The organism is Nostoc sp. DedSLP03, assembly GCF_034530815.1.
GTDB lineage: Bacteria > Cyanobacteriota > Cyanobacteriia > Cyanobacteriales > Nostocaceae > Nostoc.
Map to the genome: position 1 here is coordinate 1 of NZ_JAVRCK010000062.1, position 51574 is coordinate 51574.

Annotated in this window: 42 protein-coding genes and 3 pseudogenes; 22 read left to right on the forward strand and 23 right to left on the reverse strand. The window is 41.5% G+C overall.

The genetic code is table 11. From position 1 onward, the window contains the following. Positions 1-109: 109 nt before the first annotated feature. A pseudogene (locus RM368_RS25325) lies at positions 110-373 on the forward strand (DUF4351 domain-containing protein); the annotation flags it as partial. Positions 374-831: 458 nt separating this feature from the next. Here RM368_RS25325 and RM368_RS25330 read toward each other — a convergent pair. Further along, on the reverse strand, positions 832-1236 hold the full coding sequence (locus RM368_RS25330; RefSeq protein WP_322696627.1) for a ParA family protein: 405 nt from the start codon (positions 1234-1236) through the stop codon (positions 832-834). An 80-nt stretch (positions 1237-1316) separates the two neighbouring features. Here RM368_RS25330 and RM368_RS25335 point away from each other — a divergent pair. The 5 genes and pseudogenes from RM368_RS25335 (at position 1317) to RM368_RS25355 (ending at position 4833) form a co-directional block, all read left to right on the forward strand. After that, positions 1317-2396: pseudogene (locus RM368_RS25335) on the forward strand (IS630 family transposase). A 65-nt stretch (positions 2397-2461) separates the two neighbouring features. Next, positions 2462-3241: a class I SAM-dependent methyltransferase gene (locus RM368_RS25340; protein WP_322696592.1), complete on the forward strand. Its 780-nt coding sequence runs from the start codon at positions 2462-2464 to the stop codon at positions 3239-3241. 74 nt (positions 3242-3315) lie between these two features. After that, positions 3316-4155: an urease accessory protein UreD gene (locus RM368_RS25345; RefSeq protein WP_322696593.1), complete on the forward strand. Its 840-nt coding sequence runs from the start codon at positions 3316-3318 to the stop codon at positions 4153-4155. Between the two features lie 42 nt (positions 4156-4197). Then, positions 4198-4500 carry an urease subunit gamma gene (gene ureA / locus RM368_RS25350; protein ID WP_322696594.1) on the forward strand — a complete coding sequence of 101 codons (303 nt, stop codon included), beginning with the start codon at positions 4198-4200 and terminating at the stop codon, positions 4498-4500. A 21-nt stretch (positions 4501-4521) separates the two neighbouring features. Then, on the forward strand, positions 4522-4833 hold the full coding sequence (locus RM368_RS25355; RefSeq protein ID WP_322696595.1) for an urease subunit beta: 312 nt from the start codon (positions 4522-4524) through the stop codon (positions 4831-4833). 236 nt (positions 4834-5069) lie between these two features. Here the strand turns inward: RM368_RS25355 and RM368_RS25360 are convergent, their stop codons facing one another. The 3 genes from RM368_RS25360 to RM368_RS25370 are packed head-to-tail and all read right to left on the reverse strand — an operon-like array spanning position 5070 to position 6394. Then, on the reverse strand, positions 5070-5276 hold the full coding sequence (locus tag RM368_RS25360) for a hypothetical protein (RefSeq protein ID WP_322696596.1): 207 nt from the start codon (positions 5274-5276) through the stop codon (positions 5070-5072). A gap of 6 nt (positions 5277-5282) precedes the next feature. Then, positions 5283-5627 carry a hypothetical protein gene (locus RM368_RS25365; protein ID WP_322696597.1) on the reverse strand — a complete coding sequence of 115 codons (345 nt, stop codon included), beginning with the start codon at positions 5625-5627 and terminating at the stop codon, positions 5283-5285. Further along, positions 5624-6394 (reverse strand): AAA family ATPase, encoded by a 771-nt coding sequence (locus RM368_RS25370; RefSeq protein ID WP_322696598.1) that lies wholly within the window; start codon positions 6392-6394, stop codon positions 5624-5626. Before RM368_RS25370 ends, RM368_RS25365 begins: the two co-directional genes overlap by 4 nt. 183 nt (positions 6395-6577) lie before the next feature. Between RM368_RS25370 and ureC the strand changes: the two genes are divergently transcribed. From ureC to RM368_RS25390, 4 genes and pseudogenes are all read left to right on the forward strand, one after another. Continuing rightward, positions 6578-8293, forward strand: coding sequence for an urease subunit alpha (gene ureC / locus RM368_RS25375; protein WP_322696599.1), 1716 nt, complete (start codon positions 6578-6580; stop codon positions 8291-8293). Between the two features lie 3 nt (positions 8294-8296). Then, positions 8297-9250 (forward strand): annotated as a pseudogene (locus tag RM368_RS25380) (transposase). Positions 9251-9900: 650 nt separating this feature from the next. Next, positions 9901-11046 carry a hybrid sensor histidine kinase/response regulator gene (locus tag RM368_RS25385; RefSeq protein WP_322696600.1) on the forward strand — a complete coding sequence of 382 codons (1146 nt, stop codon included), beginning with the start codon at positions 9901-9903 and terminating at the stop codon, positions 11044-11046. Positions 11047-11236: 190 nt separating this feature from the next. Then, positions 11237-12619: an aldehyde dehydrogenase gene (locus tag RM368_RS25390; RefSeq protein ID WP_322696601.1), complete on the forward strand. Its 1383-nt coding sequence runs from the start codon at positions 11237-11239 to the stop codon at positions 12617-12619. A 104-nt stretch (positions 12620-12723) separates the two neighbouring features. Here RM368_RS25390 and RM368_RS25395 read toward each other — a convergent pair whose 3' ends face one another. From RM368_RS25395 to RM368_RS25405, 3 genes are all read right to left on the reverse strand, one after another. Next, positions 12724-13329 carry a sulfite oxidase-like oxidoreductase gene (locus RM368_RS25395; protein ID WP_322696602.1) on the reverse strand — a complete coding sequence of 202 codons (606 nt, stop codon included), beginning with the start codon at positions 13327-13329 and terminating at the stop codon, positions 12724-12726. 239 nt (positions 13330-13568) lie between these two features. Then, entirely contained in the window at positions 13569-13742 is a 174-nt protein-coding gene (gene rpmF / locus RM368_RS25400; RefSeq protein WP_094328804.1) for a 50S ribosomal protein L32, read from the reverse strand. A 196-nt stretch (positions 13743-13938) separates the two neighbouring features. Next, the gene (locus RM368_RS25405) at positions 13939-14430 is read right to left on the reverse strand and encodes a hypothetical protein (RefSeq protein ID WP_322677428.1); all 492 of its coding nucleotides are present in this window, start codon (positions 14428-14430) and stop codon (positions 13939-13941) included. A 203-nt stretch (positions 14431-14633) separates the two neighbouring features. Between RM368_RS25405 and RM368_RS25410 the strand changes: the two genes are divergently transcribed. Beyond that, on the forward strand, positions 14634-16511 hold the full coding sequence (locus RM368_RS25410) for a caspase family protein (protein WP_322696603.1): 1878 nt from the start codon (positions 14634-14636) through the stop codon (positions 16509-16511). A 110-nt stretch (positions 16512-16621) separates the two neighbouring features. Here the strand turns inward: RM368_RS25410 and RM368_RS25415 are convergent, their stop codons facing one another. From RM368_RS25415 to RM368_RS25430, 4 genes are all read right to left on the reverse strand, one after another. Further along, positions 16622-16999, reverse strand: coding sequence for a Mo-dependent nitrogenase C-terminal domain-containing protein (locus tag RM368_RS25415; protein WP_322696604.1), 378 nt, complete (start codon positions 16997-16999; stop codon positions 16622-16624). A gap of 730 nt (positions 17000-17729) precedes the next feature. After that, a complete protein-coding gene (locus RM368_RS25420) occupies positions 17730-19502 on the reverse strand; it encodes a ribonuclease J (RefSeq protein ID WP_322696605.1) in 1773 nt (590 codons plus the stop codon). A gap of 276 nt (positions 19503-19778) precedes the next feature. Next, entirely contained in the window at positions 19779-20663 is an 885-nt protein-coding gene (gene dapA, locus RM368_RS25425) for a 4-hydroxy-tetrahydrodipicolinate synthase (protein WP_322696606.1), read from the reverse strand. Between the two features lie 155 nt (positions 20664-20818). Next, the gene (locus RM368_RS25430) at positions 20819-21856 is read right to left on the reverse strand and encodes an aspartate-semialdehyde dehydrogenase (RefSeq protein WP_322696607.1); all 1038 of its coding nucleotides are present in this window, start codon (positions 21854-21856) and stop codon (positions 20819-20821) included. 870 nt (positions 21857-22726) lie between these two features. On the opposite strand from RM368_RS25430, the gene tig reads away from it, so the two are divergent. The 4 genes from tig (at position 22727) to RM368_RS25450 (ending at position 27561) form a co-directional block, all read left to right on the forward strand. Further along, positions 22727-24163: a trigger factor gene (gene tig, locus RM368_RS25435; RefSeq protein ID WP_322696608.1), complete on the forward strand. Its 1437-nt coding sequence runs from the start codon at positions 22727-22729 to the stop codon at positions 24161-24163. A gap of 331 nt (positions 24164-24494) precedes the next feature. After that, positions 24495-25193, forward strand: coding sequence for an ATP-dependent Clp endopeptidase proteolytic subunit ClpP (clpP, locus tag RM368_RS25440; protein WP_322677436.1), 699 nt, complete (start codon positions 24495-24497; stop codon positions 25191-25193). A 9-nt stretch (positions 25194-25202) separates the two neighbouring features. After that, positions 25203-26543 carry an ATP-dependent protease ATP-binding subunit ClpX gene (clpX, locus tag RM368_RS25445; protein WP_292775233.1) on the forward strand — a complete coding sequence of 447 codons (1341 nt, stop codon included), beginning with the start codon at positions 25203-25205 and terminating at the stop codon, positions 26541-26543. A 97-nt stretch (positions 26544-26640) separates the two neighbouring features. Further along, on the forward strand, positions 26641-27561 hold the full coding sequence (locus tag RM368_RS25450) for an alpha/beta hydrolase (RefSeq protein WP_322696609.1): 921 nt from the start codon (positions 26641-26643) through the stop codon (positions 27559-27561). Positions 27562-27575: 14 nt separating this feature from the next. On the opposite strand, the gene RM368_RS25455 is transcribed toward RM368_RS25450, so the two are convergent. Next, positions 27576-28775 (reverse strand): FAD-dependent monooxygenase, encoded by a 1200-nt coding sequence (locus tag RM368_RS25455; RefSeq protein ID WP_322696628.1) that lies wholly within the window; start codon positions 28773-28775, stop codon positions 27576-27578. Positions 28776-29048: 273 nt separating this feature from the next. Beyond that, positions 29049-30032 carry a GntR family transcriptional regulator gene (locus tag RM368_RS25460; RefSeq protein ID WP_322677438.1) on the reverse strand — a complete coding sequence of 328 codons (984 nt, stop codon included), beginning with the start codon at positions 30030-30032 and terminating at the stop codon, positions 29049-29051. A 276-nt stretch (positions 30033-30308) separates the two neighbouring features. On the opposite strand from RM368_RS25460, the gene RM368_RS25465 reads away from it, so the two are divergent. Next, positions 30309-31049, forward strand: coding sequence for a dienelactone hydrolase family protein (locus tag RM368_RS25465; protein ID WP_322696610.1), 741 nt, complete (start codon positions 30309-30311; stop codon positions 31047-31049). 128 nt (positions 31050-31177) lie between these two features. Further along, complete coding sequence (locus RM368_RS25470) at positions 31178-32080, forward strand: S1 RNA-binding domain-containing protein (protein ID WP_322696611.1); 903 nt, start codon at positions 31178-31180, stop codon at positions 32078-32080. 325 nt (positions 32081-32405) lie between these two features. Here the strand turns inward: RM368_RS25470 and RM368_RS25475 are convergent, their stop codons facing one another. Continuing rightward, the gene (locus RM368_RS25475) at positions 32406-33419 is read right to left on the reverse strand and encodes a GUN4 domain-containing protein (RefSeq protein WP_322696612.1); all 1014 of its coding nucleotides are present in this window, start codon (positions 33417-33419) and stop codon (positions 32406-32408) included. A gap of 486 nt (positions 33420-33905) precedes the next feature. After that, positions 33906-34097, reverse strand: coding sequence for a hypothetical protein (locus RM368_RS25480; protein WP_322696613.1), 192 nt, complete (start codon positions 34095-34097; stop codon positions 33906-33908). A 129-nt stretch (positions 34098-34226) separates the two neighbouring features. Here RM368_RS25480 and RM368_RS25485 point away from each other — a divergent pair, with 129 nt between their 5' ends. The 3 genes from RM368_RS25485 to RM368_RS25495 all read left to right on the forward strand — a co-directional run bounded on the left by RM368_RS25485 (position 34227) and on the right by RM368_RS25495 (position 37278). Further along, positions 34227-34604 carry a hypothetical protein gene (locus RM368_RS25485; protein ID WP_322696614.1) on the forward strand — a complete coding sequence of 126 codons (378 nt, stop codon included), beginning with the start codon at positions 34227-34229 and terminating at the stop codon, positions 34602-34604. A 226-nt stretch (positions 34605-34830) separates the two neighbouring features. Beyond that, the gene (locus RM368_RS25490) at positions 34831-35706 is read left to right on the forward strand and encodes an SDR family oxidoreductase (RefSeq protein WP_322696615.1); all 876 of its coding nucleotides are present in this window, start codon (positions 34831-34833) and stop codon (positions 35704-35706) included. A gap of 63 nt (positions 35707-35769) precedes the next feature. Then, entirely contained in the window at positions 35770-37278 is a 1509-nt protein-coding gene (locus RM368_RS25495) for an HlyD family efflux transporter periplasmic adaptor subunit (RefSeq protein ID WP_322696616.1), read from the forward strand. A gap of 385 nt (positions 37279-37663) precedes the next feature. Here the strand turns inward: RM368_RS25495 and RM368_RS25500 are convergent, their stop codons facing one another. The 4 genes from RM368_RS25500 to RM368_RS25515 all read right to left on the reverse strand — a co-directional run bounded on the left by RM368_RS25500 (position 37664) and on the right by RM368_RS25515 (position 44384). Next, entirely contained in the window at positions 37664-39286 is a 1623-nt protein-coding gene (locus RM368_RS25500) for a S8 family peptidase (RefSeq protein WP_322696617.1), read from the reverse strand. Positions 39287-39738: 452 nt separating this feature from the next. Further along, positions 39739-42441 (reverse strand): type I secretion system permease/ATPase, encoded by a 2703-nt coding sequence (locus tag RM368_RS25505; RefSeq protein WP_322696618.1) that lies wholly within the window; start codon positions 42439-42441, stop codon positions 39739-39741. Further along, the gene (locus tag RM368_RS25510; protein WP_322696619.1) at positions 42390-43172 is read right to left on the reverse strand and encodes a peptidylprolyl isomerase; all 783 of its coding nucleotides are present in this window, start codon (positions 43170-43172) and stop codon (positions 42390-42392) included. The genes RM368_RS25505 and RM368_RS25510 overlap by 52 nt, the downstream gene beginning before the upstream one ends. A gap of 390 nt (positions 43173-43562) precedes the next feature. After that, positions 43563-44384, reverse strand: coding sequence for a TIGR00297 family protein (locus tag RM368_RS25515; protein ID WP_322696620.1), 822 nt, complete (start codon positions 44382-44384; stop codon positions 43563-43565). 402 nt (positions 44385-44786) lie between these two features. On the opposite strand from RM368_RS25515, the gene RM368_RS25520 reads away from it, so the two are divergent. Continuing rightward, positions 44787-45218 carry a VOC family protein gene (locus RM368_RS25520; protein WP_322696621.1) on the forward strand — a complete coding sequence of 144 codons (432 nt, stop codon included), beginning with the start codon at positions 44787-44789 and terminating at the stop codon, positions 45216-45218. A 76-nt stretch (positions 45219-45294) separates the two neighbouring features. Here the strand turns inward: RM368_RS25520 and RM368_RS25525 are convergent, their stop codons facing one another. After that, positions 45295-45930, reverse strand: a complete 636-nt coding sequence (locus RM368_RS25525; RefSeq protein WP_322696622.1) for a triacylglycerol lipase — start codon at positions 45928-45930, stop codon at positions 45295-45297. A 703-nt stretch (positions 45931-46633) separates the two neighbouring features. Between RM368_RS25525 and RM368_RS25530 the strand changes: the two genes are divergently transcribed. Continuing rightward, positions 46634-47197 (forward strand): hypothetical protein, encoded by a 564-nt coding sequence (locus RM368_RS25530; protein WP_322696623.1) that lies wholly within the window; start codon positions 46634-46636, stop codon positions 47195-47197. Positions 47198-47231: 34 nt separating this feature from the next. Here RM368_RS25530 and RM368_RS25535 read toward each other — a convergent pair whose 3' ends face one another. From RM368_RS25535 to RM368_RS25545, 3 genes are all read right to left on the reverse strand, one after another. After that, positions 47232-49538 carry a VIT domain-containing protein gene (locus RM368_RS25535; protein ID WP_322696624.1) on the reverse strand — a complete coding sequence of 769 codons (2307 nt, stop codon included), beginning with the start codon at positions 49536-49538 and terminating at the stop codon, positions 47232-47234. A gap of 86 nt (positions 49539-49624) precedes the next feature. Next, positions 49625-50689 carry a tetratricopeptide repeat protein gene (locus tag RM368_RS25540; RefSeq protein WP_322696625.1) on the reverse strand — a complete coding sequence of 355 codons (1065 nt, stop codon included), beginning with the start codon at positions 50687-50689 and terminating at the stop codon, positions 49625-49627. A gap of 68 nt (positions 50690-50757) precedes the next feature. Then, positions 50758-51507, reverse strand: a complete 750-nt coding sequence (locus tag RM368_RS25545) for a 16S rRNA (uracil(1498)-N(3))-methyltransferase (protein ID WP_322696626.1) — start codon at positions 51505-51507, stop codon at positions 50758-50760. Between the last annotated feature and the right edge of the window lie 67 nt (positions 51508-51574).

The following is a 51574-nucleotide window of genomic DNA, read 5'->3' on the forward strand; positions in this document are numbered from 1 at the left end:
AAAGCTATGTCACTTATACAGCAAGCTCTTTAGCTCCACTGTCGCCCCCTGAAGGCTTTTACTGAAGAATATCGGGACAACATGACGATTCATCAATATCAGGTTGTTCCTGGCGGGTTTGCGGTTTGACAAGGATTTGGTTCGGCAATTTTTACGGGAGGATATTATGAAAGAGTCTGTAATTTATCAAGATATTGTTCAAAAAGAAGCGTTTAAATTGATTAGTTGTCAGCTTAGACGGCGTTTTGGTGACATTGATGAATTATTAGTTGAGCAGGTTCGGAATTTATCTGCTGAACAGTTAGAGAAGTTGGGAGAAGATTTGCTTGATTTTTCTGAAGTTGCTGATTTGGTAGCTTGGTTAAAGCAGTAATAGAGGAATTAATAAAAATGATTAACTTTTCAGGCTACGTTATGTTTTAGAGATTGAGGCTGCCAGTAGTTTTCCACTTTTATCTTGAGCTTGCAATTTTTGAATAATATGCTCAATAATACTATTCAAATCCTTTCGGCGACGCATAGAGCGTTTTGGGTCAAGTTGCCCATGTTTCAATAATTCTCTAACTTGTTCTCCTAGCTCAGTTAAGTAATACCTCAGTTGTTCTTCACCCTGTTCGCGTAAAATTTGCCGACATTCAGTTAGGATAATATCGCCATTTTCGAGAGTTTTACTAGCGTCTGATTGCTTTAGTGTTACGTTGGATGAATCTTTACTTTTTTGAGCGTTTAAACTGTTAGTTAGACATTTTTCTACAGCCTTAGCAAATTTTGAATCAGATTCTATAACTTCTGCGATCGCTCTTAATAAATCTGCAATTTATGTTCCTTCCATTATCTACCTACTCGTTGAATAAATTCTTTAGCTAACTTCATCATAGAATCATGAGAATCATCGTATTTTTGTCTATATGTCAAATAATTATTCAATTCTAACCCTTCTGCAATTCTTGCTCTTTCTAGAATTTTTGTTTCAAAAACTGGTGGATAGAGAGGGTTAACAATAATAGAGTTTAAATTTTCAGTTTGAGCTATTGTTCGGTTATAACGTGAAATTAAAGTTCCTACTAGTTTTAAGTTATGTACATAATCTATATTAAACTTTTCAATGTGTTCAAGTAATAAATTTAATCCATGAATTGACATTCGGTTTGGGACACAAGGGATTATACAAGCATTACTAGCTAAAAATGCAATTTTAACTACTGTATTAATATTTGGGGCACAATCTATTAAAATATAGTCATATAAGAATCATATTTGATTTCGGAAAAAACTACGAGATAATACAGACAGAGATATCTGTCTAATAGCTAACAATGATAAACCAGCATCTACAAGCCGCGATGCCTTCGGCGAGCTTCGCTAACGCAGAATTACAAGAATTTATAGATGATCGCCCAGATGCACGTGAGGTGAGGAAAGCGTTGGCAGTCAAATTGGTTTATCAAGGCTACAAGTATGAGGAAATTCAAACAATTTTAGATGTGTCACTGGGTTCGATAACAAGTTGGATCTTGCCTATGAGGAAGATGGAATTTCGGGACTGCGTTTGAACCACAAGGGAAAGAAAAGTTACTTAACTGCTCAACAACGAGAAGAAGTCTTAAGTTGGTTGCTTTCCAAAGAATGTTGGGAACTTGGCGAACTCGAATATAAATTGGCTTTTGAATATGATGTAACTTATGAGTCAAAGCGGAGCTATTATGACTTATTTGATGCGGCAGGAATTAGTTGGAAGAAAACTACTTCTTTGAATCCAAAAGCTGACGAGGACACTGTTGCTGCAAAAAAAAAGAGATTGAAACACTATTGGCAAGGCATCGGCAGGAAATCGAAGAAGGAAAGTTGAGAGTCTTGCTGCTTGATGAGTGTCATTTAATGTGGGGAGATTTAAGTGGATATGTCTGGGGAAAAACTGACCAAGAAATAGCAGTGAGAGTTGTTAATATCCGAGACAAACAGACATACTACGGGGCGGTTGACTATCTGGAGGGAAGCTTATTACTAAAAGCGTATAACGCAGGTAACTCAGAAAATACAATTGATTATCTACGTTATTTATTAGATCAGTCCCCCAATCAAAGATTACTTCTTTTTTGGGATGGTGCTTCTTACCATCGTTCACATCTGGTTCAAAACTTTTTAGGCGAGGTAAACCAAGATTTGTCTCAAGAGCAGTGGATAAGGTACCTGCGTCCGCTTTGCTCCTAATTGCCCATCACAAAATCCAATTGAGGATATTTGGTTACAAGCTAAAACCTGGGTGCGGCGTTTCTGTGCTTTGATTCCTTCGTTCTCACATCTCAAATGGATGTTTGAGTGGTTTATCCGACACACAAACGGATGATTTTGCCACTCTTCAAATGTACGGAGCTTTTTCAGAAATAAAATATTAGTCCTATATATTTCCCTGAAAATCTTGCCAACTAACAGATTAATTTCTACTTTTACATAAAAACCCATGAGCCAAATTAATCCTGAAACAACCCCCTTACATACCTTAAACCCACTCAACCGATTTTCTGACAGAGCAGAAGATTATGTAAAATATCGACCAAGCTATCCCACAGATGCAATTGATATTATATTGGAAAAATTAGGTGAAAACTCACAACTTGTAGCAGCAGATATTGGTGCAGGTACAGGAATTGCTTCAAGACTGTTAGCTGAACGGGGAGTTAATGTCATAGCCATAGAACCAAATGCGGCGATGCGAGAAGCTGCCCAAGCACATCCTTTGATAGAGTTTCGTGATGGAACAGCAGAATTTACCCAACTACCTGATAATTCAGTTGATTTAGTTACTTGTTTTCAAGCTTTCCACTGGTTCAATTCCGAACCAACTTTGTTGGAATTTCACCGTATTTTAAAACCATCAGCACGCTTGGCTGTGGTGTGGAATAACCGCGATAAAGAAGATGCTTTAACTACAGAATATAGCCGAATAGTCCGCGAAGCATCTAATAATCATCCAGCAGAATCTCGAATGCAGTCGGTAGAGCCACTGTTAGTAACTCCCCATTTGATTAACATCTGTGAATATACTTTTACTTATAGACAACAGTTAGATTTAACTGGACTTATTGGCCGAGCAATGAGTGTTTCTTATTTGCCGCGTGAAGGGTCGGTATACGAACATCTTATTGATAAGTTTCAAGAATTATATCAGCGCTTTCGTGACGAAAGTGGTTTTATCTATATGGTCTATCGCACTAGCGTACACCTTGGCGAAAAACAATGATAAATTGCAAATAAAGTAGCAGAGAATGCATTAAATAAATATAAGATATCTGAACTTGAATCTTGAATTTATAAATGACCTGCAATTCACAAATAGCAGAAGGTTGGCATGGCAAACTTAATTTAGTCTATGCCGATCGCCACAATACAACTAAATTAATTTACAGTCACCAACAAGCGCCCTTGAAGGTACAACGCCCATTCTATCCAGAAGGGGATAAAGTTTGTCATAGCGTCATTTTACACACGGCTGGGGGAATGGTGGGAGGCGATCGCTTATCCTCTAGCATCCACCTCCAAACCCAAGCTCAAGCCCTAATCACTACAGCTGCTGCAAGCAAGATATATCGCAGCAATGGCTTACAAGCTAGACAAATCATCCAAATGCAAGTTGATGCTGGTGCTTGTTTGGAGTGGTTGCCGCAAGAGACAATTTTATTTAATGATGCGATTTATCGGCAAGATTTACGGGTAGAATTAGCAACCGGGGCTAGCTTTTTCGGCTGGGAAATTACCCGATTTGGTCGCAGTGCTAGAGGAGAAAAATTCTTGCAAGGAGAATGGCGATCGCACACGGAAATTTGGCAAGAAGGTATTCCTTTGTGGATTGATCGCCAATGGTTACGGGGTAGCGAAGAAACTTTTCACAGTCCCCACGGTTTGGCTGGAAAACCAATAGTAGGTAATCTAGTTTGGGTTGGTGGTGTCGTTTCAGCAGAAATTGTCGAAAAAACGCGAAATTTATGGGATGCAAGAGGAGAAGCGGGTGTTAGCCGATTACAACATGGATTATTGTGTCGATATCGCGGTTCTTCTACATCTGAAGTGAGAAACTGGTTTATTAATGTTTGGCAATTGCTACGAGTTTCTTTTTTGAATCGTGGTAATTGTATACCAAGAGTGTGGCAGCTTTGAACGAACCACGAAGGCGCGAAGGACGCGAAGGAAGAGGTAAGAATGCAACTTACGCCGCAGGAAAAAGATAAGCTATTAATTTTTACAGCTGCTTTATTAGCAGAAAGACGGAAAGGAAGGGGTTTAAAACTGAATTATCCTGAAGCAGTTGCTTATATTTCTGCTGCCATTTTAGAAGGTGCAAGAGATGGGCAAACTGTAGCTGAATTAATGAGTTATGGTACAACTCTATTGACGCGGGATGATGTCATGGAAGGTATACCAGAAATGGTGCATGATGTGCAGGTAGAAGCGACTTTTCCTGATGGCACAAAGTTAGTTACAGTACATAATCCAATTCGTTAATTTTTTAGTTTTTAATTTATTATGATTCCTGGAGAAATCATTACACCAGAAGGTGAAATTGAACTAAATGTTGGTCGTCCAACTATAAAATTGCTAGTGTCAAATACAGGCGATCGCCCCATACAAATCGGTTCCCATTATCATTTTTATGAAGTTAACACCGCCTTAAATTTTGACAGAGAACAAGCGCGAGGAATGCGCCTCGATATCCCCGCCGGAACCGCAGTTCGTTTTGAACCAGGCGATAAAAAAGAAGTTACATTAGTTCCCCTAGTCGGTAATCGCCAAGTCTACGGCTTCAACAGCAAAATTAACGGACATTTAGATACTTAAAATCATTAGATGCTATTCTAATTAAACTAGGTAAGGAATAAATGCTACGTACCTTCGATTGAGTTAGCAACTACCGTTATAGCCGCAATTAAATGTTGTGCAAAAGTAGCATATCCATTTGGACAACGATTTTTGATAATTGCTAAATCAATCTCAAAAGCAAGTTTCCATCGAATTTGTAGAGGACGTTGATTGCTACTATTTTCAGAGAGATATGTTGATTGTGCGATCGCATTTTATAAAATACCTTTTCCACCATCTAATTCTTCTAAATTTTCTAGAGGTTCAAGCTCTAAATCTAAAATCCTTGACACAGCTTGAGTGTCTGCCAACAACCACATTTCAAAATTTTTAATCGCTAAACCTCCTGCACTGCGATCGCTAATTTTTTGCTCATTAACATCCAGGTGATTATCACGGATTTTATTTAAAGCCCGTTCCAAGTCAATTTACCTTTGCTGAAGCTTATCATCTGCATCAACCACGATTAGGATCATATCAACTTCTTCAGGTTTCCACGCGATAATCACCTGTGCTAAATATTTTGGATCTAAAATTGAGTGTCCTACACGCCTTTTAAAGACTCGACTCTCGCTGATGGATGGATGTCTTTGCACAAAATCACAATCAGGTAATCCCAAATTATTAATTTCTCGTCTGATTATGGTATAAAGTGCCCCTTCTCTATCTCTTTCAATAACTTTTCCACCATCTTCTGGTTTAATATAGGGAATACTTGCTCCGAGTTCTGCTTCTCCCTCAGCAATTAGCCCAATACGAATCGCCCGATTCATACCGGATTACCTCCAAACACATTCGTAAACCAAAGTTCACCTAATGCTCCATCATAAGCTTCTAGGGCTTTTTGAAAGCGTTCCGAATCAATGGGTAAGGCATGAATTTGAGTTTTACCTTCGGTGTCTAACTCAACAGCACGCACTTGGTGAGGTTCGACATAATTTAGCAAAACGGGAGAATGAGTTGTGATTAATACTTGAACAGGTTTACCTGTAATCCCCTCTGTAGAAATTATTTGCAATAATTCCATCATTTTGTGTAACAACCAAGGATGAACTCCGTTTTCTATCTCTTCAAAACAAATAATACTGGGGGTATTTTCTTGATACAGTGAGGTTAGAAATGCCAAAATTCTAAGTGTACCATCTGATATATCCGAAGCAGGGATATGATGTTCAGAATATCTGTCGATTAATTCCAGTAAAAAAGTTCTATCTTCTCTACGCAGTAAAGAAATTCTCTGTATATTAGGAACAAGCCGTGTCAAACGTTCCTCTAATTCATCAAACCTTTTACGATTACTGAGCAAAATATCAGCTAGAGCATCAACAATTCCCTGTCCTGTTTTATCTATTCCACCAGTTGATGGAATATTATTAGAGAGACTAATTGGCGCAAAATCATAAATACTAACTTTTCTGACTGCCTTGGCTACAGGAGAATCCAAATACTTATTAGAAACTAAAATTTTTCTTAGTTCCGATGTATACTGCTTACTTGCCCTAATTAGATTTCCGAAATAGTCTAGTCTACTAATAGACACTTGCCTATGTTCCAAATATCATTCTATATTTTCGCGTTTATAAATTCGCTTTAACTACCATTAAAATTTATTTACCTACATCTACGGTCACAAGAAAATTATAAATTTATACAAAATTTTCTCTGAATATTTATAAACTTGCTCAAAAATAATCAAAGTAACACCATCCCCCGGAGTCCCATTATGCCTTACAGAATGGATCGCCGCGCTTACGCCGAAACTTATGGCCCAACAGTAGGCGATCGCATCCGACTTGCAGATACAGAATTATTTATTGAAGTTGAACAAGATTTCACCACCTACGGCGACGAAGTGAAATTTGGCGGCGGTAAAGTCATCCGAGACGGGATGGGACAATCCCCCATTTCTAACGCCGATGGTGCTGTAGATTTAGTAATTACTAATGCCTTAATTCTCGATTGGTGGGGTATTGTCAAAGCAGATATTGGCATTAAAGATGGCAAGATTTTTAAAATTGGTAAAGCTGGAAATCCTTATATTCAAGACAATGTAGATATTATTATCGGCCCCGGAACTGAAGCTTTGGCAGGGGAAGGAATGATTCTCACTGCTGGCGGTATTGATGCCCATATTCATTTTATTTGTCCCCAACAGATTGAAGTTGCGATCGCTTCCGGGATTACCACCATGATCGGCGGCGGTACTGGCCCAGCTACGGGTACAAATGCCACTACCTGCACCCCCGGCCCTTGGAATATTTACCGAATGTTGCAAGCTGCTGATGCTTTTCCCGTCAACTTAGGATTTTTGGGTAAAGGTAACGCCAGTAAACCCCAAGGACTTGTAGAACAAGTCGCCGCTGGTGCAATGGGGTTAAAACTCCATGAAGATTGGGGAACCACGCCCGCAGCAATTGATACTTGCCTTAGCGTTGCTGATGAATATGATGTGCAAGTAGCGATTCATACTGATACTCTGAACGAAGCCGGATTTGTCGAAGATACGATCGCAGCTTTCAAAAATCGTGTCATCCACACCTACCACACCGAAGGCGCAGGCGGCGGACACGCACCAGATATCATCAAAGTTTGCGGCCAAGCTAATGTTCTGCCATCTTCAACCAATCCCACACGTCCTTACACCGTCAACACCTTAGACGAACACCTAGATATGTTGATGGTATGCCATCACCTTGACCCTGCGATCGCTGAAGATGTCGCTTTTGCCGAATCTCGCATCCGTCGGGAAACCATTGCTGCTGAAGACATTTTGCACGACTTAGGCGCATTTAGCATGATTTCTTCTGATTCTCAGGCAATGGGTAGAGTGGGCGAAGTGATAATTCGCACCTGGCAGACATCCCACAAAATGAAGGTGCAACGGGGAACTCTTAACCCACAAGGAAGTGAGCAACAAGCAGACAACTTTAGAGCAAAAAGATATGTTGCTAAGTATACGATTAACCCAGCGATCGCTCATGGAATTGCTCAATATGTGGGTTCAGTGGAAAAGGGAAAATTAGCAGATTTATGTTTATGGCGGCCTGCATTTTTTGGCGTGAAACCAGAGATAGTCATTAAAGGCGGGATGATTGCATGGTCGCAAATGGGCGATGCTAACGCCAGTATTCCTACACCGCAACCAGTTTATATGCGATCAATGTTTGGTAGTTTTGCAGGGGCGCGTCATGCCACATCGTTAACTTTTGTTTCCCAAGCAGCTTTAGAGAAAGAAATTCCCAGCCAGTTAGGTTTACAAAAGGCAGCAGTTGCAATTTCTGGGACACGCCAATTGAGTAAGCGAGATATGAAACTGAATGATGCACTACCCCACATTGAAGTCGATCCAGAAACATATCAAGTCAGGGCAGATGGTGAGTTGCTGATTTGTGAACCTGCGACAGTTTTACCAATGGCACAGAGGTACTTTTTGTTTTGATTCATGACCGAGCAACTTACTGATTACGATAGTCCTTGGAAAGAAGTCATTGAGCTATATTTTCCCCGCTTTCTGGAATTCTTTTTCACCCAAGCTTATGCCGAAATAGACTGGACGCGACCTTATGAATTTCTGGACACAGAACTGCAACAGCTAGAACCGGATGCAGAAATTGGGCGGCGTTTGGTCGATAAAGTCGCAAAAGTTTGGCTACTGGATGGAGAAGAAGCTTGGGTATTGGTTCATGTGGAAGTCCAAGGGCAATATGACAGCCAATTTGCCGAACGGATGTACACATATAATTACCGTTTGTTTGACCGCCATAAAAAGCGAGTCATTAGTTTAGCAGTTTTAGCAGATGAACAAGCAAATTGGCGACCTTCCAGCTACAGCTATCAACTAGGTGGATGTCGCGTCAGCTTAGAGTTTCCTGTGGCGAAACTGTTGGACTATGAGCAAGGGTGGGAAACCCTAGAGCAAACAACCAACCCCTTTGGTGTAATTGTGATGGCGCATCTCAAGACCAAAGCAACGTAACGAAACCCAGAAAATCGGCTACAGTGGAAACTAAGCCTAGTCAGACGGCTCTATGAACGGGGATATAGCCGGGAAGATATTCGAGAATTATTTCGGTTTATCGACTGGATAATGGTTTTGCCAAAAGAGTTGGCACTTAGTTTTAAAACAGAAATAAGAAGTTACGAGGAGGCAGATAGAATGCGGTACGTAACTAGTATTGAAAGGCTAGCAAAAGAAGAAGGAATTGTCGAAAATGCTAGAGAAAGCATCATTACAGTTCTAGAAACGCGGTTTGGAGAAGTGCCAAGTTCTATTGTGGAAGTTATCAACGGAATAGAAGAACCATCTGTGCTAAAAATGCTTTTCAAAAGTGCGATCGCAATTCCTACCACAGCAGAATTCCAGCAAGTTTTAGATAGTCTCACGTCTGGAGAATGAGCGATCGCCTATTTTTTGATGAGAGTTCGATCGCAATTTTTTCTACAACGGAATTTCAGCAACTCTTAGATAATCTCACTTCTGGGCAATGAGCGATCGCTCTGATGCATTAACGTAACACGTCGATGCATTGGCATAACACGCCGATGCATTAACGTAACACGCCGATGTATTGGCATAACACGTCGATGCATTGGCATAACACACCGATGTATTGGCATAACACGTCGATGCATTGGCATAACACGTCGACCGCCTGTTTTGTGGTGAGAGTGCGATCGCCTAAATAAACCAACTCAACCCCTTGCCCATTGATTCGCACTTCTTCCCAACCCCCTGCTGATTCAAGTACATGAGCGCAGGTGAGTAAATGTCCATTGGGTGAGATAAAAAAGCCCGTGCCTTAGATGCAACCTTTTGAAGTAGCGATCGCCATGGTACAAGCTTCAACTAATTCCCAATTCATGAAAATTTATTACTTGTTTTCTTCAAGTGCCAGTTTCCAAGTTATTTTCACTTTCAGTGATGCCTGCCCAGTGGATTCGACCACATAAACCGAGGAAAATATATCCAAGGGTAATATTTAGTAAAACTATACCAATAAAGCAGTTTACCTAAAAATTTACTTTTATCTCGTACCTTGCATCTATATGACTTCACAATCTTCTCGCTCTGACAAAATTCTGGTTGTTGATGACTCTCCTGATAACGTGTTTTTGATCAAAACTATTTTGGAGGAAGAAGGTTACACCATTAGCACCGCCGAAAATGGAATTTCAGCTTTGGCAGAATTAAAAGCATCGCCTTGTGACTTGGTTCTGCTGGATCTGATGATGCCAGGTATGGACGGGTACGAAGTCACCAAGCACATTCGCGGAGATATGAAATTGCCGCAATACATCCCCATATTGCTGATCACTGCCCACGATGCGCCTAATGTTGCCCACGGATTAGACTTGGGTGCTGATGATTTTATCCGCAAACCTGTAACAGTAGATGAATTGCTGGCACGAGTGCGATCGCTCCTGCGTTTGAAGCATAGTATGGATGAACGTGATGAAATTGCTCGTCAGCGAGAAGATTTTGTCTCCCGCCTCACCCACGACTTACGCACTCCCTTAGTAGCTGCCGATCGCATGTTGATGCTATTTCAGCAAGGCGCGTTGGGAACATTATCAACGCAAATGCAGGAAGTAATCGCCATCATGGCCCGTAGCAATATCAACCTGCTTTCTATGGTGAATACCTTATTGGAAGTTTATCGTTTTGAAGCGGGTCGCAAAAGTTTGGCGTTTCAACCAGTTAATCTAAAACAACTGCTAGATGAAGTGACTGGAGAATTAGCACCCTTAGCTCAAGATAAAAAACTTTCTCTAAATTTTGACGTTACTGAAGAATCAATCACAAATACAGTGATGGGCGATCGCTTGGAACTGCATCGTCTATTTACCAATCTTATCGGCAATGCGATCAAATTTACCGACTCCGGGTCTATTACTATTCGTTTTACTTCTCAACGCCAGTTCAACAAAAGTAATCAATCTCAGTTCTCTGAAACATCCAATTCCGTTGACTACATTAGAATTGAAATAGCGGATACTGGGCCAGGTATTCCCCCAGAAGAACAAGCTACTATATTTGAACGATTTCGCCAAGGCAGTCATAAGAGTTCTGGTAGTGGCTTAGGACTGTATCTTGCTCGTCGAATTGTCGAGGCACATCAAGGAATTATTCTGCTTAATTCCGAGTTGGGCAAAGGTAGTATATTTAGTGTACTTCTACCCACCAAAGCATGAAAAAACTAGTAATTATAAATTATGAATTATAGAGTTTTTTACCCTGGTACTTCATGATTTATAACCTTACTACTATCTAACGATAATTTAAAATAAAAAACTCACTTAAAAATCAAATGCTAAAAATTGAATAATTAAAGATGCTGAAATAATAGTATTAAGATGAAATAGTTTTTGAGAGGAAAAAACAATGATTACCACTGAATTATCTAATATTGGCAATATTCTCCAGACTCAGCGAGATTTTTTTCAAACGGGCAAAACTAAAGATGTAAATTTTCGCATTGAACAACTGAAAAATCTGAAGCAAGCAATCATTGAGCATGAACAGTCAATAGTAAAGGCATTACAAGCGGATTTACATAAACCAGAAGTAGAAACTTACCTTACAGAAATCAGTGTAATTAAGGATATTGATTACGCCATCAAACATCTTCAAAACTGGACTAAACCCCAAAAAGCAGCGGTTTCTTGGGATTTTTTTTCCTACTCAGCTAGAATTTATTCAGAACCATTAGGGGTTGTCTTAATTATTGGGCCTTGGAACTATCCATTTCAGTTAATTATCTCACCGTTAATAGGTGCGATCGCAGCCGGGAATTGTGCAATTATTAAACCTTCAGAAATTGCTTCTCATACGTCTGATGTCATTGCTAAGATTATTGCCAAACATTTTGACCCTGCTTATCTTGCAGTAATTGAAGGAGGCGTAGAAGCAAGTCAAAAACTACTTGCAGAAAAGTTTGACCATATCTTTTTTACTGGTGGTACAGCTGTCGGCAAAATCATCATGGCAGCAGCAGCAAAATATCTCACACCAGTGACTTTAGAATTGGGTGGCAAAAGTCCTTGTATTGTAGATACTGACATTAATCTGGAACACACTGTCAGACGAATTACTTGGGGCAAATTCATCAATGCTGGACAAACTTGTATCGCCCCCGACTATCTTTTAGTTAACAAAACAATCAAGAAAGATTTAATAGATAGTCTGGAAAAATCTTTAAAAGAATTTTATGGTGATAATCCAGCAAACAGCCCTGATTATGCCAGAATTATCAGTCAAAAACACTTTGATAGGTTAGTTAATTTTCTCAAAGACGGTGAAGTTGTCATCGGTGGAGAAAATCAACCTTCAGAGCGTTATATCGCCCCAACACTGATTGATAATGTCTCCCTAGAAGATTCTGTAATGCAGGAAGAAATCTTTGGGCCCATTTTACCCATCATTGAATATACTGACATTGCAGAAGCGATCGCCTTGATTAACTCTAGACCCAAACCCTTGGCGTTATACTTATTTTCTCAAGACAAAAACCTGCAAAAGCGAGTTTTGCAGGAAACTTCCTCTGGTGGAGTCTGTATTAACGACACAGTTATGCAGGTTGGTGTCTCGTCTTTACCATTTGGTGGAGTGGGAGATAGCGGTATTGGCAACTATCACGGTAAAGCTAGTTTTGACACCTTTTCCCATAAGAAAAGTGTATTGCAAAACTCCTTCTGGCTAGATTTAAAATGGCGATATGCTCCATATCAGGGCAAATTGCCGCTAATCAAGAAACTTCTGGGTTAAAAAAAGTTATGAGTTAGGAGTTATGAGTTATGAATTTTTAACTCTAAATTCCTAACTCTTGTAGAGACGCGATTAATCGCGTCTCTACTTTTAACTATTAATTATTAAAAGCTAAAAGCGTTGCTGTAACGCTCCTCAGCCCAAGGTTCGCCACGGCGATGATAGCCATTGCGCTCCCAAAAACCAAGTTCTTCAGCAGCTAAAAATTCCAAACCATTAATCCACTTAGCACTTTTCCAAGCGTAGAGGTGGGGTACAACTAGCCGCATCGGCCCACCGTGTTCAGATGGAAGGTCTTCACCAAAGACTTTAAAAGCAAAGAAGTTTTCTTCGCGCAGAAAATCTTCTACAGAAATATTGGTGGTGTAGCCGCCATAGCAGTGTTCCATAACGTGGGCTACTTTCGGGTCTAATTCAATCAGATTCATGAAATCTGTAACTTTAATGCCAGTCCATTTGACATCAAGTTTAGACCAGCGCGTTACACAGTGAAAGTCAGCTGTGAATTCGTGTTGAGGTAGCGCCATAAAATCTGACCAACTAAAGGTAGCAGATTTTGCTAAACCCCAAACTCGAAACTCCCATTCCTCAGTGTTGACTTGGGGAGTTTCACCGTACGTTAATACGGGAAAACCTTTAGCTAAGTGTTGACCAGGAGGGACGCGATCGCTTTCTTCTTTGCCTGGTTTTTGAAAAAATTTTCCTAGCATAGTTAGAGAAAAATAAGTTTTCTCAAGATGTTTACAAGCTTTTTTGCTGAGTTGCCAACAGCAGCAAATTTTTTACTCTTTATATGAACTATTGAATGATAGGTAATGGGTAATGGATATTTCCAATTACTCACTACCAATTTTTTTCGATCTAATGAGCTTATGAGTTTCAGTCGGGGTTTAAACCCCCGTCTGAAAATGTCTTTCATTTTGAATTTTGAATTTTGAATTTTGAATTGTTATGATTCTTCTTCCTCTTCTTCAGCAGCTGGATAAACAAATGTAGAACGTCCAGTCAAAATTGATTTGCCTAGAGATAGGGCTTTTTGAGCTTCAACGACGGCTTTATGCCTCCAGGTAGCTCGACGTTTATCTCGTTTTGATTTGGAAGTTTTCTTCTTAGGAACAGCCATGTCAGCAGATATCGCGATTCTTGACAACCTTCTTATTCTAGGCCATCCACTGACGCCAAAGACAACAGTTGAGTCAGGAATAAATAAGTTGGGTTAAGACTGACGCCAGAACACAGGAACAGCAAGAATGACTTTCTTTAAATCCCTCAAGGTTCCGAGCCAAGAAAGCTTTGGCTCGGACTTCTAGCTCAACTCGTCATTTTGGCGTTGACACAGCGCTAGCTGCTGGAACTTGATTAGAGTTATTTTCAAAGAAAAGTAAAGATCGCGCAGTTTTGAAGTAAGTGGCCCAATTTTGAGCATCAGGACGCGATCGCCATTGAGGACGACTGACATCTAATGTCAGGACTGGTGCGATCGCTCCATAATTTTGTACGGACACAATGATGGAAACATCTGTCACCAAGATATCTTGGTCGAAGCTCCTTTGAGCAGCTGCCCTAGCGACCGCTTCCGCTCTCCTGAGAACGGTTTCATAGTTTTCTTCTGGCAAGCGGTCAATAGCTAGATCGACTCTAGCGGTGTAAGCTCGCACAAGCTGCGGTGCGATCGCTTCCATCAAAAACCACGCAGGAACAGTAGATATGAGCAAAATTACTAAAGGAATTATCCGGATTCTTCTGGCAATTTGGCTAATAACTGAAAAGGGAGCGAGCGATGATGGTAGGTGAGCAGAAATTTTGCTCATGACCTTCTATCTCCTTAGTAATAATCTGTTATTGAAATTAGGTAAAGGTATTTTTCCGGCTAATTAACGTAATAAAAATTACATTCTAACTTAAGATTCGATCGGAATCACCTAGACTATAAGACATAGGTTAGCTTTGTTTTTTTGGCAAAGCCAACCGCAATTTTAAGACCAGCAAACAACAATAACTGACAAAGAGCGGGATGGCAAATTACTGGGCGATCGCGATTGGTATCAATCAATATCAGTTATTTCAACCTTTAAGTTGTGCCCAAGCAGATGCTGAGGCACTAGAAGATTTTTTGGTGACAGAGGCAGGTTTTCTCCCCAAGCACTGTCTAGTGATGACAGATACTTCGCCGCCGATTGGGGATAGATCGACTTACCCGACGAAGGAAAATATTTTGCTGCTGCTTGAAGATTTGGCAGCAACAAGTTGGCAACCGGAAGACTATCTGTGGTTATTTTTTAGCGGTTATGGAGTCAATTACAAGGGCAAAGATTACTTAATGCCAGTAGAGGGCAACCCGGAACTGGTGCAAGAGACTGGCATAGAATTGCGATCGCTAATGCAAACTCTGCAACTTGCCGAACTTAATGTATTGCTACTACTCGATATCAACCGCGCCTTTGGCACTCAAGCGGATGCTCCTGTTGGTGAAGAAACAATAGAACTAGCCCAAGAATTACAACTGGCGACAATTCTTTCTTGCCAACCAGAGCAATTTTCCCATGAGAGTAGCGAACTAGGTCACGGATTTTTTACAGCAGCTTTATTAGAAGCTTTACGTTCTGGTAATGGCAGCAACTTGGCAGATTTAGAAAGCTACCTCAGCTTGATCGTGCCAAAATTATGTCACCACCACTGGCGTCCTATCCAAAACCCTGCCACTATCATCCCATCAAGGCAGCAAGTAATCTTGCCAAAATTGGCAATGGAAAGTGATTTTCAACCAGAACCGAGAATTTATCCGGAAGAATCTTTTGCTGTTGCTCTTGCAGCCCCTCCCCTTGACGATTCCTCTAAAACTTCAGCAACTCAAGGCAGACGGGGAGAAGTTAGTGTGAACTCCTCCCAACAGGCGAAGGGTCAAAAAGTCCAAGAGTCAGGTGGCGGATTGGTTGCCCAGCCAATGCCCGAAACTTCCTTGGGAGTGAATACCAAAGGAAGATTTATCCCCAATTCCTCTAAAGGTTACGTCTCTCGATTGCCAGCGAATCAGCCAAGCATCCCTTTTTGGAAACAGTTTATCTTGTGGGGCGGAGGTAGCTTGCTGGTAGCAGGTTTAATCGCCGTAGTTTTTCTGCGCAATCAAGAAACTTTTAGAATTAAGCAAATATCAAGTGCATTACCCAATGCTACTGTTAGCGATCGCCAGGTTGTCGAAAATTTACCAAGCGATGTCTCCGACGGGCTACGCCTACGCACTCCACCAGTTAGACCTAATAACCAATCTAGCGCTCAAATAACCTCTAGTTCCCAGTCAAAAAAGCGAAATCAAGCAGTATTAGACCTAGCGAAAATGTCGCTCAGACAAACTCAGGCGAGCGATTTGAGCATGGCGATCGCTACAGCCCGAAAAATTCAACCTGGCGAACCACTGTACGAACAAGCTCAGGAGAATATTAAGATTTGGAGCCAGATGATTTTAGATTTAGCAGAGGGTCGTGCTAAACAAAGACAGTATGCCAGTGCTATTGCTGCGGCTCGATTAATTACCAAAGATGAAGCCCCCTACGCGAAGGCACAAGCAGCAATTAACCTGTGGCGCTTAGAGGGTAAGCAGTATGTGAGTAACAAAACTCTTTTAGATGCAGCTAATGCCTTAATTAAGCCCGAACAGGCATCTACCTACAATCGGGCGATCGAAGTTGCCAAGAAAGTACCACCCGGACAACCAGGCTTCGATGCTGCCCAAAAATCGATCGATAATTGGAGTGAGAAAATTTTAGACCTGGCCAAGCGTCGCGCCGCCGAAGGAGAACGTAACGCCGCAATTGCCACCGCAGCTTTAGTGCCAGAGGAGACAGGCGCTTACGAAGATGCTCAGGATGCCATCCAAAAATGGCAAAAGAAATAGTAAAAAAATAATAAAAAATGGTTAGGAGTTAGGAATTAGAAGTTATATTATTGATCCCCGACCTTTTACTTCTGACTCCTAACTTTTTCCTCCGCGTTCATATCTCAGTATTAGCAGTACTGCGATACATCTTCGCCACACTCGTCGGCTAGATAGCATAACGCTCGGAAACGTAAACCAACTACTTCTTCATATAAGGGGTTGAGCTTGCACATCGGTGGGATGTGAAACAAGGTCTTGCCTAATAATTTGACATCGCGCTCAAAGGGGCATTGAGATGGAATCAGTTTGCACAAACGGTGAGCTAGTTGGCGATCGCGGACTTGAATGTTTTCTACTCGCTGCCGTAAGGGTTGGAGAATATCCCAGTAAGGCTTGGAAACAGAATGGTTTAGCTGGGTTGCTTTATGCTCAGTAGTCTCTGCTTGATTGATTGATACCCAGCTAGCCAGAAAAATCTTTTTTGTGGTATTGTCGAATACCTTCATGGTTAACCCTCTGTGTTATTGAGGCTATTCATCTTTTTGATGAATATATACAACGTGGCAACGAACTTTCCCGGAAAAATCGCGTTCTGACTGCGATATAATGTAATACCTGATTAGCCACTTAAGTCAGAACCTAATTTATTACTACGTCAAGTTAATCGCAAATTTCTGGGGATCGGTAGTGTAATATTACGATCTTGTTCATAACTTGACACAGTTTAAATTTTAATAAAGACATCCATCATTGGATAGGTTTTAGTGTAACATTTACAGAACTTAATATAAGGTCTTTTTGAAAGAATTTTTGCTAAGTATAAACATCGATAATACCCTAGAAGGCATTTTTCCTCTGCGTGTTCCCACTTTCTCACGTAAGTGTGCCTTGTTCATCGCTGGCTGAATACCGTAAAAGTAGTGATTTTTGATCTCACAAAACTTAGGTTGGCAGTGGCAATTTTAGAATGAGATAGTCTCAAGCGTTTAAATCAGATGAACTTGCTTATGGGTGTTTCCGTACTCTACAGTGCAAATACATCCTGGCAGTACGATGGATGTTGTACGCACGCCTTCGTTGACAGCAACCTAACAAGTTAGAGGTAAGCTCTATACCCTTACAAAAGAAAGCGCAAAGACGTTCAGAAAAATTCTGTGTCTTTGCGCCAATCGAAATTTCAGCGGTGAAAGCCACTGCTCAAATTTCTCTTTGTATGAGATTTTTACCTTAAATTCTCTATGATGCTACCTGAGCAGCAGTCCGAGTCCGCCGTCTTCTCCCATCGGCAACTTTTACAGGTGGCTCATCAGGGATTTGCATCAACAAAGTCACAGATGGCTGACATTGCAATTCCCGACGGATGGAACGTTGCAATTCTCGTTCTAAAGTACCTTGCAATCCACCCCAGTCTATATCTGCTGCTTCACCTTGCTCAGGAGCAAATTCTGTCCAGCGCACAGAGAGAATTTCCTCAATGCGTTGTTTTACCCAGGTTTGCAGGAGCGATCGCTCTACACTTGTAACTACACCCCGGAGGTGAGTTTCTGGTTTTGCTAACAGTTTACCATTCCAATCAATGGCAGCTGCGATCGTGATGATGCCTTCTGAAGCCATGCGTTGCCGTTCTTGCAGCACTTTGGCGCTTACCATACCCGAACTAGTAGTATCCACCAGTTCTATACCAGATGGCACTTTTCCAGCGACGCAAATGGCATCTTCTGTCAACTCGACAATATCACCATTCTGAATGATAATCGTGTTTTCTGCGGGAATGCCCATACTCTGAGCCGTTTCTGCGTGCTTCACTAGCATTCGATGTTCGCCGTGAAATGGCACAAAGAATTTCGGTCGAGTTAAGGCAATCATCAGTTTTTGTTCTTCCTGACAGCCGTGACCGGAGACGTGAATTCCTTTATCTCGACCATAGACCACTTTTGCACCTTGAATCATCAATTTATCAATGGTGTTGACTACAGCGATCGTATTTCCGGGAATTGGGTTAGCAGAGAATACTACCGTATCTCCTTGGCGAATTTTAATGTGAGGATGTTCTTTGTTGGCAATGCGGGTCATTGCTGCCATCGATTCACCCTGAGAACCTGTAGTTAAAATCAGTACTCTTTCATCGGGTAGGTTGCGGACAGCGTGCAATGGTTGCAGCAGATTATCTTCACACTTGATGTAACCTAAATTGCGGGCATGAGCAATCAAGTTCAGCATGGAACGCCCGACAACTGTCACTACACGGTTCTGCTTCTTGGCAATATCCAAAATCATGTTGATGCGATGGACGCTAGAAGCAAAGGTAGTGACAAATAATCGTCCAGGTGCTTGACTAAATACTCTCTCCAGATTGGGATAAACTGAACGTTCTGAAGGTGTAAATCCTGGCACTTCAGCGTTAGTGGAATCACTCAGTAAACAAAGAACGCCTTTTTCACCATGTTCTGCTAGGCGTTGCAAGTCAAACTTTTCACCATCCACTGGGGTATGGTCAATTTTAAAATCCCCTGTGTGAATGACTACACCCAGGGGAGTATGAATGGCAACTGTGAAACTATCAGCAATGGAGTGGGTGTTACGGATATATTCAACTAAAAAGTTTTTGCCAATCCGCACCACATCACGTGGTAGAACTGTTCTGATTTCTGTGCGATCGCGGACTCCTGCTTCTTCTAATTTACCCTCTAGCATTGCCATTGCTAGTCTGGGCCCATAAATCACCGGGATATCAAATTGCTTGAGATGAAAAGCAATCCCGCCAATATGGTCTTCATGACCATGAGTCACGATCATCCCTTTAATTTTGTGCCGATTTTCCCGCAGATAGGTCATATCTGGTAAAACAATATTGACTCCATGCATCATTTCTGTGGGAAAAGCTAATCCTGCATCTAACAAAATAATTTCATCGTCATACTCAAAAAGACAGGTATTTTTACCAATTTCATGCAAACCGCCCAAAGGAATAATTTTCAAGGCGGAATTATTAGCTTCGTTTTTAGCCATTTTCTCCTTAGATTGTTACTTTTGGTTAATTAAGTTGATAGTTAACTTTCCTTGTATTTAAGACATCATCTGTCTCTTTAGTCAGTCCAAAGCAATCAAGTTTTAATTGAAAATTTCAATTTTTTATTCAATAAAATCAACTGTAAAACTCAAGGATTCATAGTATATCCATCAGTCCTAGCACAGATTTTTAAATTGCAATTTATGAACAATTACATCGTTGTTTATATGTATCTTTGGCAAGGAGGAGACTATCAACATTTAAATAGTTGGTGGTTAAATTAAACTAAGTTCTTTCAGAATTGCTTCTAACTTTTGACTTACTTCTAAATCAGCTTCACATAGCGGCGGACGAGTTGAACCCACTTCCCAACCTTGAAGTTGCAGTGCTTTTTTCACTGGAATGGGATTTGAAGTGAGAAATAAAGCTTTAAACAACGGAAATAGTTGAAGATGAATGTCGCTTGCTACCTCAATTTTTCCCGCACTAAAAGCTTGAATCATCTGCTGTAGTTGGTTTCCTACCAGATGAGAAGCTACACTTACCACACCCTTTGCCCCGATCGCTAACAAGGGCAAAGTCATGTAATCATCACCAGAATAGATGTGGAATTCTTTTGGTGTCAAGCGACGGATTTCGCTTGCCTGATCTATATTACCAGTGGATTCTTTAATCCCGACAATATTGCTAACCTCAGCTAATCGGGCAACTGTTTCTGGCTGAAGGTTTTGTCCGGTACGACCGGGGACATTATATAACAACAACGGTAAGTCGGGACAGGCTTGTGCTATTGCCTGAAAGTGCGCTTCCAATCCCGCTTGCGGCGGTTTGTTGTAATAAGGAACAACTTGTAAGGAACCATGTACTCCTATTTTAGACGCTTTTTGGGTGGCTGCGATCGCTTCTTTGGTGGAATTCGATCCACAACCCGCGATTACCTTGGCTTTTCCGGCCACGGACTGCAATACCTCGACAAACAACTGGTATTCCTCATCCCAACTTAGTGTCGGAGATTCTCCGGTTGTGCCGCATATCACCAATGTATCTGTACCATTGTTAGCTAGATGCGCCGCCAGTTCTGCCGCTACATCATAGTTGACACTACCATCTGCTTTAAATGGCGTAATCATAGCGGTTAAAACATTGCCAAAATCTCCCACCCTTTTTTCACTCCTGATTACCCATGTTTTTATATCTTGGTGGTTCTCTATTGTAATAACCTATCTGCAAATTGCTTTCAAGTGTCATTAGTCATTTGTTATTTGTCCTTTGTCATTTGTCACTTTACCAATGACCAATCACCAATGACCAATGACTAATGACTAATAGCTAATGGTTTGAGTAGATTTTTCTCTACCAACAATTCCGCGATTTGTACTGCATTTAATGCTGCGCCTTTGCGGATTTGGTCGCCACACAACCATAATTCCAAGCCACAAGGATGGGAAATATCCTGACGAATTCTTCCCACTAGAACTTCATCTCGACCTGTTGCTTCAATGGGCATCGGAAAATGATTTGTTCCCCAATCTTCTACCAATTTTACTCCGGGGGAGGAATTTAAAATTTCTTTGGCTTCCTTCACACTAAAGGGAGTCTCAAATTCTAAATTAATCGCTTCTGAGTGGGCGCGAAGTACGGGAACCCGTATACAGGTTGCAGTGATTCTGATTTGTTGCGTGCCAAATATTTTTCGGGTTTCGTTGACCATTTTCATTTCTTCCTCACAGTAACCCAAATCGTTTAATGGGGAGTTATGCGGGAATAAATTAAATGCCAATGGGTAAGGCAATATTTCGGCAACTGGTGGCTGTCCTTGTAGTATAGCGCTTGTTTGGGTTTTGACTTCTGCCATTGCCCTAGCTCCAGCACCACTAGCAGATTGGTAGGTTGCAGCGACGATGCGTTGCACTGGTTTAATTTTATGCAAGGGCCAGACTGCCACAGCCATTAAAATCGTTGTACAGTTGGGGTTAGCAATAATGCCTTGGTGATTCGCTGCGGCTTGGGGATTCACTTCTGGCACTACTAACGGAACTTCTGGGTTCATCCGAAAGGCACTGGAGTTGTCAATTACCACTGCGCCTTTTTCCACAGCAACTGCTGCCCACGTTTTGGATGTGGAACCGCCTGCACTAGCTAGTACTATATCGACATTTTCAAAAGCGCGATCGCTCACTGCTTCTATTGGTATATTTTCACCTTTAAACCGCAGCGATCGTCCCACACTCCGCTCTGATGCTAATAACTTCAAGTCAGCAACCGGAAAATCACGGCTTTCTAATAATTCCAGCAACTCTGTGCCTACTGCACCAGTAGCTCCTAAAATAGCTAAACTATAGGATTTCGACAAACTTGCTTCCTCCTTATAAAAGACTTAATTTGTAATTTCTTGGAACAATGGACAATTTAGTTATATTTAAATAGCGATCGCAGTCTGAAAATACATTTTTAATAGGTTTAGATTTTTCTTTAATTTAATATATCTTTAATACATTTTTTTAATAAGTTAAGTGATGTTGCCTTTTAAAATAACGGCGATTTTTTCATCGATTTTAACTATAACTATATATTATACAATAAACCGCTATTTCTCAGAAAAAGGGAGATATCTGCATTTAGGGGTTTAACAACCATCCTTCTTGTAAAGAAACAAATGTATTAGCTACAAACTTGCTTACCAAGATGATGAATATATTAAAATCTAAATGTAAAAAGCTAGCACAACTCAAAACTGAGCTATGCGATTAGGTAATAGATGCACTCTCGTACCACACATAACTTAATAATAGCTAGATAATAGCTAGACTCAATACTATAACTTTAATTTGGAGTACTAACCACTCTTTGAGACCAGGATATCACGGCGTTAGCCCACTGAATAATTAATTCCCAAGTTTTAGAGTGAGAGGGAAGTGAAGAAGGGAATAGGCTACAGGTTACAGGGTACAGATTTATTCTCTAGCACCTACCACCTGTCACCTTCCCCCTAATCCCAATGCCCTATTAACCAGATTGTTATGAAGGTAAAATGTCAAGTCCTTGGTCATTGGCAGTAAACTGGATCTTTGCCCCAGGACAAACATCCTTCCTTGGATGTCACAAGACCTTTTGGCAAACTCCCATTACCCCTAAGAGACATCAAGCCATAAACGCAAACAATTATTTTATTGCGTCTTGTATGTACTCGGAGTATAAAATACCAGAAAACTAGAGACGAAGCATGAAAGTCACCCAGGAAAAACTTCCCGCCAGCCAAATTGGCCTGGAAATAGAGATTACGCCGGAAATTACCAAGCAAACTTACGAACAGGTCATTAAGAACTTAGCGAGTACTGCCAATATTCCTGGGTTTCGTAAAGGCAAGGTGCCTCGGCCGATATTACTACAACGGCTGGGTACAACTCGAATCAAGGCAGCGGCCCTAGAAGAACTAATTCAAGATGGTATTGAGCAAGCAGTCAAACAAGAAGCCATCCCAGCAATCGGTCAGCCGCAATTGCGCTCCTCTTTTGAGGATTTGATTAATAATTATGAACCTGGAAAACCCCTGACAATTTCGGCTGCTGTCGATGTAGAACCAGAAGTAAATTTAGTTCAGTACACCGATTTGCAAGTCAAGGCCGAAGAAGTGAAGTTCGATCCAGAGCGAGTGGACGCTACCCTTGACAAGGAACGTCAAGAATTGGCGACATTGATTCCTGTGGAAGGGCGTGCAGCTCAAATCGGCGATATTGCCGTAGTCGATTTTAAAGGTTCATTCGCCAGAGCTGAAGGCGAGGACGAAACAACTGAACTAGAACCGATTCCCGGAGCCGAAGCAACTGATTTTCAAGTTGAGTTGCAGGAAGATAAGTTTATTCCAGGCTTTATTTCGGGAATAGTGGGGATGAATCCGGAAGAAACGAAAGAAATTGCGGCGCAGTTCCCAGATCCTTATGCTAATGAAGAATTAGCTGGAAAAGCAGCAACTTTCACCGTGACGCTCAAAGAATTAAAGGAAAAGGAGCTACCAGAAGTAAATGACGATTTAGCTCAAGAAGTCAGTGATTTTGAAACCTTAGAGGAGTTACGCGCTTCTTTGGTAGAGCAATATCAAAAAGAGGCAGACGACAAAACAAAAACCAATAAGCAGGAAGCCTTGTTAACGGAACTGCTCAAGCACGTAGAAGTTGACTTACCAGCAACCTTAATTGAGCAAGAAGTGGATGCAATGCTAACGCAAACAGCAATCCGACTGTCTCAGCAGGGATTGGATGTGAGAAAGCTGTTTACTCAAGATATTATTCCTCAATTGCGGGAGCGATCGCGTACTGAAGCAATTGAACGTATCAAACGCTCCTTATCCTTACGAGAAATCGGCAAACGCGAATCTATCGAGGTAACACCAGAAGAAATCGCAGCCAGAGTCACAGAACTTTTGGAGCAATACCAAGAGGAACAAGACGTTGATGAAGATAAACTGCGGTCAATCGTGGAAAACGAACTATTAACCGAAAAAATCATCGATTGGCTCTTAGAACACTCCTCAGTTGAACTTGTACCAGAAGGTTCATTGAGTCCCGCAGAAGAAACGGAAGACGCAGAATTATTAGACGCTGATGCACCTCAGGCAGAGGAAGAAAACAGCGAAGCTTCTACAGAAGTTACAGGAGGATAATCAAAAATCCCACAACCATGAATTCACCAGTTCTGAGTTAAAGTTCTGGTGAAATGGGTAAGCTAAGGGAGATGAGAAAGTACACAGAGAAATAACCAATGCCCCATCCCCCATGCCCATAACTTACGGATGAAGTCAAAATAATTAAAGAATTAATGAATTTTCGGCAAATAGTGACATTTGTTATCACTTGAGCTTGATACTGTGTTACACGAGAGGAAATTATATGAGGCATAATGGTTAACACGTAGCTTATAAAAATTCCATTCGTTGAAAAGGCAGCATCCGCTGCTGAAGCATTTGTCCTAAATAATCGTCAAAGAAAGCTTGTATGCTTAAATCGCAGTCGGGAAACTACCCAATCAGCAACTTAAGTCGAATAAACATTAACTCCCAGTTAAGCAGCCCTAGCAACATCGTGCCGATGGTGGTAGAACAATCTGGCATGGGAGAAAGGGCTTTCGACATCTACTCCCGCCTGCTGCGAGAGCGGATTATCTTTTTAGGAACGCCGATAGACGATGCCGTAGCCAACTCAATTGTGGCTCAGTTGTTATTCCTAGATTCCGAAGACTCAGAAAAAGACATCCAATTGTATGTTAATTCTCCTGGCGGCTCCGTCTACGCAGGGATGGCAATCTATGATACAATACAGCAAATTCGCCCTGATGTTGTTACCATCTGTTTTGGATTAGCCGCGAGCATGGGGGCATTTTTGTTGACAGCAGGAGCTGCCGGTAAGCGAATGTCTCTGCCCGACTCCCGGATTATGATTCACCAACCACTTGGTGGCGCTCAAGGTCAAGCTATTGACATTGAAATTCAAGCCAGAGAAATTCTTTACGTTAAGGCCAAGTTGAATCAGTTAATGGCTCACCATACTGGTCAACCCTTAGAAAGAATTGAAGCAGATACTGAGCGCGACTTTTTTATGTCGGCAGAAGAGGCAAAAAACTACGGTTTGATTGATCAGGTCATTTCCAGGCAAAATCTTCCCGTAGCAGGGGAAAACGTCACCATTCTGAAATAAGAGGCTGGTATGTCTAAGTACGACTCCCATTTGAAATGTTCATTTTGTGGCAAGTCTCAAGAGCAGGTGCGTAAATTAATCGCAGGGCCGGGAGTCTACATCTGCGATGAATGCGTTGACTTGTGTAATGAAATACTAGACGAGGAGTTACTCGATACTAATGGTGCGGCAGCACAACCAGCACCAAGAGCAGAGCCACCGGAAAAACGGCGCACTCACTCTGCTAGTATTTCGTTTAATCAAATACCCAAGCCAAGAGAGATTAAAAAGTATCTAGACGAACACGTTATTGGTCAAGACGAAGCCAAGAAAGTGCTGTCAGTAGCTGTTTACAATCACTACAAGCGGTTGGCAGTCATTCAATCTAAAGCTAGTGGCAAACCTGGCGCGGATGATGCTATAGAACTGCAAAAGTCCAACATCTTGTTAATCGGCCCGACTGGTTGCGGCAAAACTCTCTTAGCCCAAACTCTAGCGAAAATCCTGGATGTACCCTTTGCCGTAGCCGATGCAACGACGCTGACGGAAGCAGGATATGTGGGAGAAGATGTGGAAAATATCTTGCTGCGACTGTTGCAGGTGGCAGATTTGGATATAGAAGAAGCGCAACGGGGAATTATTTACATTGACGAAATTGACAAAATTGCTCGTAAGAGCGAGAACACGTCAATTACCCGCGATGTTTCTGGCGAAGGCGTGCAGCAAGCCTTGCTGAAAATGTTAGAGGGAACGATCGCCAATGTACCACCCCAAGGAGGGCGCAAGCATCCTTATCAAGACTGCATCCAGATTGATACAAGTAATATTTTGTTCGTCTGTGGTGGTGCTTTCGTAGGCTTAGAAAAGATTGTCGATCAGAGAGTTGGCAAAAAAGCAATCGGCTTTGTGCAGCCAGGAGAAGGCCAATCTAAAGAAAAACGGGCAGCAGACACGCTTCGCCATCTAGAACCGGATGATTTAGTAAAATTTGGCCTGATTCCAGAGTTTATTGGGCGGATGCCAATGGTAGCAGTAGTAGATCCGCTAGATGAAGAAGCGCTGATGGCGATTCTCACCCAACCACGCAGCGCCTTAGTGAAGCAGTACCAAAAACTGCTGAAGATGGATAATGTTCAGTTAGATTTTAAAGCAGATGCTTTACGAGCGATCGCTCAAGAAGCTTACCGTCGTAAAACTGGTGCGAGAGCATTACGTGGTATTGTCGAAGAATTAATGCTGGATGTCATGTATGAGTTACCATCCCGTAAGGATGTGACACGCTGTACAGTTACAAGGGAAATGGTCGAGAAGCGATCGACTGCTGAACTGATAATCCATCCATCTTCACTACCGAAGCCAGAATCAGCTTAATAGTCATTAGTCATTAGTCATTAGTCATTGGTCAAAAAATAAGGAATAATAACCATATACCAGGGACTAATGACAACTGACAAAGGACAAATGACTAATGCCTTATATTAATGTTCGTGGCGTTGAGCATTACTACGAATGGGTGAAAAAACCATCCGGTTCTTTGGTAAAACCAGTGATGGTTTTCATTCACGGTTGGGCTGGTTCGGCTAGATATTGGCAAAATACTGCTGATGCTTTATTAGAGCAATTTGATTGTTTACTCTACGATATGCGGGGATTTGGCCGTTCTGGTGGGAAGCCAACCATAGCCGAAGCAAGTGAAGCTGTTGCCGAATCGGAATCCCCCCAGGAAAAATCAGAGGCAATTGAAGAGCTAACCTATGAATTAGAGGAATACGCTGATGATTTGGCAGCTTTGTTACATGGATTGCATCTTCAGCGTATTTATATCAATGCTCATTCGATGGGCGCTTCTGTTGCCACTTTATTTTTTAACCGCTATCCCGAACGAGTAGAACGAGGAATTTTAACTTGTAGCGGCATTTTCGAGTACGACGAAAAATCTTTTAATGCTTTTCATAAATTCGGTGGCTATGTAGTAAAATTCCGTCCCAAATGGTTAAGCAAAATCCCATTTGTTGACCGGATGTTTATGGCTAGATTTTTATATAGTTCCATACCACATTCTGAGCGGCAAGCTTTTTTGGAAGATTTTCTCGAAGCAGATTACGATGCGGCTTTAGGAACAATTTTTACTTCAGTCAGTAAGGCTCAATCTGAAGTGATGCCGCAAGAGTTTGCCAAGTTAACAGTGCCGACTCTGCTTGTGGCGGGAGAGTATGACAAGATTATTCCAGCCGAGATGGGGCGTCAAGCGGCTGCATTGAATGACAAAGTGGAATTTGTGATGATTCCTAACACGGCCCATTTCCCAATGTTGGAAGATGCCCCAACTTATCTGCAACGAATACAAGAATTTTTGCAAATTAACACGCCAAAACCACAAGTGGGATAATTACTGGCGCTTTTTTAGACACTTAAGTGTACCTGTGTGATACCTTGACGCATTTTATATTGTCGCCTTAACCAAGACTTTTTAATTATTTTACGGAGTAAGGGGGCAAGTTGAATCAACAGCGATCGCACCAGTGCAATTTTTCGCAGTAGTTCGCCTTGTTTCGCTTCTTCTAACTGAAGTTGCTGGGCGCGGATAATTTCTGGCTGACGTTCTGCTTGGATGTACGATAGTGCCATGTCAATATCCTGGTGTCCAGCTTCTTTTTGCAAAAGTGGCACAAGATGATTAGCAGCGACAATCACATCACGGAATGCAAGATTAATTCCTTGGGCACGGACGGGAGACATTGGGTGTGCAGCGTCACCTAGAAGTAATACCCCTGGTGCGTGCCATTGGGGACAATAACCAACCACAACAGAGAGCCGAATCGGAGATTCGATGGTGTCTGCATGATTGCGGAAATGGTCTGCTAGCCATGAGGGCGATAGTGAGGCAAAAATCTCTGCCCAGTTGGCTTGTTTGGAGTCAGTATTTTCGGTTGCCGACATCACCCAAGCCAGGTGTAGTTTTCCTGATTCCGCTCCGTGAAAGATGGTAAATACGCGATCGCTATTTACAATAGTACGAAACACATTATCGGCTGCAAACTCAGGGCTGGCAGCAAGTTTAAACCAAAGAATATCAATATTTTTGGGCTGGCGTACCAATTCCAAGCCTATACGTTGTCGCACAAGGGAATTTCGACCATCTGCCCCAATCACTAAGTCAGCAGTACATTCTCTCCCATCGCTCAGTACTACACCTGCGACACGTTGATTACTCCACAGCAAATCTTTGACCGGAACACCTTGGATGAATTCAAAGCCATTATTGGTTTGAGCTGACGAAATCAGTGCTTTGAGCAGTGGTGGTTGTGAAACCAGTGTACAGGGTCGGGTTGCTCCCATTGGTTCATCAACTCGAAACAACTGCTTGTCCCCGATAATGAATTCCCACGCGTCGAGTCGCCGATGGGGAATATCCTCTAACAACGCCAATAGACCCATTTGCTCTAGTGCTTCTAAGCCACTGGGCATTAATCCTTCGCCGCGAAATACACGATGAAAGTCTTTTGCTGCTTCAATTAACGTTACAGCAATACCACGTTTTACAAGAAGCAGGGCAAGGGTTACACCTGTTGGGCCTGCGCCCACAATCACAATCTGCACTATCCTATCCCTCCTGTATCAGTTGCTCTCAAAGATGTTGGTAAAATTATCAAACAGAATTCAGGAGTAAGGAGCCAGAATTCAGAATTAAATTCTGTGCGACTGGCGGATGAATAAACTGCGTTTTTGCACCCCCACAAAACAAGAAAATTTGGTGGTGCAACAATTCAGTGACGGGTCTGAATCCCCCACTGATTGCATTCTGACCGGAGCTAACGGAAACGTCTCCGGCTTTGCTCCTGAATTCTGACTTCTGAATTCTTTTTCAACTTGAGATTAACTTAAACCCAGTTCTCGTTTTAGCAAGTTAATCGAGTTAGCACCGATATAATTTTCCACCTTAATCAGCTTTGGTGGACGAATAATATCTTCATCAGATGCTTGCACGGCTGCTTGCACTGCTGCAAAACTGGCTTGGTCGCTGATGATGACCTCAGCCCGTTTAACCATTGCCTGAAGTTTGTAAGCATCTTTTGGTTGCGAAGTCATTACCAGTAGTTCATCGCCCCGCAGACCGTGGAGGATGACTTCTGCGGCTCGTGCAATCCCGGAACTGAGGCTAACTATCCCAACACAGTTTTCTTTTGGTAGGGTTTTCAAGAGGCTGAGTTCTTTACTGTAGTCGTAGATATCGAGAGGAATGACCCGTGCAGCTTTTGGAGCTGCGATCGCTTCCACATTACTGATAAAATATCGACTGGTGACGACTGTCGCAGAGGTGGTTTTATCTAGCACAGCGGTTAATTCTTCCATTGCTACCAACTGCACTGGAATTTTTAGCGATCGCTCTAATTCATACACCATCAACTCACCAGCACCCATATCATAAGATGGAACTGCAACCAATACCCGCGCACTACAACGCAAGCGCCAGTCAATTTCCGCTAAAAATAGCTCTCTAGCTTGATTGAGCGTACATCCTTGGGAGAGCAACTCATCAAGTGCTTGCTGGACAACTTGATATGCATCAGGATTTTGTTTGAGAATTGGTGATTGCAGCCTACTACCGCCCTCATGACCTTGGGCGCGAACATAAATACCCGAACCAGCCATACTTTCAACAAATCCGTCTTCCTCTAGTTGACGGTAAACCTTGCTTATGGTATTACGGTGTAACCCCGTTTGCATTGCCAACGCCCTTGTGCTTGGTAATTTGTAAGCCGGGGGATATTGCCGAGAAGCGATCGCAAATCGGATTTGATTAAACAGCTGGGTTGATGCGGGAATTTCGCTGTCTGGCTGAATACGGAATTGAATCATCACCAAACCTCCTGAATACTAAGTGCTAATGAGTACTGAGTTTTGAGTATTAAGTGTTGCTTTTATACTCAACACTTTTAACTCAGCCTCCTTTTGTGACCAGCTACATTTGCTACATCTCAAATATATTTATTTACATATAAAGTTTTTCTGATACAAATTTCTAATGCACTCACTATTGGTTATTGATAATTTAATTAGAAAAAAGCTAGGCATACTGGCATAGTTATATCAAATAAACACACGGCTAATCACATAGCACTGGTAAAAATTATTATGACAGAGCAAGCAACAAGTACCACAACGATTAATCTTTTGCAAGATAATATTCAAGTGTCTGCTTATCTTGCAGAGCCAAAAGAACCTGGCTCTTACCCAGGAGTTGTGGTATTACAGGAAATTTTTGGTATCAACGCTCACATTCGGGAAGTTACAGAACGAATTGCCAAACTTGGGTATGTAGCGATCGCACCTGCACTTTTTCAACGGATTGCTCCTGGTTTTGAAACTGGATACACACCCGAAGATATTGAAACGGGCAGAAGCTACGCCATGCAAACTCAAGCATCAGAGTTATTGAGCGATATTCAACTAGCAATTGACTACCTCAAAAATCTGCCTCAAGTGAAAAAAGATGGTTTTGGCTGTATTGGCTTCTGCTTTGGCGGTCATGTCGCATATCTTGCAGCCACTTTGCCAGATATTAAAGCTACGGCTTCCTTCTACGGTGCTGGAATTACTACCCGCACACCAGGAGGTGGCGCTCTTACTGTCACTCGCACTAGAGAAATATCAGGTACTCTCTATACCTTCTTTGGCACTGAAGATGCTAGCATCCCACCTGAACAAGTAGATGAGATTGCAACAGAGTTAGAAAAATATAAAATTCCTCATCGTGTGTTTCGCTACGATGGAGCTGATCACGGATTTTTCTGCGACCATCGTGCCAGTTATAATCCTAAAGCTGCGGCCGATGCTTGGGAGCAAGTAAAACAACTCTTTGGTCAACTAAACTGAAGCATACGCAGCGAAGTTTGTCATTGGTCATTGGTCATTGGTGAATAACAAAGGACAAATGACAAATGACAAATGACAATCTAAACTTCAGTTGCAGCATATCAAATAACAACTAATCTTCAAAAGTCATGAATTCCGAATCGAAACTTTCTCAAACAGCCAATTCGCCCTTTACAATGGACGATTTTGCCAAAGCACTAGAAAAACACGACTACCAATTTCAAAAGGGACAGCTTGTAAATGGCAAGGTTTTCCAACTTGACCATGATGGAGCATACGTTGATATTGGTGGTAAGTCGTCAGCTTTTCTGCCACGCGATGAGGCTTCTTTGAGAGCAGTTACCGATTTATCGGAAGTGCTGCCATTGCAAGAGGAAATGCAATTTTTGATTATCCGAGATCAGGATGCAGAAGGGCAAGTTACCCTTTCTCGAAAGCAGTTGGAAATTCAGCATATCTGGGAACGACTGGCCGAAATGCAGGAAAATGCTCAGACTGTGCAAGTACGGGTTATGGGTGTAAATAAAGGTGGTGTCACCGTCGATATTCTTTCTTTGCGGGGATTTATCCCGCGATCGCACTTGGCAGAGCGTGATAATTTAGAAGCACTCAAAGGTCAAAATTTGACTGTAGGCTTTTTAGAAATTAATAAAAGCACCAACAAACTCATCCTTTCCCAGCGTTTAGCAACTCGTTCTAGCAACTTCAGCTTATTAGAACTAGGTCAACTGGTGGAAGGTAAAGTTACTGGCATCAAACCTTTTGGTGTATTTGTCGATTTAAATGGGATGAGCGCCTTACTTCATATCAAGCAGGTAAGCCAGAAATTTATTGATTCTTTAGAAAAAGTATTTCAAGTTGGTCAGCCAATTAAAGCTGTAATTATTGACTTGGATGAGGGCAAAGGGCGGGTTGCTCTTTCTACCAGAGTTTTGGAAAACTTCCCTGGCGAAGTGCTAGAAAATTTCGATGAGGTGATGGCTTCAGCTGAGGCGCGTGCGAATAGAGCTAATAACAAAGCTGCTGAATAGTTTTGAAGTGGGCTGCTTGCACAAAGCGTTTAAATCCTCATCTGAAACAATTTTGAATTTTGAATTTTGAATTTTGAATTGTTAATACTCCCCCTGCATCTACAAAGATGTGGGGGAATTTTAAATTAGCAAAACTTTTTCCAGACTCCTTTCTGGTAGTCAAGACAGTTGTGGATCTGAATTCCCCACTGATTGATTCTGACTCCTAAATTCTGACTTCTGAATTCTTCCATCAACCACCCAGTGCCAGGTATCGGATCTCTGAAATGTTGATCAACTCGTAGAAAACAACCTTATTACAAATATTTATAAAAGTCTAAAGTGCTTATAATATATTAAAATAAAATTCACAAGTCACGACGCGAGAAAAGAGGGACTCCTCAGCTCTATTATGTCCAAACGCCCTTCTCCTCCCTATAAATTCTTCCCTGAAAATTTTAATGGTGCTACCGGGAGGTGTCCATAATGTAAATTCTGGTGCTACCGGGAGGTGTCCGAATGGTATCTCTTCTGTGACCCAAGCTACCTCATCCCTCATAATCCAGTTTCCTTTCACCCTCCATCCTACGCGCTCACCAAATTTTTTCCAGGCTTCTTGATAATATTCACCGTCAGCCTTCCCACCACATTCGAGATAAATTTTTTTTTGAACGCTAAAGCCAAAGCGCCCCTTGCTATATTTTACCCAAAGTTGGTCAATGGTGCGTAAGTCAGTACAGGGAAAATTATTGATGGATTCGGCATTTAACCAGCCTTCTTCTTCTCTGCTAGATGCCTTGAGCATGACAGCTAAAGTTTCCTCATCCGCTTCTTTCCACTTGCCTGCTGCTAGCAAATCTCGCAATGGCGTGTAGTTTACTCCCTTTTTAGAACTGAGGTTGAGGTCATCGGCTGGAATTACTGGCTGTAGCTTTGGTTTTCGCTCTGGGCGTTTTCCAGTAATACCCCAAATTAACCGCTCCATAGCCTCTGTATCTGTCCGAAAGTCAACCCACGTATGACCCCTAAGAAAAATTAGGAGTTTAGGCTGCTGTGGTGTATTCCCAAGCAAAACGGGAATCACGAGACAACCTCTCTCTACAAATTCGTTTAAAAAAGCTCTCATCTCTGTACTTTGCCAGGGGCCAAGTCCACTGCTACCGACAAAAACTGCTGCTGATTTAATATTTTCTATTTGTTCCTCTAGTAAAGACTGCCATGCTAAACCAGGACGAAGTTCCCACTTATCTAGCCAAGGTTTAATTCCTTGTCTTATTAATTCATGAGCAATTTGTTCTACTTCAGGCTTGTCTTTGCTGTTGTGGCAAAGGAAGACATCAAACTGATTTTCGTCACTCATCTATAAGTCTCCTAACATCCACTTCTCTATATTGGCAATAATTGCCAACGCCCTATACTTACTACTTTAATTAATTTTATATTACGTAATATAGTTTGATTTATTCCTGCTTACTTACTTAAGTTATTAGTTAATACATCAGAAAAATGAATAAGGGATTTCCAATAAATAAATTATTCAATCTTGTGGAGTGGTCATCTTAACAGCTTTTGGCTATGGACGCTCATGTTGCCCACCCCACAAGAAGTAATTAAGTATTTTTTTATTTAGGAGTCCCTAAAATCGAATTTAAAAAGCAAAATGGCATTTGACTTAGAGGATATTTGAAAAGTCGTATTGTTCGGTATAAAAAGTTCTAGTTCCCCCTAAATCACCCTTATAAAGGGGGACTTTGATTCCGGTTCCCACCTTTTTAAGGGGGGTTAGGGGGGATCTAAAAGTGCCTCTGATTTAAATGATTTTAAATTTTCTGGATGACCTTTAGGGTTAGGCATTCTCTTTATCTTTATCTAATGCTTCCTGGATTGCACGACGACAAAATTCTGGAGGATCATCTTTTGTAGATAGTTCTTCCTTCATAGTTTTTGTGACACGTAAATTAAGACGCTCACTTAAAGGTTCTTCCCTCTCTGATTTAAATGGTTTTAAATTTTCTGGATGACCTTTAGGGTTAGGCATTTATGTATAAATATAAATATAAGTTGAATCACTAGTAGGCAGCAGATTAAATTGTTTTTTGGTGGTTGCTACAACTTGCCGGAAGTACAACCACCAATATCCAATATCAAAAATGGACACTACTATTTTATGTTCACGCGTTCCGAACTTGAAATCAAGACGATTAAAGAATTACGCGACTTGTGTCGTAGATACGGCATCAAACCAACTGGAAATGCAGGATACAAAACTTCGTATATCGTAACTCTGATGGCATTTCCACTTTTAGCGCTGCAACAAATGAAGCAAGGTAAAGGGTTAAAATCCCCTAACTTTAACGCTATCCAGGTCATCAGTTCTGCTATAGATGAGATGAATTCACCCACAGATGAGCAAGCAGCGCTAATTCGGATAACTTTAGAGGGCAGGAAAATGAGCTATCCTGACCGATACGACCAGGAAAACCTGCTAAATTTGCACAAGGCTAAGATGTCGCTTGAACAAGCTATTGACTTGTTGAGCCAGTAAAACTAATCCCATTATTCTATCCCCTGCATCTACAAGGATGTGGGGGATCATTTTTAAAGTATTAAAATAAATAAGGTATGACTTATTGGCATGACGATATCTTGAGCATGGGAATAAAGTATAAAAATACACTCACATCTATTTAAATATTGCTCAATGAATTATGAGCATATATCGAGCATTTTGACAACTATAAACGCTGTAACTATTCAATTTAGGTATTTATATGTTTCTGGTAACTGGTGCAACCGGAGGAATTGGCCGCAGAGTTGTGCGACTCCTACGACAACGAGAACAGTCTGTGCGGGCATTTGTCCGCCTTAATTCGCGCTACAGCGAGTTAGAACACAGGGGTGCAGAAATTTTCATTGGTGACTTGCTAGAGGAAAAAGATATCCAGAAAGCTAGTCAGGATGTGCGGTATATTATCAGCGCCCACGGTTCCGATAGCGATGCCTTATCTTTAGATTACCGCGCTAATATTGAACTCATCGACCAGGCGAAAGCCAATGGTGTAGAGCATTTTGTCTTTATTTCTGTACTGGGAGCCGATCGCGGTTATGAAGATGCTCCCGTTTTCAAAGCCAAACGAGCAGTAGAGCGATATTTAGCAGCTAGTGGCTTAAATTACACTATTTTGCGCCCAGCTGGATTAGCATCTAACTTGCTGCCACTAGTAGAACGATTTCGGGAAACGGGATTGTATCTGCTGGTTGGCGATCGCAAAAACCGTACCTCAATTGTCAGTACTGACGATTTGGCAAGGATAGTGGTGGATTCTGTGACAGTTGCAGGCGCTCGTAATCAGATTTTACCCGTTGGCGGCCCAGAGATTTTATTACGAGAAGATATTCCCCGAATTTTTGGTCGGATTTTCGCCAAAGAACCAGTAATAATTAACTCACCCCTATTTCTCGTTGATGGGTTACAGAGTGCATTGGGTTTATTTAATCCTAAAACCCAAAAAGCTTTGGGAACTTTTCGTACATTACTAGCAAATGAATTTTTCTGCACAAAAGATGAAATTGCCAATTTAGAAGCAATTTATAACTTCCAGTTGGAAACATTAGACAGTTTTTTGCGGCGCTATTTAGCAGTTTGAATAGTCATTTGTCATTAGTCATTGGTCATTAGTGAATAACCAAGCACAAATGACAAATGACAAATGACAAAGGACAAAGGACAAAAATATATGGTAAATGCTGCTCAAGCACGTCAGACAAAAGAGCGATTCGCCCAACCGGAGGAACAACTTACTTATGAGTTGGGGAAGGCAGTACAGGAATTACCACCCCTGTACACTAGATTACTAGCGGGAACGATGAGCGCCATTGTATTTGGGGCGATCGCTTGGGCGTACTTCTCACAAATCGATGAAGTCGCAACAGCACCGGGGGAATTAATTGCTTCTACACAGGTAAGACCGGTGACATCTTTGGGTGGAGGGTCAATTGTCGCTGTTAAAGTACAAGAAGGCGATCGCGTTACTAAAGGTCAAGTTCTGATTCAAAAAGATCCAGACTTGCAAGTAACCGATGTTTCCCGCCTAGCTAAATCTAGCAGGTTGATTCAAGACGATTTACAACGTTTGGATGCAGAACGCACTGGAAGCAAAACTGCTGGGACGAAACTGCAAGATGAACTTTTAAGTTCTCGTTTGCAAGACTTCCAAGCGCGTCAAGCAGCAGCAGAAGCAGAAGCAAATCGCCAAATAGCACTCATAGATCAAGCTAAAGTCCGCTTGAGCAGGTTACAAGATAACTTAGTTAATGCTAAAAGCAGCTTTGCGAATGCTAAAACCAACCTTGTGAATGCAGATAGCATCCGAATTAAAATTGAAAGTAATTTAGCCCTTGCTCAAGAAAGGGAAAAAAGCCTACGTACTCTAATTACTCCTGGCGCTGTGCCTCGTGTCGATTACCTGGATGCCCAAGAAAGATTAACTCGTGCAAAGACAGAAATCACTAGATCGCAAGATGAAGTCATCAACGCCCAGAATAGAATCACAGAGGCTCAAGATAAAGTCACATCATTAGAAAAAGATATTGCTGCTCAAGTCCAAGAAATTCGCCAAGCAGAACAAGCTTACAACGCTGCACGCAGTCAAGCCCAGCGTGTAGCATCAGAACGCCAAAGCGAAATTTTGACGCAGTATAATAAGCGTAAAGAAGAACTGACAACTGTACAAGGTCAATTAGAGCAGGCGAGGAAGCAACAAGCTTTAGAAACGATTGAAGCTCCCGTAGCCGGTACAATTTATAAAGTCAAAGCCACCAAGGGGCCAGTACAATCGGGTGAAGAATTGCTGTCAATTTTGCCGGAAGGCGAAGAAATGCTTCTAGAAGTAAAAGTTCTCAACCGTGATATTGGGTTTATTCGTCAAGGAATGAAGGCAAAAGTGAAAATGGCGACTTTTCCCTTCCAGGAATTTGGCATTGTGGATGGCGAAGTTATGCAAGTCAGTCCAAATGCAATTGCTGATAAAGAATTGGGTTTAGTTTTTCCGACGAGAATTAAGCTAAATAAACACTCAGTAAACGTCCGGGGTCAAGAAGTAGAATTTACACCAGGGATGGCTGCTACAGGTGAAATTGTTACTCGTAAAAAGTCAATTTTGACCTTTATTACTGAACCTGTGACGCGGCGATTCAGCGAGGCATTTTCTGTTAGGTAGGAAGTCTGTTAGATTAACCACAAGTAAGGGTTTAGCATTGTTCATTGGTGTCAACTTAAGCTCAAACTCCTTTTCAAACCTCGTTTCCAGCCTCTGGCTGGAAATGCAACTCAAAAGCGGCTCTGCCGCAAGTCTTGAGGCGGAGCCTCAACGACGAACATCCCCAGTCAGAGACTGGGAACGAGACAATTTACTAATGACGAGCAGGTTAATTCTCTTAACCGAGAAGTATTGAACTCAACTGCAAATCGCTATAATTTTCAAGCTATCCCAAAAATTTTTTATACCGATCTATTTGTTTTTGCATTCCCTCTAGTAGTTTGACAAAATCTGGATTATTATCATTCTGATTGTTATTCACATTGATGCTACCCAAAATCTTCTGCTAGCTTTGAAATTGCGACCATAATTCTGGATTTGTTGATATGTTATTACCTTCGGCTGATATCAGATATTTTGTGGTTTCTGTAATTGCTTGACCAATTACAGGGTTAAAATCAGAATTATTCCAACTAGGGATCGTTTCTGATGTTAGATATCTTGTGGATTCTGTAATTCCCTGACCGATTACAGGGTTAAAATCAAAATTATTCCAACTAGCGATCGTTTCTGGTGTTAGATATCTCGTGGATTCTGTAATTCCCTGACCGATTAGAGAACCAAAATTGGAATTATTATAACTAGAGCTTGTAGTTTGTGTGTTATTTCCTGCGGTTTCTGCAATTACCTGACTCGCTAGAGAACTGACATGAGAAATTTTAAAACTAGAGCTTGTAGTTTGTGTGTTATTTCCTGCGGTTTCTGCAATTACCTGACTCGCTAGAGAACTGACATGAGAAATGTTAAAACTAGAGCTTGTAGTTTGCGTACTATTTTCTGCGGTTTCTGTGACAATCTGACGTACTTGGGCATCAGTCAGGTTAGGGTTAGCACTAAGCATCAGGGCAACGATACCAGCAACGTGGGGAGCTGCCATAGATGTGCCGCTATAAGTTGCATATTGATTATTCGGAACTGATGAATAAATATTGACTCCGGGAGCTGTGACGTAAGCGATTTGATTTGTTCCAGAGCGGTTAGAGAAGTCGGCCAAATTATTATTCTTATCTACTGCCCCAACGGCAATTCCTGACTTGGAGGCATAGCGGGCGGGATATTCTGGTGATGAGCCACCATCATTACCTGCTGCCATGACGACAATCACTCCTTTACTGCTGGCATAGTTAATGGCTGACTCTAGAGTGCGATTAGAAGATCCGCCTCCTAAACTAAGGTTAATTACATTAGCTCCATTATCTACAGCGTAGCGAATACCTTTAGATATGGAACTATAGGAACCAGAGCCAGAGCTATCTAAAGCTTTGACAGGCATAATCTTGGCATCGTAGGCAATACCAGTGACACCATAGTTATTATTTTCTCCTGCGATCGTGCCGGAAACATGAGTACCATGACCGTTGTCATCTAGGGTGTTGTTGTTTTGATCGGCAAAGTTCCAGCCGTAAGTATCATCAACATAGCCATTGCCATCATCATCTATACCATTACCCGCAATTTCCTTGCTATTTGTCCAGATATTATTTTTTAAATCTTCGTGGTTGTAGTCAACTCCAGTATCTACAACAGCGACAACAATGCCTTTGCCTGTATATGCACGTGCCCAAACTTCCGGTGCTTTAACTAGGTCTGCTCCCCAATTATTGCCACCGAGATCGGGAACATCAGCAAAGGTATTTTGACCAATAGCTCTAGCCACTGCTGCTGCTCCATTAATCAAGCCATAGCCATTAGTGGAGTTATAATTTTGAGTGCTAAAAGCATTATTACTATTTTTAGATTCATCGTTATTTAGCAACTGCATATCAGCATCGGCTGAGTTATAGCTACTACGTCTGCTGAAGTTGAGGCTGTAATTATCTTTTGTATGAAAGCTATCTAATGAAGAAATTGAAGTGGTATTTAGCTGTTTTTTTGACAATATATTGTTATTAGCATCATCAATGTGCATAAGTTTTTCTCAAAGATAGCAACCGTTTTTTGACAGCTTGAAGCATTGAAACCTTGACAATCAAAAGATTTCAATGGGTGAATCAAACTTCATTCTCAATAATTACTATGAAATTTAATAACAAAATGCTAATTTTATTACCAAAAAACCTTCTGATAATTACGGTTTTTATTAAGAGTAACTTTATCGAGTAAATCTTAAATATTTGAGATGTATGAATGGAGACTAATGCAAAAATGACAACATAGCGTTATGACTTCTTTTGTTACTCTTAAAATTGCTGCGATCGCTAGCGATAAAAGTTATTTACACACACACTGAAGTATCAACAAAATTAAAATAGCGAATGGAGTTATGCTCCATTCGCCAAAGGCTATGCTTAAGCCGCTTTGCAAAGGTTTGTTTTTTATGTAGCCACAAGCTTTGAGTTAGTTAAATCTATTAAATGTTTGCTAAATGTTTGCTTGCTGCCGTTGATATAGTGACCAATACAAACCCCTTTGTTGCAACAATTGTGAGTGAGTACCACGTTCGGCAATTACGCCTTGCTCCAATACCAAAATCAAGTCGGCACGTTTAAGGGGTGCAAAGCGGTGAGCAATCAGAAACACGGTACGGTTGGCGGAAATTTTTTGCAGGTTTTGCAGCACTTGTTGTTCTGTTTCACTATCCAAGGCGCTAGTAGCTTCATCCAAAACTAAAATTGGCGCTTGAGAAAGAAATAGCCTTGCAAGAGCAATGCGTTGTCTCTGTCCACCAGATAAAGCTGTACCGCGTTCGCCAACATTGGTTTCATAACCGTAGGGTAATTGACTAATGAAGTCGTGGGCTACGGCTAATCTTGCCGCTTCTACTACTTGCTCTGCGGTAATGTCAGGACTACCGAGAGTGATATTTTCCAAAATAGAACCGTTAAATAAAAAGTCTTCTTGGAGAACTACACTAACTTGTTGCCTTAGTGAGGCTAAATCGGCACTTTTTATATCAAAACCATCAATCAGGATGCGTCCTGATTCAATTTGATAGAGGCGTTGCAATAATTTAGACAGGGTACTTTTCCCAGAACCGCTACGTCCGACAATGCCAACAAACTGCCCTGGTTCGGCACTGAAAGAGATTCCCCGCAGAATTGCGTCAAAGTTCGGGCGGTAGCGGAAAAATACTTGCTCGAAGGTGATTTGTCCTTTCAGGGGTGGCAAAACTAAGCCAGTTCCCAGTTCAGCTTCGGGGGAAACGTTGAGAATATCACCAATGCGATCTACAGAAAGTAACACTTGTTGAAGGTTTTGCCACAACTGTACTAAGCGCAAAAGCGGGCCTGTAACTCTACCAGACAGCATTTGAAATGCAACAAGCTGTCCAATTGTAAGTTTTTGTTCGATGACTAACTTGGCTCCATACCAGAGAATCAGCATCGTGGAAAAATTCGTGAGAAAATCACCAATGTTGCTGCTGATATTGGAGGTAGTAGAAGCTTTAAAGCCAGTGCGAATGAAGCGGGCAAATAAGCCTTCCCAGCGATCGCGGGCTACTGGTTCGGCTGCATGGGCTTTAACGGAGTGAATCCCCGTCACTGTCTCTACTAGAAACGATTGACTATCGGCACTCCGGTTAAAAGTTTCGTTGAGCCAGTTACGCAGAATTGGTGTTGCAACTATCGTCAATGTGGCAAATAGCGGCAGTACTGCTAAGGCCACAAAGGTAAGTGGAATATTATAGTAAAACATCAATGCCAGGTAGACCACAGCAAAGATGCTATCTAGAATTACAGTTAATGCTGTACCTGTGAGAAACTGACGAATTTGTTCGAGTTCCTGGACTCTTGCTACTGTGTCTCCGACGCGGCGCGACTCAAAATAAGCTAATGGCAGACGCATCAGATGGCGAAATAGCTGCGCTGATAAACTCAAATCCAAACGGCGAGCTGTATGGGTAAAGATGAATAGGCGCAGAATGCCAAGTACGGATTCAAATATGGCTACGCATAAAAGTGCGATCGCCATGACATCGAGAGTTGGCAAACTCCCCTGCACCATCACTTTATCAATGACGACTTGGGTAATTAGCGGTGTTGTTAATCCCAAAAGCTGCAAGGTAAAAGATGCTAACAATACTTCTGTGAGCAATCCTTTATACTTCCAAACTGCTGGAGTAAACCAACTGAGGTTAAATTTTTCTTGCTGGGATATGAGTTCTACTTGCCACAATCGTCCATCCCAAGACGCCTCAACTATAGATTGCGGCAAGCTTTCACAAGTTCGTTCGGGATTTAGAGGGTTAGCGATGATTAAGCGATCGCCTTTAACTCCATAAGCCACCACCCAGGATGGACTCTGGGGTGAGTCAGAATTCCACAGCAATAAAGCTGGAAATGACAACTGTCGCAACTCACTCCAACTCACTTGTAAGCGCCGCAACACTAACCCTAACTTTTCTGCTGCTTCCACAACCTGTTTTGGGCCTTGTCCTCTGAGTTGACGCTGTACCCATTCCAGTTGCACAGAATTTTCTAACTGTTGCGCCACCATTGTTAAACAGGCAGCAGCGGTATTCCAACTGGCAACAAACGGATAAATTGCAGCTATTAAATTGGCGGCTGGGAGTCCTTTTTGGGGTTGGAGGCTGTGGGGGCTGGAAGTCCCGTCTGAGGCTGAAGTTACCGAAGGAGTGCTAGAGAAGGAAAATGTCTCCCTTTGTCCTTCCATCTCTACTGGTAACGCTTGCCAAAATTCTTGAATTTGTGGGTGAGAAAATTCTGCCCACAACGCAGTTTCCCAACAAACTACTACCACTTCTTTACTAGCAGCTACAGCTTTAAAATCCGCAGATAGCTTTTGGAAGTCGCCAAACCAATCCCCTGCATCTAGGGCGGCTATTGGTTTGCCAATCCCTTCTTCTCGCAAGCGGACTTTCCCAGCCACAATTAAAAATTGATAGCCACCGACATCGTTTGACCAGATTTTTTCTCCAAGACGATACTGGCGGGTTTGGCACTCATTTTCCAATCGGGATTGTTGTTCGGGAGTCAGCCAGGATAGCGGTGGCTGATTCCAAGGCAAAGAAGCTAGCACTTTTAATCGTAAAGATTCATTATCCAGAGTTTTTAACTCACTTGTAACTTGACTGTCAGTTTTTGAATTTTCTCTGCTAGCCATTTTTCAAACAACTCATTTTGTAGTGCTTGCTGTAGTTGAGTATCTTCTAAAGACGCTGGTAGAAATTGTTCTACTCGAAACAAACCATAAGGCCCTTCTCCTTGGGGAGAGTCTTTGCCAACGATTTCTATTGGTCCGATCAATTGTCCAGGACTGGCCACATCAATAGCTGCCCGTAATATATCCGGCATACTACCTCGGCTGACGATTCCCATCATGCCATTCACAATTCGGTCATCTGAAAGGGAATACTCTTTAGCTAGTTGCTCAAAACTACCTCCTTCTTCAATTTGGGTTTGGAGTTCGTCTGCTAATTCTCGATTATCAACAACAATCCGGGAAAGTACCACCCGATCCAAGAAAATTTTGCGCTCAATAAAATATTCTGGAAGTTTTGTTTGTGTCACTACAGCTTTCAGCTTTTCTAACTTGTAACCAAAAGCAACCGATGTGTGAAAAGTAGCGTAATCCGTGTTATTTGTCTTTAACCATTCTTGAAAACTTTGGGGGTCAGTGAGTTGATTTTTTAGTCTAAAGTCAATAATTGACTGTTCAGTGATTGCGGTACTAATTTCAATATCATCTCGTGTTCGAATTTCTTCCTCAATTACGTACTGCCGGAGAATATCCCCAATGAACTGTCCCAATTTTCCAGAAGCTTGCAGGTACTTTACTGCTTGCTCTATAGAAATTGTTTGGTCATTAATTGTCAAAAATGATAAAGATTCCATGAACTAATTATGTGAAAATTGTTAAACAATTATAGGACTTTTATTTAAATTAAATCATATAGAAATCATCTAGTCATTAATAGATAAAAATGATAAAGATTCCATGAAATAATTACATCTAAATGGTCAAAAAATTATATAACTAGTAAATAAAATAATTTGCCACGATCACTTTTACAGTCTAGTGGGGACAAAATCAGGATTGAAAATATTAGTGGTGGCGCAGTAGTAAGGCAAATTAGTTATTTATTTTCTACTAATGCTCTTCAAGAGTGCTGAGTGGGGAATCTGGAACTGATAACGGGCTAAATGCCCCGCTATCAATTAACGGAATTGTTTTGCTCAATGCCCCACTTAAACGAGTAATGGTAATTGTTTATTCTCGCTAGTCTAGTTAATGAAAGTTATCCATGTCCAAGCAAGTAGTACAGATGCGATCGCACCGATTAATGTATTAAAAATATTTACTACTTCATTGGTCAGCCAGGTATACTTAGATTGCAGTGTTGCGCCAATTACACTTTCTAGGTTGGTGGCAATAAATGCTGCTAGCACACACCAAGCGACTCCCAATAAATCGATTAAGCCAACTCCCCAACCCACAAGTGCGATCGCTACAGAAGCCACAATCCCAGCTAAAGTTCCCTCCAAGCTTACCGCTCCTTCTGTGCCGCGAGGTACTGGTTGGAGTGTGGTAATCAAAAAGGTGCTTTTACCATAAGCTTTACCAACTTCACTAGCAGTGGTATCGGCCAGCTTTGTACTGAAACTCGCTACATAGGCTAGTAATAATAGGGACTGGAGACTTGTACTGAGCGAAGCCGAAGTATTGGGGATTAGGGATTGGGAACTAGGTATAAGTAATCCCGAATTTATTATTCCTACTCCCAAAGCACACAGCGCCCCAGTCAAAGCCGAACCCCAGACATTTTCTGGGCCTCTTGCCCCAGAACGCTTTTCAGCAATTCCTTCTGCTTCCTTCTGCGCCATCCCGATGCGGGTAACGCCAGAACCAACCAAAAAATAGAACATTACTACTGCATATCCTTGCCAGCCTAATGTTACCCAAATTAAGATGGCCAAAAACCAGGCGTGGAATAATCCAGCAGGGGTAAGTAGCTTTTTAGGAGCAATCCAAGCTAAACCCAATAAAATTGTGTTTAATACTACTGCTACTAACCAGGGATTTACAGAATCTATTGAGGATGACATCAGCAATTAATCATGAGTAATTTTGTCTGAATATCAACAGAATAACGAATTTGTGATGCTTAGTACTTTATTTTTGCAGCCTCTCTAGGTAAAGTAATATGTTTGTATTATTAACTAACTTGCGTAGACATAGCTCTGAAAGCTGAGTGTCAAACCATCAATGGTGTCATTAGATATACACTGCAATGATTAAAAAAATGCAAAACTTCTTTTGAGTTAGGTAGACTCTTCTCCGTAGCCGCAGAGTATAGTAGCTGAAGTATTACTCAGTCCCCAATATTAGTAATAAGGATAAAGAATATAAGTTAATATCAATAAAAACTGTGTTCAAATTAACCACAATCAAAACTTAATAGCATAAATTATAGATGGCAGAAATTACTAGTCTTTCTCACATAAGTTATGAGCCAAACTTTATTCCATCTAGCTTTCCCTGTAACTGACATTGCCCAAACAAAAGCATATTATGTAGATGGTTTGGGCTGCATTCCTGGTCGTGAAAACCACCATGCCCTGATACTCAATCTCTACGGTCATCAATTAGTGGCTCATGTCACAAAAGAACCTTTGGCACCGCAACAAACTATCTATCCCAGACATTTTGGGCTAATTTTTACCCAAGAACGTGACTGGCAAGACTTACTACAAAGGGCACAACAACAACAGCTACTTTTTCGTGAAGAAACCAAAAATCGTTTTGTCGGTTCTCCTCTTGAGCATCGCACTTTCTTTTTAGAAGATCCCTTTTATAATCTCATGGAGTTCAAGTATTATCGTCATCCAGAGGCGATTTTTGGGAGTTACGAACATACGCAAATTGGGGATAGGATTTAAGAAATTTGTAATTCGTAATTCGTAATTCGTAATTCGTAATTAAAGATGAATAAATCAAACGTAGCAAGCATTCTAGCTACTGACTGGATTTTTTATTCAGCAAGGGTAACTGAATAGGCTTTGCTAAAGCTGCTGTGACTACTCTTAAACTCCTGGGATCTGTCAGCATCCAAGGGTGTAGAGTAACTGGTACTATTACTTGGCTCCCTACGGGCATTTGTGAACTATTTGCTGGGACAATCATTAAATCATAAGGTGTCCAGATAGATGTAAAATCTAGCTGCCCCAACATTACAGCATCAGAATTTAAATCTTTGAGAAAAATGCTGTCGGGGCGCATTTGTAGGCAACCAGGACGGCGAGAACCATAAGCAACCACAGTTCCATGATGGGGCGAAGAGATGGTAAGAAACCGCTGCACGCGGTTAATTCCTCCTAATCGCTGAACATAGTAACGGCTGACAATTCCTCCCATACTGAAGCCTACTAAATCTAGGCGTTGTTCTGGTGCAAAGGTCGCTGTAACATAATCTGCTACCTGTTTTGCCAATTGATCAAGACCCACATCACCATTATTAGGAACTAGATTCAGAGAATGTACAGACCAACCCTGTAGTCTTAATTGAGCCGCCATTTTATAGAAAACTGCTTCTGTGTCGTCAATGCCGTGTATTAACAAAACGGGATTGCGTTGTTGATTTTCAATGTTCATTTACAAAATCTAACTAAGATTCAGGGGTGTATTTCACTTTTGTAGACACATACTGCTCTACAAACTGAAGCTATTGTTTTTCGGATTCTTTAAAAGCTGGACTTACGCAAAAATAGCCAAAAAGCTTAATATATCAAACCGCCAAGACGCCTTCTCTACGAGAGGCTTCCGCCAACGCGTTGGCTTTAGTGTCTCTGAAAGAGAAGCGTTTCGTTGGCGCAGCCTCTTATAGAGAAGAGAAGAACGCCAAGAGTTCGTAGAGTTTGCCTAAGTTCTAAAAAGTTATTGTTGCAAACAAAACTAAAATGCTTTCAAAGAAAACTTGTATAAAGTTTTACAAATTAATTCATTCGTTTGCCAATAGGCTATGACACTCCTTCGACTGGGTAGAGCAAACTGCTTATTTAACTTCAATTGGGTATTTATCAAACAAAGAAATGTTAATTATTGTAAAGCTTGCTTTCAGAATCTTGCTCTTAGCTACAGTAAAATTTAATAATTAGTTCTCGGTGTGTGCAGGTTGCAAATGCTTGCAATAGAACATTTGCCCTGTGGTTTTACTACAATGTTAATTAAGCACAAACCTATAAGGGTTGTCACCAGAGCGGTGTGACGACAAGTAGATAATGTAACATTTTGTCGTAATTTTTAACAATTACGGTCTAGTTGCAAATATAAAAGGTAAAAGGCAGGAGTAATTGTAATGGATTTTATCAAAAAGTTAATTTCGGGTATTCAGGGTTTCCTTGGGGGTATTCTGGGTTTCTTTACCGGATTATTACCGGGGAAGAAGAAAAGCAACGGCTACTTCTTAGAATTGGACGAAGCCAAAGATGCTGCCAAAGATGCTGCTAAAGAGGTAGCATCAAGCGCAAAGAAAGTAGCAGAGACAGTTACATCGACAGTTGCATCAAATGCGAAGAAAGTAGCAGAGACGATTACATCAGACACACCAACTCCATCCAAGCCAGATTCATTGAACGGAACAAAAACCGCTGCTACTAAGGCTAAGACTAAGGAAAAATCAGCTAAAAATCCCAAACCAGCCGATGTTCAACTAGTCCAGACTGCTGAGGGTCTTAAAGTTGAACCGGGCAACAAGGAAAAAGCCGCAGCAGCCAAAGTACTTAAAGAGCAGCCAACTGAAACAACCTTTGCACCAAAATATCTGGCTCCTTCGGCTACTAGCTCTAATGGTCGTCGTCGTCCAGGAGCGAATATGACTGCTTATCTAGACATGGCACGTCAGATTAAAACACCTAAATAATTCGTAGAGACCGTAAATTTACGGTCTCTATAGATTAAGTGTGAAGATGCAAGGTTAAGATAACTTTGCCAGTTGTAGATGAGGAAACTCTCCAAAGTAAGAGCGATCGCTTAATTTTCTCCACTACAAGTGGATCTTTTAGGGTAGAGGTTTGCTCATCCAAAACTACCCGTTCTACCCGACCTTTGTTGACGGTGAACTCAAAGACGATTTCACCACTGAAGCCTGAAGGAAAGTTTAGTTGCTGAAGGTGTCGGGTTAGATTAGCAATTTCTGTATTATCCAAGCCAGTGATGCTGATGACCTCTAACTGATGGTTGATGGCTGCGTCTAATATTTCATCTTGTTCCATCTCCTCGAAATCAAAGCTCAAAGACTTCTCAACTTCTTTGGCTGCTGGAGATTGTGGCGATCGCTTTTGCCGAAGAAAATCTGGAGCTGGTGCTGATAAGGTTAAGAATTCCATTTGACCCGCAAAACCACCAGCCGGGGCATTGCCAAACACTCCTTCGTAACTAACTGCTTCCGGCATTTCCACTGGCACTTGCATAGACAAGTATTCGCTTCCTGGTTCAACCCGCACGTCATCGCTGACAGCTACAAAAGCGGTGTATTGAGAAAGCAGTTGATAAGTTAAGGCTGTTTCTGTAACTGCTTCTACACTAGCTTTAGTTTCAAAACTCACCATTTGATTCATCAAATCTTTGATGCGAGCGCGTCCCCACAACTGCGCCACAGCAAGATTTCCTGTTTCCTCAAATATGAGGTTAAACGTTTTTTCATAGTGCTTACCGCCCGCAGCAATGCCGGAGATTTGTAGATTACCTCCAACTCTATCTTGTTTGCGACCAAACAAAACTAATGGTTGTTCGCAAAATAAATCAGGCGCTACCTTTGGGTAAATCACAGGCGATTCTGTGTCACCTTGCCAAAAGATTTGAATATTCGTAAGTACAGGATTGTTAATTTGCCTGTAGAACTTTTCGGCTACTTCTTCTGTGGGTTCATCATGACGAATGATTTGGGATATTCCCCGGCCAATTTCGGCAATGCGATTTAGTAAAAAACGGTTAACTGAACTACCAACACCAAAACTATAAAGGCGATTTGCTGGTTGGAGATGCTGTTGTACTTCTGCTAAAATCTCATTTTCGTTACCGATATAGCCATCTGTTAGAAGTACGACGCTGCGTAATCTTCCGGCTGGTGTGGGGAAATTGATAGCTGTACGAATGCCACTGAGCATTTCTGTACTGCCATCAGCTTGTAAATTGTTAATGTAAGCGATCGCTTTGGCACGATTTTCTGGTGTATTCGGCAGAGGTGTTGGCGATAACTGTCTGACTCTATCGGAAAAATCAATAATTGTGAAAGTATCGTTGGGATTTAACCCATTGATAAATCGCCGCATTAATTCTTGACACTTCCATAACGGATCGCCAGATTGGGAACCGGAAGTATCCACCAAAAATACGACATCTTTGGGAACAATCTCATCAGTAGAATATTCCAAAGCTGGAATCAAATATATGGCAAAATGTCCGCCGCGATCGTCGGCTTGGATTAGTACTGTAGATTGAGTTTCTTGACCAGAAACTTGATAGCGGAGAATTAAATCTTTGTTAGGAATTGTATCTTCTCCGGCTAATTTAATCCGCACAATTTGACCTGAGTGTTCAATTTTTAATTGATGGGAAGGAGAACATACTTCAGAAATTGGTAAACCTGCATCAATTTCTACTGTGACATTAATATTGTGACGCGATCGCATTCCTTCTGGGACTACAGGCGGTGTAATGCGGGAAGCATCAGGGACTTGGTCTGTATCACCGCTACCATCTATCGGCGTTCCCGGAATATATCTTGGCCCCACCACCATCGGGAAAACAAATTCGTAGTTTCCCGCCTCAAATTTTAAACTTTCGGTATAACGAATTGTGACATCAATTTGTTCGCCAGGTTTGATGTTAGCTAGAGATTGGGTAAAAATGTTGTCTCGTTCCTGTTCTAGTAGTCCGGCGGTGCGTCCTTCTTGTTTGGCTTTTTCATAGATTTGTTGTGCTTCTTCACGTTTTTTAATATTACCTTTGATGATGCGATCGCCTATTTTGATTTCCATATCATCCACCGCCGCCTCATCAGGTAACGGAAAGATATAGACTGCTTCTAAAGGCTGCGTGAAGGTATTTTCAAAGCTTTGAATGACATCAACTCGTGACAAGTTACCTGCAATTTTTGCTAGAACCTCTGTATGCTTGAGTGGAAAAACTAGTTGTTCTCCTTGAGGCGATTGAACATACAAACCCCCTAGATGTTGGTTTTTAGCACTTACTATATTCATAGAACACTCCTATTTGATTTGTGAACTTACTTTTTAAAGTAGGCAATAAGTAACTTAATTACGAATTACGAATTACGAATTACGAATTATTTAACAAACACCAGTCCACTATACAAATGAAAAGCTGAATCCCAATTAGTCTGTTCTCGACGAAACAGATCGATGTGAGACTTGATATGACTCAATATTTCTGTTTGATCTAATGTTGTATCTGCAAAAGACGTGAAATCTGACCAGATTTTGACTTGAGGTAGTTGCTGGTCAATCCAACTTGATAAACTATTCCAATTAATTCTGATTGTATTTTGGCTAGCTTGAGAAATGATTTCTAAACCTTGCTGGAATTCATAGCCGTTATCATAAAGTCGGAGAATGGAACGCCTACCAGGTATGTGTAAATCACAAAACTGAGCATAGTCTTGTGTTTGGGTTTTCCATTCCAGTTTACGGCGGGCATCAACATCTATAACTTGTTCAAAAATGGGCAAAAGTCCTACTACTCTTGCTGTGACTTCTGACCAGTCAAAGGTGAGAGAGCCAAGTTGATTGACTTCGTTTCGGCAAACAACAGTAGCTTGTGGGGTAGATGCTTGGAAATGTTTGACTTGATAAACTTGAATTTGCTGAATTTGTGCTATTGTTGCCCAAAAGCAAGGAATACCAGCCTGCTGTAGCTGTTTGCCATAAAATTTTAGTTCTCCTACTTGGCCAGTGCGGTACAATCTCCAGCCACGACTTGGGAGTATCAGCCGTGCAGTGTAGGGATCTAGCTGCATAATCTGAGCAAATTTTCGAGATGCTTCTGTTTTCATCTCGGTGCTGAGTGGCTCTAAGACTAATACGCCAAGTTCGGTGTTATTTGGTTCAGATTTTGCTTGGGAAATAGCTCTTTGTCTTTCTTCTAGCTCCATTTCTTGTAGCCGTCGCAAACCTTGGCGTGCGAGCGTTACTATTTTCGCGTTCCTTGTATCTCGCAGCAATTGCCGATAAATTTGTTCTGCATCTTGGCGCTTTTGGGATACTTCATATAGCCGACCGAGATAATATTGTACCCAAGGATTTTCGGGTGATTCTTTTTGCAGCTGTTTGAGTAATTTAGCTGCTGTTTGATAGTCTTTATGCTCAAAGGCGATCGCAACTTGCTCAATCATCACTTACTTTAAATACACGTTAGAGTGATGTCTCGCGCAAAAGTAATTTTGCGTGAGCTATAAATCATTTATACTTCACAAGTTGCGGTAATCAAGGATAATGCTACTACTGGGGCTGTAACTGCTCTCAGGATGCGGCGACCAAGGGAAACAGGTTGAAATCCAACTGACTTCGCATTTTCAATTTCTTGTGTTGTCCATCCTCCCTCTGGGCCAGTAGCAATGACAATTGTTTTTTGTCCTTTGTCATTTGTCATTTGTCCTTTGTGGTGTAAGCAATCTTTTAAATGGGGAAACTCACCACGCGCCACACAGATATATTGCTGACTATTTGCCAATGACAAATGACTAATGACTAATGACAAACTTGTATTAAAAGCAACAGGCTCTAAAATTGTCGGCACGAATGAACGCTCTGATTGTTCGGCGGCTTCGGCTGCGATGCGCCGCCAACGTTCGAGCTTTTGAGGACTAGGATGAAGTAAAGTGCGATCGCTCAATACTGGTGCAATACAAGTTACTCCTAACTCTGTACAACACCGCACTACTTCATCAAATCCATTGCCTTTGGGCAATGCCACCATCAGCGTAATCGATACAGGTAATTCTGTTTCTACCAAAAGCGCTTCTAAAACCTGTGCTTGTTCTCCTGCTAACTGCGCTAACCACCATTTTCCTCTACCATCCATTGCAATAAAGCGATCGCCTTCACGCAAGCGCAACACGCGCCCCAAATAATGTTGCTGTTCTTTGGTAAGCAAAATTTGCCCTTGTTGGAATTGGGAGGGTGCGATCGCAATTCTTTGCAGTTGAGACATTTTTCTTAATAAATTAGGTGATTTCTAGGAAAGAATTTACCAATGGAGGTAAAATGTACCCTTGATG

Excerpts from the sequence above, each read along its gene's own strand:
- RM368_RS25340 (WP_322696592.1), top strand. The coding sequence starts at position 2,462 with ATGAGCCAAATTAATCCTGAAACAACCCCCTTACATACCTTAAACCCA.
- RM368_RS25345 (WP_322696593.1), top strand. The coding sequence starts at position 3,316 with ATGACCTGCAATTCACAAATAGCAGAAGGTTGGCATGGCAAACTTAAT.
- ureA (WP_322696594.1), top strand. The coding sequence starts at position 4,198 with ATGCAACTTACGCCGCAGGAAAAAGATAAGCTATTAATTTTTACAGCT.
- RM368_RS25355 (WP_322696595.1), top strand. The coding sequence starts at position 4,522 with ATGATTCCTGGAGAAATCATTACACCAGAAGGTGAAATTGAACTAAAT.
- RM368_RS25365 (WP_322696597.1), bottom strand. The coding sequence starts at position 5,627 with ATGAATCGGGCGATTCGTATTGGGCTAATTGCTGAGGGAGAAGCAGAA.
- ureC (WP_322696599.1), top strand. The coding sequence starts at position 6,578 with ATGCCTTACAGAATGGATCGCCGCGCTTACGCCGAAACTTATGGCCCA.
- RM368_RS25385 (WP_322696600.1), top strand. The coding sequence starts at position 9,901 with ATGACTTCACAATCTTCTCGCTCTGACAAAATTCTGGTTGTTGATGAC.
- RM368_RS25390 (WP_322696601.1), top strand. The coding sequence starts at position 11,237 with ATGATTACCACTGAATTATCTAATATTGGCAATATTCTCCAGACTCAG.
- RM368_RS25395 (WP_322696602.1), bottom strand. The coding sequence starts at position 13,329 with ATGCTAGGAAAATTTTTTCAAAAACCAGGCAAAGAAGAAAGCGATCGC.
- rpmF (WP_094328804.1), bottom strand. The coding sequence starts at position 13,742 with ATGGCTGTTCCTAAGAAGAAAACTTCCAAATCAAAACGAGATAAACGT.
- RM368_RS25405 (WP_322677428.1), bottom strand. The coding sequence starts at position 14,430 with ATGAGCAAAATTTCTGCTCACCTACCATCATCGCTCGCTCCCTTTTCA.
- RM368_RS25410 (WP_322696603.1), top strand. The coding sequence starts at position 14,634 with ATGGCAAATTACTGGGCGATCGCGATTGGTATCAATCAATATCAGTTA.
- RM368_RS25415 (WP_322696604.1), bottom strand. The coding sequence starts at position 16,999 with ATGAAGGTATTCGACAATACCACAAAAAAGATTTTTCTGGCTAGCTGG.
- RM368_RS25420 (WP_322696605.1), bottom strand. The coding sequence starts at position 19,502 with ATGGCTAAAAACGAAGCTAATAATTCCGCCTTGAAAATTATTCCTTTG.
- tig (WP_322696608.1), top strand. The coding sequence starts at position 22,727 with ATGAAAGTCACCCAGGAAAAACTTCCCGCCAGCCAAATTGGCCTGGAA.
- clpP (WP_322677436.1), top strand. The coding sequence starts at position 24,495 with ATGCTTAAATCGCAGTCGGGAAACTACCCAATCAGCAACTTAAGTCGA.
- clpX (WP_292775233.1), top strand. The coding sequence starts at position 25,203 with ATGTCTAAGTACGACTCCCATTTGAAATGTTCATTTTGTGGCAAGTCT.
- RM368_RS25450 (WP_322696609.1), top strand. The coding sequence starts at position 26,641 with ATGCCTTATATTAATGTTCGTGGCGTTGAGCATTACTACGAATGGGTG.
- RM368_RS25460 (WP_322677438.1), bottom strand. The coding sequence starts at position 30,032 with ATGATTCAATTCCGTATTCAGCCAGACAGCGAAATTCCCGCATCAACC.
- RM368_RS25465 (WP_322696610.1), top strand. The coding sequence starts at position 30,309 with ATGACAGAGCAAGCAACAAGTACCACAACGATTAATCTTTTGCAAGAT.
- RM368_RS25470 (WP_322696611.1), top strand. The coding sequence starts at position 31,178 with ATGAATTCCGAATCGAAACTTTCTCAAACAGCCAATTCGCCCTTTACA.
- RM368_RS25475 (WP_322696612.1), bottom strand. The coding sequence starts at position 33,419 with ATGAGTGACGAAAATCAGTTTGATGTCTTCCTTTGCCACAACAGCAAA.
- RM368_RS25480 (WP_322696613.1), bottom strand. The coding sequence starts at position 34,097 with ATGCCTAACCCTAAAGGTCATCCAGAAAATTTAAAACCATTTAAATCA.
- RM368_RS25485 (WP_322696614.1), top strand. The coding sequence starts at position 34,227 with ATGTTCACGCGTTCCGAACTTGAAATCAAGACGATTAAAGAATTACGC.
- RM368_RS25490 (WP_322696615.1), top strand. The coding sequence starts at position 34,831 with ATGTTTCTGGTAACTGGTGCAACCGGAGGAATTGGCCGCAGAGTTGTG.
- RM368_RS25495 (WP_322696616.1), top strand. The coding sequence starts at position 35,770 with ATGACAAAGGACAAAGGACAAAAATATATGGTAAATGCTGCTCAAGCA.
- RM368_RS25500 (WP_322696617.1), bottom strand. The coding sequence starts at position 39,286 with ATGCACATTGATGATGCTAATAACAATATATTGTCAAAAAAACAGCTA.
- RM368_RS25505 (WP_322696618.1), bottom strand. The coding sequence starts at position 42,441 with ATGGCTAGCAGAGAAAATTCAAAAACTGACAGTCAAGTTACAAGTGAG.
- RM368_RS25510 (WP_322696619.1), bottom strand. The coding sequence starts at position 43,172 with ATGGAATCTTTATCATTTTTGACAATTAATGACCAAACAATTTCTATA.
- RM368_RS25515 (WP_322696620.1), bottom strand. The coding sequence starts at position 44,384 with ATGTCATCCTCAATAGATTCTGTAAATCCCTGGTTAGTAGCAGTAGTA.
- RM368_RS25520 (WP_322696621.1), top strand. The coding sequence starts at position 44,787 with ATGAGCCAAACTTTATTCCATCTAGCTTTCCCTGTAACTGACATTGCC.
- RM368_RS25525 (WP_322696622.1), bottom strand. The coding sequence starts at position 45,930 with ATGAACATTGAAAATCAACAACGCAATCCCGTTTTGTTAATACACGGC.
- RM368_RS25530 (WP_322696623.1), top strand. The coding sequence starts at position 46,634 with ATGGATTTTATCAAAAAGTTAATTTCGGGTATTCAGGGTTTCCTTGGG.
- RM368_RS25535 (WP_322696624.1), bottom strand. The coding sequence starts at position 49,538 with ATGAATATAGTAAGTGCTAAAAACCAACATCTAGGGGGTTTGTATGTT.
- RM368_RS25540 (WP_322696625.1), bottom strand. The coding sequence starts at position 50,689 with ATGATTGAGCAAGTTGCGATCGCCTTTGAGCATAAAGACTATCAAACA.
- RM368_RS25545 (WP_322696626.1), bottom strand. The coding sequence starts at position 51,507 with ATGTCTCAACTGCAAAGAATTGCGATCGCACCCTCCCAATTCCAACAA.